Consider the following 55,558-nt stretch of genomic DNA (forward strand, 5'->3'; position numbering starts at 1 on the left):
ACCAAGGACCTGGGCAAGGGCTTCGCGCTGGCGGTTGCCTATGTCGACACCAACGCCAAGGAAGTGGCCTACACCAGTGCCAACCGGGGCCGCTACCTCGGCAAGGCTGCGGCCTGGGCGTCGCTGACGAAGACGTTCTGAGCGCGAGCGCCTTGCCAGCGTCGCTGATTTTGATGCGGATTTAACGCCAAGGCCCAACATCCTTGCATCAAATTTAGACGGCGCTGGCTAGCATAAAGCCATGTCCAACACGCGACCCGCTACCGCGCCGGTCCATCCAATCATGCGACAGTCAAGCCTGGCCGTTGATACCGTTCCCCGACGTACCGCCCTGCGCAGCAGCAAGACCACCATGCCCGTGCTGCGCGCGGTCTCCCAGCCCGCACCGGCCTGGATCCGCATGCATCTTGCGGTGGCATCCACCGAGGTGTTCGGCCTGCGGCAGACCATGCACCGGGTGCTCGGTGAACTGGCCCGCGTCTATGTGGTGAACGTGGACTACCGGCACGGCGAAACCACGCTGCACGTGGAGATCGCACGCGCGGACCGCGACGCGGCCATGCACGCCATCATGACGGCCTTTCCGGCGGCGGAGTTCGGCGTCACGACAGCCCTGGGAGACAACCATGTGGCGCACTGAGGAAGAGAGCTTTTCCGGCGCCGCCGTGCATGCCTGCACCGGTATCGCAGCGGCTTCCCGCCAGTCGCCATGGGGCATCTGGGTGCCCATGGTCACGCCGATGCGTGCCGGCTCGCTGGACCTGCCGGGCGCCGCCAGGCTGGCTGAGAGTTACCTCGAGGCAGGCGTGAACGGCCTGATCATCTTGGGCACGACCGGAGAGGGAAGCCTGCTTTCCACCCACGAGCGGCAAGTCTTCACGGCGGCAGTGCTCGAGGCCGTCCACGGCGAGCTGCCGGTGATGGCTGGCGTCGGCGCGATCGATACCCGCGCGGTGTGCGCGCAAGTTGCCGAACTGGACGGCTTTGATCTTGCCGGCTACCTGGTGCCGCCGCCCTGCTACCTGCGGCCCTCCGATGCGGGTATCGTGTGGCATTTCAATGAAGTGGCGCGCGCAACCGAACGCCCCCTGATGCTGTACAACGTGCCGAAGCGAACTGGCTGTGCGATGTCGCCTGCGCTGATCCGATCTCTGCTCGCGCAGCCGCAGATCTCGGCGGTCAAGGAGTGCGGCGCCGGCAATCTCGGGGTCCTTGTCAACGATCCGCATGTCACCGTGCTGTGCGGCGAGGATGCGGCCCTGCTGGATCACCTGCTTGCGGGAGGCGCCGGCGTGATCGCCGCGTCCTCGCATATTCGTCCGGACTTGTTCGTGCGCCTGCTGCATCTGGCACAGACAGGACGCTTCCGCGCGGCCCGCGCCTTGTTCGCGAAGCTCGCGCCGTTGATCTCGCTCATGTTCGCGGAGCCGAATCCGGCACCGGTGAAAGCTGCCCTGGCGCTCTCCGGCGTGATCTCCCCGGAAACCCGCCTGCCGTTGCAGCCGGCAAGTCCCGCGCTGGTCCAGAGGCTGGAAGAGGCCATGGCGCTGCTTCCTCCGCATACTGTTGCACGGGATGAGCATCTGGCGGCCTGAAGGCTGGCCATCCTTGCGATGGCGACGATGAAACCTCCTGTCCCACTCTTCGTCACCTGCACGGCGTGCGGGAACATCCACTCCGAAATCCTGCAGGATATGGTCTCGGGAAAGCTGCCTGAGCCGCTGGCTTGTCCCGCTTGCCACTGTGAGCTGAGCATCGACTGGGACTGGATTCACTGACCAGGCCGAGCAGCCGGAGCTCATCTTCACGGAGCGAAAAGGCGCCCGACGGGCGTAACGCCTGAAAACGGCAAGGACTGGCCATCAGCCCGTCCTTGCCCGACACGCCGGTCGCGGGCTGACTACGCCCTCACCTCACATCCGTCCCTTCCAGGGCACCAGGACCTTCGCCAGCTTGCGCATCAGCAGGTCGAACACGTAGGCGATCAGCCCGATCAGCACGATGCCCATGATCACCACGTCGGTACGCAGGAAGTTGGAGGCATTGAGCACCATCTGGCCAAGGCCGGCGGTGGCGGCCACCATTTCAGCGGCAACCAGGGTGGTCCAGCCGAAGCCGATGGCGATGCGCATCCCGGTCAGGATATCGGGCAGCGCGGCGGGGATCACCACATGGCGGACCACCTGCCACGGCGTGGCGCCCATCGAGTACGCCGCGTTGATCTGCTCGATGGTGACCGAGCGCACGCCGGCCTGGGCCGACATGGCCAGCGGCGCGAAGCAGGCCAGGAAGATCAGCAGCACCTTCGAGGTCTCGTCGATGCCGAACCAGATCACGATCAGCGGCAGGTAGGCCAGCGGCGGCAAGGGGCGGTAGAACTCGATCGGCGGATCGAACACGCCGCGTGCGATGCGCGACACCCCCATCATCACGCCGACCGGCACCGCCGTGACCACCGCCAGCCCGAAGGCGCCGAACACGCGCATCATGCTGGCCGCGAAATGCTCGGTCAGCGGCTGGCCGCCTTGCAGGTTGCCCTGCCAGGCATCGATAAAGGCGGTGACGATGGACTCAGGCGTGGGCAGGAACAGCGGCGGCAGCCAGCGTAGGTGGCTGGCGAGCCACCACAGTGCGAGCAGCAGCACCACGGTGATAGTGGAGATGCGTGAGCTTGACCCCTCGCCGGGCAGGCGGTAGCCCGAGACGGTCTTCATTTGCTGGCTGGCCCCGGCCGCGGCGGCTTTGGTGACGCGCGGCGTGGGTTCGATGCGTTGGACGGAAGCGGGCATCTCGTGTTCCTCAAGCGGTGGCATGGATCAGATCAATGATCTCTTCGCGATAGCGGATGAACTCCGGGTCGGCCTTGACTGCACGGGCGTCCCCGCATTCGATGAAGCGCCGCGCGAACGGCAGTTCATAGGTGTGCGCGATGCGGCCAGGCGACGGCGTCATGACAATCAGCCGCGTGGCCAGGAACAGCGCCTCTTCCACGCTGTGCGTGATAAAGAAGACGATCTTCTGTTCCTTGGCCCAGAGCTTGAGAATCAGCGCCTGGATCGATTCGCGCGTCAGCGCGTCGAGCGCGCCCAGCGGCTCGTCCATCAGCATCACCGCCGGATCACAGGCGAGCGCGCGGGCAATCCCGACGCGCTGCTGCATGCCGCCCGAGAGCTGATAGACCGGCTTGCCGGCGACATCTTCCAGCCCGACCGCGGCCAGCTTCTCATGCGCGACCCGCATCCGTTCGGCACGCGACACCCCACGCAGGCGCAACCCCAGCGCGACGTTGTCCGCCACGCTGAGCCACGGCATCAGGGCGTGCTTCTGGAACACCACGCCGCGTTCGGCACCCGGCCCGCGCACCACCTTGCCGGACAGCCGGATCTCGCCTTCCGAGGGTTCCATGAAGCCTGCGATGCACGACAGCAAGGTGGTCTTGCCGCAGCCCGAGGCACCGAGCGCCACGACGAAATCGCCGCGCTCCATGGTGAGGTTGACTTGCGACAGGGCCAGCGTTTTGGCGCCGCCCGCGACGCCGTAGTTGACACTGAGATTATCGATTTCAAGCTTGTACATGATGGGCTTCCGCAACAGGACTTTCGGGGCCGCGCGGGACTGGCTTGAGCGCGGCGGCCATCTTCAGCGCGATGGGCGCGGCGTCAGCGCAACGCCCGCTTTGCCCATTCCGCATTGACGCCCGGGCCATAGTCCGGCAGGACGGTCTGGATGGTGCCCTGCTCCTTGAGGAACTGCGCCGCGGACTGCAGCGCGCGCGCCGCGCCGCCGCCCAGCCAGCGCTCCGACACCTGCTCCTGCAGCGTGGGGAAGGCGTACAGCGCCATGCTCGCGGGTACCGTCTCGGGCTTGGCGCCAGACACCTTGGCCACCGCCTTCACCATGGGCGAATCGGGGGTCCAGGACGCCTTGTTCTTGCGGTAGTTTTCATCGGCGGCGGCCAGCACGCGCACCAGCTTGACCATGAACTCCGGGTTCTCACGGGCAAACTTCTTGTTGGCGATCATGCCGTCGAAGGTGGCCTTGCCGGTGTCGGCGGCGATCTGGCCGGAGGTCATCAGCACGGTGCCGGACTGCTTGAGCTTGGCCAGCACCGGGTCCCAGATAAAGGTGGCGTCGATGTCACCACGCTCCCAGGCGGCGGCTACTTCGGGCGGGCGCATGTTGACGATGCGGACGTCCTTCGGATTGATCCTGGCGCGCTCCAGCGCGACCAGCGTGTGGTAGTGCGTGGTCGACACGAAGGGCACGCCGACGCGCTTGCCCTTCAGGTCGGCGACGCTGGCGATCTTGCTGCCATTGCGCGCGACCATCGCCTCGGCCGCGTTGATATCGTCCAGGATCCAGAACAGTTCGACATCCAGCCCTTGCGACAGCGCCGACGCAATCGGCGAGGTGCCGGCCTCGCCAATGGCGATCTGGCCCGAAGCCATGGCGCGGATCACGTCCCCGCCGCCGCCGAACTGCCGGAACGAGACCGTGTAGCCGGTCTGCTTTTCCAGCTCCTTCATGTCCTGCGCGTAGCGCCAGGGCACCACCATGTCCTGGTAAGCAATTACTACATTCTTGCTCTGGGCGTGTGCGGCTGGCGCCAGCGCGGCCACCAGGGCGAAATACGTCGCTATCTGCTTGATCCACCGCATGGTTTTGCTCCTCGGAACGGGAAATATGTTTGGGGGTCACGGCTTTATAGGTGAGGGCCATTCCGGGCCTATAGGACCAGTTGCCCGGATTCGCTGGGACCAGAACGGTCCGCGCCGGCGCAGGCCGCGCCAGGCCGTGAAATGGGCTGGCGCGGGTCGGCGTCAATCATGGAAATCCTTAGCGGCCTCCGGCGAGGCCATGGTCGTGCCGGAGGCGCTTGCCGAGGCCGTCGATGGACTCAGTGCACGGCCTGGCGCCGCCCGCGGCAGTCAGGCGGTAAGGGAGAACCCGGAGTCGAAGGTCTGCCGCACATCGAGCCGCTGCTTGAGCAACCCAGCTTTCTGGTAGAAATCCGCCGTGCGCTGCTGCTCGGCGATCAGTTCGGCATCGATCTGCCGCCATTGCGTGTGCCGCCGCTCGAACTGCAGCCGTGCCGCCTGCGGCGGGATCCCGATGATGCGGGCGAGGGCCGCCGAGAACTCCGGCACGTGCTGGTAGGACCATTGCTGCGCACGCACCACCCGGCGCAGGAAGTCTTGCAGCACCGCGCGCTTGGCCGCCAGCGCGGCATCGGTGGCTGCCAGGTAGCTGAGGCCGGACCACAGCCCGCGTCCGCTGACCAGCACGCGCGCGTGGCCGCTGGTTTCCGCCATCGCGGTATAGGGTTCCCACGTCGCCCACGCGTCCACCGAGCCGCTGCTCAATGCGAGCTTGGCATCCGCCGGCGGCAGGAAGCGGAGGTTGGCGTCCTCCGGCTTCAGCCCCGCGGATTCCAGCGCCTTGAGCGTCACCAGGTGGCCGATCGAGCCACGGTTGGTGCCAATGCTCTTGCCTTTCAGGTCGGCCGCCTGCCGCAGCGGCGAGTCGGGCCGCACCAGGATTGCCGTGCCGTAGGGATCAGAGCGGTTGGCGCCGATCAGCTTGATCCGCGTGCCGGCAGCCAGCGCGAAGATCGCCGGGGCATCGCCGATCGGGCCGCTGTCGACCGCGCCCGCGTTCAGCGCCTCGGCAAGCGGTGCCGCGGCAGGGAACTCGGTCCATTGAATGTCGTAGTTCAGGCCGTCGAGCGCGTTGGCGGATTCGAGCAGCGCGCGCAGGCCGCCCTTCTGGTCGCCGGCTTTCAGGACCGGGCGCCCCTGCGCTTGTGCATTGCCGGTGGCGAACGTGGTGAAGGAAAGGATGGGGCCGGAGGCGAGCGCGGCCGTGGCGGCGGCGCCCTGGCGCAGGAACTGTCGTCGGGAAGCGGTCATGGCATTCGCGGGGAGATTGAAACCCACGAACCTACGCGCGCAGCACGCGAAAACCAACGAAGAAAACCGGCATTCCATATGCGTGGAGCATGCCGGACGGGACGTTCTTTGCGATGCTCAGGCGCGCGCCCGCACGCCAGGATGCTTCGTGTCCCTTTACTCTTTGCTCTCTTGTGCTTTCGCCCGGGTAGCCGCGGACGGTGCCTTCCTCTTCGACTTGCCCTGATTGAACGCAATCGCGGCACGGATGAGATTCTTCATGGCACGCGCATCAATCTTGTCGCCCTCGAAGAGATCGATCGCACGCCACTTGTTGCCGCCGAGGCCGGCGTTGAAGAGCTTGTCGGGATCCGGCAGGCTCGCCCCGTTGGTGAAGGTGATCTTCACCTTCTCCTTGTGCGCGTTGGCGACCGCGATCATGCCGTCGCGTGACCACACCGGGCTCCCCATCCATTTCCATTCCTCGATGATCTCGCCGTCGGCCTCGAGGATGGTCTTGCGGAGCTTCGCCAGCGTCTTGCCACGCCAGTCAGTGAGTCCTGCGATCAGCTCGTCGATACGTTCCGATGGATTCATGGATGCCTATTCCTCGAATTTTTCCCGCGCATGAGGCAGCTCGCGTCCGGCCATGACAGAGAGCGTTCCGGTCGATCCCTCGTTCGTTGCCCGATCCGCTTCAGCAGGTTAGCATAGCCCGATTGTCGTGCTTCAAGCACTGTCGTCAGCGGCTATGTCTGCCCTGGGCGACTTGGCCTGTCTGTCAGGTGGTCAGCGTGTATTCGATGGAGTGAAGGCAATGGCGAACCAACCATCCAGGAAGCCGGCGCACGCCGCAACGAAGACTCCGGCCAGGCGGGCCGCTGCCAGCCCGCCCCTGCTCGCAGGCGGCAACCCCCAGATCGCGAAGGCCGACGGAGATGCCCCCGTGCAGGCCTATATCGCCGCCATGCCGGGCTGGAAACAAGACGCCGGGCGCCGTCTCGACGCGCTCATCGAGCGCAACGTTCCCAACGTCCGCAAGGCAGTGAAGTGGAACTCGCCGTTCTATGGCATCGAGGGCCAGGGCTGGTTCCTCAGCTTCCATTGCATGACGAAGTACATCAAGGTGGCCTTCTTCCGTGGCATGTCGCTGCGCCCTGTTCCCCCTGTCGAATCCAAGGACAAGAACACACGCTACTTCCACATCCACGAAGACGCCGAGCTTGACGAGGCGCTGGTGGCAAGCTGGGTCCGGCAGGCATCGGAGCTGCCTGGCTGGGTTCCGTAAGCCCCCGCCCTCAGAACCACGCCGCAAGCGTCCCCAGCCCTTCGATCCCGGCGCTGACGCGGGTTCCGGCAGAGGCAAAGAGCAGCCCGGTGCAGGTGCCGGTGGTCACCACTTGCCCGGCTTTCAGCCCCGCCCCGCGCGCGGCGCAGTGGTTGGCCAGCCAGACCAGCAGCGCGCCGACATCAGGGCTCTGGTGCCCGCCGACGGTATGCGCCACGGTGCGCCGGCCGAAGCGCAGCGTGGCCTCCAGCGCGCCCAGGTGCAGCCACTCGCGCGCGAACGGCGTGGGGCGCCCCGTCACCAGTGCGCCATGGCTGAGCAGGTCGGCCAGCTGCGCATCGCTGCCGGCCCCGAGCCAGTCCTCCAGGCGGCTTTCCACGACTTCAATGGCAGGCACCACCAGCGCAAGCGCGGCCTCGATATCCCGGCGCTCATAAGGCCGGCCGCGCGGCGGCAGGCTGGCGCCGAGCACAAAGGCAACCTCCACCTCGATGCCGCGCAGGCGCCAGGCCGGCCCCCGCAGGCCCACGCCATCCGGCAGCAGGCCGGCCGCCGGCAGCGGCGCACAGGCGGGTTCCTGGCCCGGCCCCCTCGCACCAACCTTCCAGCCGCCAATCGGGCCGATCATGGCAAGCGTGGCATCCTGCACGGCGTAGCTGCCGCCATGCGCAAGCGGGTGCAACAGTGCCGGATCGACGCGCTCGCCGCGCGTACGCGCGACGCAGAGCATCTGCGCGAGCGCCGCCGTACCTGGCGCAACCAGGGTCTTCATCGGCCCTGCCCGTCGAGCGGGAATCCCGGCGCCCTCGGGAAGGCCTGCTCGAACTGGCGCGCGATTGCCAGCAGCAACGCATCCTCGGCCGGCGCCGCCACCAGCTGGAGGCCAACCGGCAAGCCCTCTGCCTCGCCGCATGGCAACGAGATCGCGGGCAGGCCGGCAGCATTGGCGAATGCGGTGAACACCGCATGGCCACGCGGCCCGGCCTCGCGGCCTTCGATCACAGGCGGGTGCGACTGTGCGGCCGGCCATGGCAATGCCGCTGCGGCGGGCGTCAGCAGCAGGTCGTAGCGTGCGAACAGCAAGGAAAGCTCGCTGCGCAGACGCTCCACGGCCATCAGCAGATCAAACAGCTGCACGGCACGCAGGCCTGCGCCAGCCGATGCATTGGCCTGCGTGGCAGCACCGAACGTGCCCGCATCGAGCGGCGGGCAGAACGGCAGTTGCGCGCCGCCCTGCTCCACCAGCCAGGCCAGGCCGGCCTGCGACAACAGCGACCATTTGGCATTGGTCGCTTCAGCCAGATCGAACGCCTGCGCGGTATCCACCGTGTGGCCAAGTTCACGCAGCGCTTGCGCTGCCTGCCCGGTCAAGGCAGCGATGCGCGCATCCACCGGATGATCGCCGAACCGGGGCACGTGCAAGACCCGGCATGGCCGCGGCGGCATCTGCAGCGGCACGCCGGCAAAGCGCCGGGAATCGGGATCGCGCGGGTCGGGCTGGCCCAGCGCCTCGGCCATGGCCATCGCATCGGCCACGCAGCGGGCCAGCGGGCCGACCACTTCATAGCGCATGAAGATCTCTGGCAGCCCATCGCCGCGCGGCAGCCGGCCGGGCGACGGCTTGAAGCCCACCAGCCCGGTATGCGAGGCCGGGCGCCGGATCGAGCCGCCGCCGTCGGTGCCCAGCGCCAGCGGGCAGCAGCCCGATGCCACCGCCGCCACCGCGCCGCCGGAAGACCCGCCCGGCGTCAGGGCCGGCTGCCAGGGATTGCCGGTTGTGCCGAAGACGAGGTTGTCGGTATAGCCCTGCATGGCGAACTCCGGCACATTGGTCTTGCCGAAGATCAGCGCCCCGGCCGCGCGCAGGCGCGCCACCGGTAGTTCGTCGCGGTTCGGGACAAAGCCCGCCAGCGCGCGGCTGCCCCAATGCGTGGGCAGGCCGCGCACGTGCAGGTTGTCCTTGACGGTGACCGGCACGCCATCGAGCGCACCCAGCGGCTCGCCACGGCGCCAGCGCGCGGTGCTCTCCTGTGCCGCCGCCATGGCGCCTTCAGTATCGAATGCGATCACGGCGTTCAGCGCCGGATTGCAGTGCGCCGTGCGCGCCAGGCAGGACGCCAGCGCCTGTTGCGGCGTGAAGCGGCCGGTGGCGTAGCCGTCGGTGAGCGCATGTGCCGGCAGTTTCCAAAGATCATCCATCGTCGTCTCCGCCGTCCTCAGTGTTCACTTGAGCCCGACCAGCGGCCCGATGGTCTGCTTCCAGATGGCCGAGCATTGCGGGTAAGACTTGTCGCAGACCTCGGTCCAGGTCGGCAGCGAGACCGTGGTCAGCGCGTCGCGCACCAGCTGCAGGTCGGCCGGACGCACGGGCACCTCCTTCATGGCGAACTTCTTGCCGGTCTTGCACGGCTCTTTGCCGACGTTGCAGCGCGAGGCATCCTCGAACAACACGCGCGAGTAGGACCAGGTATCGCGCTCGAAACGCTGGAAGGCCTCGGCCAGGCGCGTTTGCTGGTCGGGCGGCAGCGCGTTCCAGCGGCTGAGCTTGATGGCGTACGCATTCAGCGCGATCTGGAAGCCAACTGGCATGAAGTATGAGGTGACCTCGGGCCATCCCGCCGTGTTCGCCGAGCTCGGGCCGGTGATCGCGCAATCGGTGACGCCGCGCTCGAGCGCCTGCTGGGTCTCGCCGAAGGGGATCGTCACCGGAATGCCGCCGAGCTTCTCGATGAATTTGGCCAGGGACTGGTCATAGACGCGCACCTTCTTGCCCTTCAGGTCGGCCAGTCCGCCAATCGGCGACTTGCAGAACACCACCTGCGGCCCGAACGGCCAGATCCCGAGCAGCTTGGCGCCGTAGCGTTCCTGCAGGCGCTTGTCGAAGGCATTGCGGTAGGCATCCACGGCCTTGCTGGCCGAGCCGTAGTCGGTGCTCAGGCCAACGATGTCCGGCCCGAGGAAGAATGGCTCGTCGCGCGAGACCTGGGCCAGGCGCAGGCTGACGATGTCGAACAGCCCGGAGCGAAGCACGCGCAGGCCGTCTGAATCCTTGATGCCGAGCACATCCATCGGCTTGTAGTCGGCATCGATCGGCAGGCCGGTGTTCCTGGCGAAGTTCTCGAAAAAGGGCTGCTCCTTGTTCTGCTGGATCAGGCCGGTCGCGACGAGGTTGCCGGCTACACGCAGCTTCGTTTGCTGGGCTGGTTGAGCAGGCTGTGCCTGGGCAGTGCCCGGCAGCAGCACGGCGGCAACGCAGGCGACATGGGCGGCCGCGATCAGCGCGCCGGCGATTCGTTTGGCGTTCATGGGAGCTTCCTTGGAGGTCAATGCCCGAACATCAGGTTGGGCAGATAGGTGGCAATCGCCGGGAAATGGATCAGCACGGCGGTCATTACCACCATGGCGGCAAAGAACGGCAGCGTGCCCTGGAAGACTTCATTGATCGATCCTTCGCCGCGCACGCCCTGGATCACGTAGAGCGTCATGCCGATCGGCGGGCTGATCAGCGAGATCTCGCACATCAGCACCATGAACACGCCGAAGAACACGGGATCGATGCCGGCCGCCTGCACGATCGGGAAGACCACCGGGACCGTGCCGACCAGCATCGGCATGGTCTCCAGCGCGATGCCCAGCACCAGGTAGAGGGCTGCCAGCAGCCACAGCAACACTGCCGGCGACACGTCCACCTGCTTCATCAGGCCGGCCAGCGCCTGCGGCACCCCCAGCATGGAGAGCACGAAGTTCAGGTAGAGCGCGGCCACCAGGATCAGCGCGGTCATCGCGGTCAGGCGCAGCGTGGAGCGGAAGCAGTCGTGCAGCATGGCGACGCTGAGCTTGCCGTAGGCGGCCGCCACCGGCAGGCACACCAGCACGCCGAGCGCGGCGCTCTCGGTGACCGTGGCCCAGCCGGTGTAGATGCTGCCCATCACCACCGTGAACACCAGCAGCGGGCCCGCCAGGTGGCGCGAGTTGCTCAGCCTGGCGAGCAGCGGCACACGGGCCTCGCGCGGGCCGCCCGCCGCGGGCTTCCACAGGCAGATCAGCAGGATCGTGGCCAGGAACAGCACGGTCATGATGGCCCCGGGGAGCACGCCCGCCACATACAGCCGCGCCGCCGAAGTATTGGTCATCGAGCCGTAGATGATGAAGGCCACGCCGGGCGGGATCAGGTTGCCCAGGCTGGCGCCGGCCGCGATCGAGCCCAGCACCATGCGCTGGTCATAGCCGCGATTGCGGAAGGAAGGCAGCGCGACCGTGGAAATCGTCGCCGCGGTGGCCACCGATGACCCTGACACCGCCGAGAACAAGGCCGAGGCACCGATATTGGTATGGAGCAGGCCGCCCGGCAGGCGGTTCAGCCAGTCGCCGAGCGACTGGTACATCTTGTCCGTCGCGCCGCCGCGCATCAGGATCTCGCCCAGCAGGATATAGAGCGGGATCGACAGCAGCAGGTAGTCCTCGCCGGCTGCCCACAACTGTTCGCCCAATGCGTCGATCGCTGGCATGCCGAAATAGGCCAGCGCCCCGGCCACGCCCACCACCAGCATGCTGGTGGCCACATGGAAGCCAAGGAACATCAGCCCCAGCATCAGGCACAGCCCGAGCAGGATTTCAATGGGACCGATCATGCTGCCGCTCCTTCGCTCTTGCCTTCAGCGCTGCCCTGGCCTGCGCCATTGCCCTCAGCGGGCGCGGCGGCGACGCGGATGTCCGCCTCCGCCTCGATCTCCTCGGCCAGGGTCTGCGGCCCGAACTGGCTGTTCAGGCGGGCCCAGTCGCGCCGCACCAGCAGCTGCAGGGCGTGCCAGGCAGCGCAGGCCGCCACCAGTGCGAACAGGGCATAGCCGGCCAGCCACAGGGTCTGGGGCATCCACAGGGGCGTGGCAAGCGGCGTGGACGCGGTGCTGTGCAGGTCGATGGTGTCCACCAGCACATGGCCGGCGCGCCAGAGACAGAGTCCGGCCACCGCAGCCAGGCTCAGCATCGCCAGCAGGTTGAGCACGGCCCGCACCTTGACCGGAAAGCGCGTCAGCAGGAAGTCCACCCGGGTATGGCCGCGCCCGACCAGGGTGTAGGCAAAGCCGCACGCGCCAAGGATGGCGTAGGTATAGCCGCCGATTTCATCGATACCCTGCAAGCTGAAGCCACCCAGCTTGCGCCCGAGCATTTCGACGCAGGTCGCCACCGACAGCACGATCAGCCACCATCCGCACAGGATGGCTATACGGTCAATGCCGGCGGCAAGCCGTCGGCTCCAGGGGGTATCGGCAAGCAGGGTCTTCATGGTGCGGGGGCCGGTCGTGACATTGCTTCCATTGAAGCGCATGGCCAGACCCGCGCGGCGGCTTTCCCGCACGCCGGAACTTCTTGAATAAACCCTTAGGAATCAACAGCTTTCCGGCGCGCCCGCGTGGAAAGGCAAGGACGCTGCGGGCACTGGCATCGGGCAGGGCACGCGGGTGCAGCGCCCGCCGTAGGCTGCGCTGATCTCTGTGGCAGCCCAACGCACCCAGGCGCCAAGCTCATCGAAACGGGCACGCACGATGCGCTGGCTGGAACCGGCCAGCGAGACCGCGGCAAAGGGCCGGCCGTGCTCGTCACAAATCGCGGCGGCAATGCAGCACAGGCCGACCGCATTCTGCTCGTCGTCCACCGCATAGCCGCGCCGGCGCACTTCGGCCAGGGTCTCATGCAGGCGCGAGGGGCGCGCAATGGTGTTGTTGGTCAGGCGCGGCAGGCCAAAGGTGCGCAGGTATTGCAGCACGTCGGGCTCGCTCTTGGCGGCCAGCACCGCCTGGCCCATGGCCGTGCCATGCAGCGGCGCGCGCTGGCCCGGCCTGGCCAGCGCGCGGCTGCCGTGGGGACCCTCTGCCTGGCAGGCGAAAACAATCTGCCCGTCGCTGGCCACGCCCAGGTTGACGGTCTCCCCGGACAACGCGCTCAACCGTTGCATCACCGGCAGGGCAAGTTCGCTGATGCGGCGCCGGCGGGCGAAAGCGGCACCCACCGAGAAGCAACGCACGCCCACGTACCACAGGCTGCGCTCGCGATCGAACTGGACAAACTGGCGCTGCTCCAGAGTGGTCAGCAGGCGATGGACAGTCGACGTAGACAGGCCGCTGCGTGCCGCCAGATCCACCAGCCGGTAGCCCTCGTCGTCATCGGACAACAGCTCGATCAACTGGAGCGCGCGCGTCAGGGACTGCACCGTGCTGTCGCCGTCCCGGCATTCCCGCCCTTCCCGTGACGGCGGGTCGGCGCTGGCGGCAGGCGCCACCGCCCGTGTTGCGGCTTCCTTCCTGGCCTCCCTTGTCCTGGTCGTGGTGCCTGCCATGTGAGTCCCCTTGCTTGCGTTGCCGCACGCGGACGCAAGTTCCGGGCCACTGCCCGGTCACGGGCCTGGCCCACGCCGGACATGGGCATGCGGTCAGCCCGCACCGCCGCCGTGCCACATGCACTCGCTCCGCCCCGCCCTTCGCCCGACTTTAGTGCACAAAATTGTGTACAACCATGATGGAAGCCATTAAGAATATCTCGCCCAACGGCCGAAACACGAAGAGGGAAATCCCTTGTTTTCTTGTGCTGGCTCTTGTGGGCGGCCCGTTTTAACCTGTATACAATATTTCCAGCCGTTGCCTGGCATCCGGATTGCCTTCACCAGCATCCCGGATGCGGGCAAAAAGGCGCCACTTCTCCACCTATCGAGCAGATAACGTTGACGACCCAGCACAGCATGGCCGCAAAAGCAGAGGCGCCTTCCATTGCGGAACGCATCAGCCAGGCCATCATGGAGCACCGCGTTGCGCCTGGCATGAAGCTGGCCGAGGAACGGCTCGCACTGGCTTTTCGCGTCAGCCGCACGAAGATACGGCAGGCCTTGACGGTCCTGGCCAAGGAAGGACTGGTGCAGCTGCATCCGAACCGCGGTGCCTATGTCACCAGTCCGTCGGTACAGGAAGCACAAGACTTGTTCGCGGCGCGCCGCGTGGTCGAACGTGACATTGTCTGCAATGTGGTCGCGCGCGCTGGCAAGGCCGGGCTACGCCGCCTGCGCCAACACCTGGCCAAGGAGGCCCGCGCCCGCGCGGATAACGATCATCGCACCCTGATCAAGCTCACGGGCGAATTCCACATGCTGCTGGCAGAGCTGGGCGGCAACAGTTTTTTCATCAAGCTGATGGGGGAGCTTTGCCCGCTCACCTGCCTGATCATCGCGCTCTACAACGCACCGAACGCACCGGCTTGCCCGGATGACGAGCACTCCGGCATCGTCGATGCGATCGAGGCTGGCGATGCCGCTACCGCCTGCGCGCGGATGCTTGCGCACCTGGATCACGTGGAACGCGAACTGAACCTCGGGCCGCGCGACAAGGGGGATGTCGACTGGGAGGCGGTGTTCGGCTGATGGCGCAGGCAGCCGGCCGCGCATCACACGGTGTTGCAGAAGACCTCGGTCAGCGTGTTCCCGACGACCGACCATGCGCCTCCCCCTCAGTCAATGGCTCCCGCGGCCGCCCGCCTTCAGACTGCCAGGCGCTCCACCGCCCTCTGACGCCTGACCATCCCCAACGAGAACATCGACAACCCTGCGACCAGTGCCGGCACGCCGATCAGTGCAAACAACGCCGGCATCCCCAACCCCATCGACAGCATCGTCGCCCCGCCGACCGACCCCACCACCGACCCCATCCGGCCAACGCCGTTGGCCCAGCTCACGCCTGTGGCACGGCAGTCGGTCGGATAGAAGCTGGCTGACAGCGCATTCGCACCCACCTGCGACCCTGAGACGCAGAAGCCCGCAAGGAACACCGCCATGCCCGCAGCCACCGGCTCGGAAGCAACGCTGCCCACCGCCGCGATGCCAAGCGCCGCCAGTGAATAGCTGGACGCCAGCACATAGTGCGGATTGATCCGGTCCATCAGCCAACCCAGCGCAATCGCCCCCACCGTCCCGCCGACCTGGAACATGGTTGTCACCAGCGCGGCCGTGCGCAGCGAATGGCCCGCGGTGCGCAGCAGCGTCGGCAGCCAGCTGGACAGCAGGTAGATCACCAGCAGGCTCATGAAGAACGTCAGCCAGAACAGCAGCGTCCCCCGCAGCAGCTCGGGCCGGAACAGGTGCCGCACGGGCGAGCTGGTGCTGCGCTGTTCGCCGACCACGAAGGTGGCGTCGCGCAGGTCGGCTTGCGGCGCGATCTTCTGCAGCGTGGCGACGATGCGTTCGCGCTGCTTGCCGGCCAGCACGAGGTAGCGCACCGATTCCGGCAGCAGCCACAGCAGCAGCGCCGCCAGCACCAGCGGCATGACCCCGCCGGCCACCAGCACCGAGCGCCAGCCAAAGGCATCGATCAGCCCGGCGGAAGCCAGGCCGCCGAAAGCCGAGCCCAGCGTGAAGCCGCAAAACATGGTCGTGACCAGGAACGAGCGCCGCTTTTCCGGACAGAACTCCGAGGTCAGGGTGATGGCGTTGGGCATGGCCCCGCCAAGGCCCAGGCCGGTCAGGAAGCGCAGCAGCACCAGCGTCCACAGGTCCTGCGACCAGGCCGAGGCCAGGCTGGCGGCACCGAAGAACAGCACCGACAGCACCAGCACGCCCTTGCGGCCGAAGCGGTCGGCCAGCGGGCCGAAGACGAAGGCGCCGACCATCAGGCCGCCGAGCCCGGCGCCGAACAGCGGCGCCAGCTGGGCCGGCGTCAGCTGCCATTCCGCGCGGATGGCTGGTGCGATGAAGCCGATCGCCGCGGTATCGAAGCCATCGACCGCAACGATCAGGAAGCACAGCACGACGATACTCACCTGGAACGCCGACAGCGGCTGGCGGTCGATGAACGCGGTGACGTTCAGGGGTTGGCTGGCAGGCATGGTGGTCTCCTCCTTGATGCCAGGATTAGGGGCGAGTCACGTCCGGCTGCCTTATGCGCGGCCGCCAGATCGTTTCGGATTGACTGCGAAGAAAAGTTGCGCCAGCGGCTTACAGCCACGGCGTGGGGCTCAGGCACTGGTCGGCACGCCAGCCATGCAGCCACTGCAGCGCGTCGTAGAACTGCGCCTGCGTGCGGCCAGTCCACAGGCTGTTGCGCACCAGGCGGTCCACACCCTTGGCGTGGTAGACGCGGCCCATGTCGCGCGCGGCGTACAGCACGCGCGCGGTACGCGGGATGCGGGCCTGCTCGTACAGCTTGAATGCTGCCTCGTAGTCGCCGCCGGCGGCCTGCACCGCGGCGCCCAGCGTGACTGCGTCTTCCAGCGCCTGGCAGGCGCCCTGGGCCACGTATTGGGTCATCGGGTGTGCGGCATCGCCCAGGATGGTGGCGCGGCCGAAGCTCCAGCGCTCGACCGGGTCGCGGTCGGCGGTGGCCCAGCGCTTCCAGGAAGTGGGCCGGTCCAGCATCTGGTGTGGCAGCGGATGGATGCCTTCGAAGTACGACAGCACTTCCGCCTTGCTGCCGTCGCGCACGCCCCAGGTTTCCTGCTCGCGGCTGTGGAAGGTCACCACCAGGTTGTACTGCTGGCCGCCGCGCAGCGGGTAGTGGACCAGGTGGCAGTGCGGGCCGGCCCACACCACCGGTGCATTGACCTGCAGGTCCTGCGGCATGTTGGCGACGTCGACCACGGCGCGGTAGACCACGTGCCCGGTGACGCGCGGCTGGTCGCCGATCAGCGCCTGGCGGACCGCGGACTTGACGCCGTCGCAGCCGATCACGGCATCGCCGCGGTGGTGTTCGCCGTGCTGGTCGATCACGGTCACGCCCTGGTCGTCCTGCAGCAACTGTTCAACGCGCGTGCTGGTGCGGAAGGTGATCAGCGGGTGGTCCTGCACCGCCTCCAGGATCGACAGGTGGATATCGGCGCGATGGATCACCGCATACGGGTTGCCGAAGCGCTCGCGGTACGCCTGGCCCACGTCGACCCGGGCGATTTCGCTGGTATCGATCGCATCGCGCAGGCTGAGGTAGTCGGTAAAGACCGCGCGGCTGCGCGCGGCCTCGCCCACGCCCAGTGCGTCGAGCGCGGCAAAGGCGTTGGCGGCCATCTGGATGCCGGCGCCGATTTCGCCGATCTGCTCGGCCTGTTCCAGCAGTTCGATGCGGATGCCCTGGCGTGCGAGCGCCAGCGCCGCGGCCAGGCCGCCGATGCCGCCGCCGATGATGAGGACCTTGCCGGTCGCGTTGTTGGTACTGCTCATGCTTGTCTCCTGGCCTGCGTGGTGGCGTCAGGCGGTGTAGTCGGGCTGGTGCGCTGGCGCGGCCTGGGCAAAGGCGGGATGGCCGCTGGCGTGTGCGTAGACCGCCATCGCGCGCTGGTACCGGCTCAGGTCGCAGCCCATGCGCAGGGCGTTGGCAACTTGCGGCACCAGCGTGACGTCAGCGAGCGTCGGCGCATCGCCGAAGCACCACCTGCCATGCCCGTGCTGCGCCAGCAGGCGTTCCACGCCGGCCATGCCTTCATCGATCCAGTGGCGGTACCAGGCATCCTTCTGCTCGGGCGTGACCTTCAGCACGTCCTGCAGGTAGCGCAGCACGCGCAGGTTGTTGACCGGGTGGATGTCGCAGCCGATCAGCGTGGCCAGTTCCAGCACCCGCGCGCGCTGCACCGGGTCTTGCGGCAGCAGGCGCGGCACCGGCTGGAGCGCGTCCAGGTAGTCGATGATCGCGAACGACTGTCCGAGCGCAAAACTGCCATCCACCAGCGCGGGCACGGTCGCGGACGGGTTGATGCTTCCGACATATTCCGGCTCGCGGTGCTGGCCGGTGCGGATATTGACCGGCAGGTAGTCGTACGGCAGGCCCTTGAGGGCCAGCGCGATGCGCACCCGGTAGGACGTGGAGCTGTTGAAGAAACTATAGAGCTGCATGATCGGTAATGCCTGTGCTGCGATTCAGAGGTTCAGACCACGCGCACGGCCAGTTCGCCGAGGCCGTCCACGCCCGTGACCATGGTCTCGCCGGCCTTGACCGCGCCCACGCCTTCCGGTGTGCCGGTAAAGATCACATCGCCCGGTTCCAGGCGGAAGAACTGCGACAGGTAGGCCACCGTCTCTGCTACCGACCAGATCAGGTGCGACACGTCGCTGCGCTGCTTCGTGTCACCGTTGACGGTCAGCCAGATGCCGGCCTGCTGCGGATGCCCGATCTCGCTGGCGCGGTGGATCGGGGCGACCGGCGCCGAGGCATCGAAGGCCTTGCCGATTTCCCAGGGGCGGCCCATTTCGCGCATCTTCATCTGCAGGTCGCGGCGGGTCATGTCGAGGCCGACGGCATAGCCCCAGACGTGTTCGAGTGCCTGTTCGACCGGGATATCCGAACCAGCCTTGCCGATCACGGCCACCAGCTCGGCCTCGTAGTGGTAGTTCTGCGTCTGCGCCGGATACGGCAGGTCCAGCGTGGTACCTGCCTGCACCGGGACGATCGCGTCCGCCGGCTTGCAGAAGAAGAACGGCGGCTCGCGGTCGGGATCGAAGCCCATCTCGCGCGCATGGGCGGCGTAGTTGCGGCCCACGCAATAGACGCGGCGCACGGCGAACTGGTCGTCGCTGCCGGCAACGGGGATGGAAACGGTGGCGGGGGGCGTGAAGACGTAGGACATGGTTCGAGGTTTCCGGAAGTCGTCAGGTAAGCGGGAGCCTCAGGCGGTGCGCGCAGGCACCGCCCGGGGCAGGTCGGATCAGGGTCGCGAGACGCTCAGGTGCGCGCTTCGCGCAGCAGGTTCATCGCGGACAGCACGGGCCGGTCGGAATAGCTGAACAGCACCGCGTCTTCCAGCGCGCCCAGCTGCACCGGCGCCCACGACGGGGCCACGAAGGTGTCGCGCGGCTCGAACTGGAACTGGTCGTCGCCGATGCGCACCGTGCCGCGCCCTTCCACCACGCTGTAGACGGTGGCGTCGGTGCTGCGGTAGGTCTTGCCCTGGAAGCCCGCCGGCAGGTACTGCATGAAGGTGGCGATGGTCGGCATCGGCCAGCCGCCGGTGGCCGGGTTGATATAGCGCAGCTTGACGCCGTCCCAGGCATCGAGCTCGCCGTTGCGGTAGAGCTGGTCCAGCGCCTCGCGCGAGCGCTCGTACGGGTAGCTGAAGACCGGCGAAGTGGGATCGGTCACGCGGTGCCGCACCGGCACCATGTTATGGCCGAAGCGGGCAAAGCTGTCGCCCTCGACGCGGGTCACGGGCTGCTGGGCTTGCGGGTAGTTCTCGGCAAACCCGGCATCGAACTGCTGCACCAGCGGAATATCCAGCCCGTCCAGCCACACCACCGGCTCGCCTCCGTCCTCGACGGCGGGGTTGCCATGGTCATGCCAGGTCCACGACGGCGTGATGATGAAGTCGCCGGGATGCATGGTGGTGCGCTCGCCGTTGACCGCGGTCCAGGCGCCCTTGCCTTCCACGATAAAGCGCAGCGCGGACTGGGTATGGCGGTGGCTGGGCGCAATTTCGCCCGGCAGGATCAGCTGCAGGCCGGCGTACAGCGTGGAGGTGATGCTCGACTTGCCGGGAATGCCCGGGTTCTCCAGCACCAGCACGCGGCGCACCGCTTCCTCGGCGCTGATGACGCCGCCGGCCTGCATCACCAGCGGGCGGATCTGGGCGTACTTCCAGATGGCGGGAACGATCTGCGGCCGCGGTTGCGGCGGCACCAGCGCGTGCAGCGACTCCCACAGCGGGGTCATGTGGCTGCGGCCGATTTCTTCGTAATAGGCCACGCGGGCCGGGTCTGGGGTGTGTTCGGACATGCTGTCTCCGTGACTTTTGCAGGTGCTTTGGGGAGCGCTCTTTGCGGGTGCCTGTGTCGATGCGCACCGTCTTGTTGTCGTTATACGCCCGACCCTATAAGATTTGAAATGAACTTTTCATCTTATCGATACGTTTTTTTATATAGGTAGCTTCATGGACTGGACCCAGAGATTGCGGCTGCGCAACCTGCAGATGCTGCTGAGCCTGGCCGAGACCGGCAATATGAGCCAGTCGGCGACCATGCTGAACACGACCCAGCCGGGCCTTTCCAAATGGCTGAAGGACCTTGAGGACGATATCGGGCTGCCCCTGTTCGAGCGCCAGGCGCGCGGGCTGCGGCCCACGCCCTACGGCGAGTCGCTGATCGAGCACGCCCGCCGGATCGAGGCCCAGCTGGATACCGCGCGCGACGACCTGCAGGCCATGCGCGACGGCGGCAGCGGGATCGTGGTGGTGGGTACGTCGGGCGCGTCGTCGGCGGATACCGTGCCGCTGGCAGCGCTGCAATTGCTGCAGCAGATGCCCCGCGCCAGCGTGCGGCTGGTGGAAACGACCATGGACCGGCTCATGAGCCAGCTGGCGCACAGCGAGCTGGATATCGTGGTGGGCCGCTCGGCGCCCGAGCTGCAGGACGCGCACATGCGCACCGAATCGCTCTACATGGAGCCGATCCACTTCGTCGCCCGGCCGCGCCACCCGCTGCTTCAAGGCGGGCGCATCGGCTGGGACGACCTGTATCGCCACCGCTGGGTGGTGTGGCCGCGCGGCACGCCCATCCGCAATGCGCTGGAAGGCGCGCTGGCCAGCGCCGAGCGTGCCCTGCCGGCCGATTGCGTGGAGAGCAATTCCACTGTGCTGAATCTCACGCTACTCAACAACAGCGACATGATCGGCCTGGCCTCGCACCGCACCGCGCGCAGGCTGGAAGAGCTGGGCGCGCTGCGCATCGTGCCGCTGCGGCTGGCGGGGTTCGGCTCGGTGTCGATGTACTGGCGTGACGACGCGCAGTCGCGCGCGGCGGTCATGGCCATGCTGGATTGCCTGCGGCGGGCGGCGGGGGCACCGCAGGTGCTGGCGGAAACGCCGGCCTAGTCCAGATCGGGAGACTCTGCCGGCCGCTGCCGGCGTGGCTCAGCGGCTGACCGCGCGCTGGATCGCGAGCGCCGCGGCCACCATGGCCTCGGCGGATTCCAGCGCCCGGGCCGGATCGTCGCGCTTGCGCACCGCGGCTGCGCTGGTCGCACGCGCGGCGCCGTCCGGGCTGGCGGAGAACTTCACCACCGTCAGCCCCCTGGCCGGATTGATATAGATCTTCTGTCCGAAGCGCCCGCTGGCCTCGATGCTGCCGTCGCCGTCGTTGCGCTGGAACCAGTAGTTGCGGTAGCCATAGCCGTCGCGGCCCGGCATGGTGTTGCCGCGCGCAAATCGGACCTGGTTGCCGGCCGGCTGCAGCGCAATGCGCACCGCCGCCGGCGAGATCCCGCCCGAGGCGTCGCCCGCGGCCGCCCGGCGCACGGCCTCGGCAAAGCGGGCGGCGTCGCGCAGCGTGGAATTCATGCCACCGCTGGCCATTTCCGTGCCCTGGCGGTCCACCTGGGTGTAGGCATCATCGTCGGCAAAGCGGGCCCACAGCCGCTCGGTCACCAGTTGCGCCCAGCTCTTGCCGGTGATGCGCCGCAGCGCCCATGCTACCGCTTCCGGCGAGCCGTTCTGGTAGTACCAGACGCCGCCATCGTCGCGCCCGCCGGTGGCGTGGACGACCTTGAGGAAGTCATAGATGGTGTCCGGCGCCTCCGCCTTGCGCGGCACGATCCCCACCGCCCCGAACAGCGCCAGGTCCGGCGGCAGCCCCTCCGGGTAGCCCACCGGCACCTCCATATCCAGGTTCTGCTGTACCGTGGCCTCGCCGAACGGATTGCCGGCCAGTTCCGGCACATACTGCGCCAGCCGGGCCTGCGGATCGAGCTTGCCCTCCTCGACCAGCATGGCGGCCAGCAGCCCGGTGACGGACTTGGTCATCGAGGCCCAGATATGCGGCTGGTAAGGACCAAAGCCCGCGAGGTAGCGCTCATAGACGACCTTGCCCTGGTGCAGCACGATAAAGCCGTCGGTATGGGTGTCGCGCAGGTAGTCGGCCAGTCGGACCGTCTTGCCGGCCACGGCAAAGGTGGTGCCGTCCAGTTCCGTGCCGGGCTGGCCGGCCAGGGCCAGCGGCTGGCTGGCATGCCGGATGCCCGCCGTCGGCGACATCTCGCGCGCATGCCGGAACGCCCAGCGCATATACGGCGGACGCAGCCCGCTGCCGCGGCTGACCTGCTTGTCGGGCGGCGGCGGAAAGCCCTGCATGACCTCGTCCTCGGCAACAGCCAAAGGCTGGCCGGTGCCCTGCGCCAGCGCAACGCTCATCGGCGCCACCAGCAGCGCCACGGCCAGCCACACCCGACTGCGTCCGAATCCCGTCCTGCGCGACACTGTTTGCGCTTGCATGCTGTCTCCATTCCTGTCCAGGCGGTTGCACGCACGGTGCGCCGCCTTGTATGCATGAGGTGCAAGCCCGCATAGTGCAGGCCGCGGGCGCCATCTTGGAGGAAGCGGATTCCGACCACAATGATGCATTCGGAATAGAGCCATAACCCGGTGGAATGTCAGGCATCGAAGCCGCATAATGGCGAAACCCCTTCCTCTCCGATGTCTGCCATGCAGCTTCCCGACGCCCGCGTCCGTGACCTGCTCCGCCATCCGGGGCGCTTTGCCTGGCACACGCTCAGGCAGTTCCGCGCCAACCAGGGGCTGCTGCTGGCCGGCGCGGTGGCCTACTACGCGCTGCTGTCGATCGTGCCGCTGCTGATCCTGATGATCATTGCCCTGTCGCACGTGATCGAACCAGACCTGCTGTTGTCCACGCTCGCGCGCTACCTGGAGTGGGTGGTGCCGGGGCAGTCCAGGGCGCTGATCACCGAGCTTGCCGCCTTCCTGCGCAACCGTGGCACGATCGGCTGGGTGCTGCTGGTCACCATGCTGTTCTTCAGTTCGCTCGCCTTCACCGTGCTGGAGAATGCCATGTCGGTCATCTTCGAGCACCGCGTGGCGATCCGGCGCCGGCATTTCCTGGTCTCGGCGCTGCTGCCCTACTGCTATATCGCGGTACTTAGCGTGGGCCTGCTGCTGGTCACGGTGGTGTCAGGCGGCCTGCTCGCCATCGGCGAACGGCATGTGGAAGTGCTGGGCCGCGACTGGTCGCTGGACCGGCTCTCGACCGGCCTGCTCTACCTGCTCGGCTTCATTGGCGAGGTGCTGATGCTGACCTCGATCTACATGGTGATGCCGGTTGGCAGGCTGTCGCTGCGGCATGCGCTGAGCGGCGCGTTGGTTGCGGCCGTGCTGTGGGAAATCTCCCGCCATGTGCTGGCGTGGTACTTCACCACGCTGTCGCAAGTGAGCCGGGTCTATGGTTCGCTGACCACGGCGATCGTGGTGCTGCTGAGCCTGGAGATCGCGGCGACCTTGCTGCTGTTTGGGGCGCAGGTGATTGCGGAGTTCGAGCGTGGCGGCTGGGAAGGAAGGCCGGCGCATGCGGAACCGGAAGAATTCCACACCTGAGCGGCGCCGCAGCGACGCCGTTCGCGCGCCCGCTCAGGCGAGCGCCAGATCGAGGCAGGCGCGGATACGCCTCTCCTCCTCCGCACCGAAGGCACCGATCAGGACCATTGCAGACCCTGCCGCATCGCCTTGCGCCATCGGACTCAGCCGCATGCGGCCCGCGACCACATGCAGTTCGTGCAGGCGCGGATCGGCTGCCAGCCTGACCATGCCCTTCGCGCGCAGCAGCCGCACCGGCAGCGCCTTCAGCGCCTGCCGCAGCAGCGCCTTGTCGAAGCCGCGGCCGGTCTGGTATGAAATGCTGCGGATGCCGGCGGGCACGGTGCCGACGGCTCGCCGCCAGTGCCCGCCCGCCTGCAGCACGGCATCGGCATGTGGTTCCGGCGGGGCGGCGTCAACAAAGACCGACAAGGGCACCTCGCCCTCGCATGCGGTCAGCACCGCGGCATGCGGCGCGATGGCGTCGACCGTGGCGGCAGCCATTGCCAGCGCATCCGCATCGGCAAGGTCTGCCTTGGTCAGCACCACTACCGAGGCCCCCGCGATCTGTTGCCGCACCATGTCGCCCACCAGCGGATCGTGCAGGTTGTGGCCGACCTCGGTCACGTCCACGGCCACCGCCACGGCATTGAGCACAAAGGCCCGATCCAGCAAGCCGACCTGAGCAATGCGCTGCGGGTCCGAGACGCCGCTGGCCTCGATCACCAGCAAGTCCGGCCGCTGCTCCCGCGCTGCGATGGCCACCAGCGCCTCGGCCAGCCGGCCGCCAATCGAGCAGCAGATGCAGCCGTTCTCCAGCTGGATCACGTCGTCGCTGCGCGTGCGGATCAGCGCGGCATCGATATTGATCTCGCCGAAATCGTTGACCAGCACCGCGATGCGGCGCCCCTGCGCGTTGACCAGCAGGCGGTTGAGCAAGGTGGTCTTGCCGGCGCCAAGGTACCCGCCGACCACCGCCAGCGGGACCGGAGCCCGCGCGTTCATCGTGCCGGCGCCGCGAACACGCGCCCGCCCAGCACCGTGCCCCAGACGCGCACATCCTTCAGGCGCTCTGGAGCCACCTCGGTCGGGTCATCTTCCAGCACGGCAAAGTCTGCCAGCTTGCCGGGCGCGATGCTGCCGATGCGGTGATCGAGCTTCAGCGTATAGGCCGCACCCATGGTGATGGCATACAGCGCGTCGGCGGCCGGCAGGCGCTCAGCTTCGCCCAGCACGCGGCCGGAAGCGGTCTGGCGCTGCACCGCGCACCACGCCGTAAAGAGCGGGGTCAGCGGTGTGATCGGCGCATCGGAATGGATCGCGAACGGAATCCCCAGCCGCCGCGCCGTGCCCGCCGGGTTCATGCGCGCGGCCCGCGCCGGTCCCACGGTCTGGCCGGCATGTGCATCGCCCCAGTAGTACAGGTGGTTGGAGAAGAAGTTGATGCACAGGCCCAGCCGCGCCGCGTGCGCCAGCTGTGCCTCGTCCGCCAGCTGGCAGTGCTGCAGCGTATGGCGATGGTCCGCGCGCGGATGGCGCGACAGCATGGCTTCCAGCACGTCCAGCACCACTTGCGTCGCCTCGTCGCCATTGGTGTGGATATGCAGCGGCAGGCCGGCCAGGTGGAATGGCGTGAAGGCGTCGAGCAGTTGCTCCGGCGGGATCAGCCACAAGCCATTGGCCTGGCCCCCGGCATACCCCGGCGCGCGCAAGCGCGCGGTAAAGCCCTGGATCGAGCCGTCGACGATGAACTTGACCGGACCGAAGTGCAGCTTGTCGGTGCCGGCCGCCGCCGCGGCCTGCACGCGGGCGGGGCCGCCCTGCGCATTGCGCTGCGGCGAGAACGCCGGAACGATGCGCAGCGGGAAGCCGGGGTCGGCAGTGACCGCCTGCAGCGTCTCCAGCCCCTTGGGCGACAGGTCGTTGACCAGATCCGTCGCCGTGGTCACGCCCGCCAGTTGCGCCACGCGGCCGAAGCGGCGCACCGCGTCGGCATTCTCGGCCGCCGCCAGCGACAGGCCGCTGCCAAGCACGCGCTGCACCGGGAACATCGCCGCGAATTCCTGCAGCTCGCCGGTGGGCAAGCCCCGCGCGTCCTTGTGCACGCCGTCGATATCGGTGTCCTCGTCGATGCCGGCCCGCGCCAGCATCGCGGAATTGACATTCATCAGATGCACGCTGGCATGCATCACCACGATGGGCCGCGTGGCCGAGACGCGATCCAGCTCGCGCACCGACAGCCGGCTGGCGCCGAAATAGATCGGGTCGAAGCCCCAGGCCAGCAGCGGTGTGTCCGGGTCATGCATCTGGCTTGCCGCGCCCGCCAGGCGATCGATCACCTGCTCCAGCGTGCGCAGGCCGCGCCACAGCTTGCCGTCCGGATCGCGGCGGTCGAAGTAGCCGACGTAAACCGCATCCCACATCGCGCCTTCCATCAGGTGGCAATGGCCTTCCACCAGCCCGGGCATCAGCACCTTGCCACGGAAGGTGTCGACCTGCACCGCATCCGGCCAGCCGGCCATCTCGGCGGCGCCGCCCACGGCAAGGATCCTGCCGTCGCGCACCGCGACATGTGTCGCCTCGGGCTGGCCGGCTTCCATCGTGAGGATCTTGCGCGCCACGAATACCTGCGTGCGCGCCGTGTCGTCTTGTGTCATGGATTGCATGATTCCGGTCATTCACGCCGCCTGCACGCGGGCCAGTCGGGGCGTGTAGTTCACCAGCGCGGTCACCAGCAGGTTGACGCCCAGGCTGACCAGCCCGAGGTTGATGCCGCCGAAGTCGACCTGCTGCACATACAGCGCGATCGCCAGTGCCTGGCCGGTGACGATGCCGAGCGCAATCGCCAGCGGACGCACCTTCAGCGAGAACAGGATCACCAGCACGCCAGGGAAGAACTGCGTCACGCCGTAGTAGGTGGTATTGATCAGCGTCAGCATCAGGTTCGGCGTGGCCAGTGTCATGGCGATCGACAGCACCAGGTAGATCACGATCACCACCTTGGCGCCCTGCTTCTGGCGCGCCTCGGGCATGCCCGGCAGCAGGTTGCGCGTGACGATGGGGCCGATCGCCAGGCAGATGCCGGCCAGCACCAGCAGTCCCGACAGCGCCGCGCCGGCGGTCACCAGTCCGAGCAGCCAGTCCGGCAACAGCCGCACCGCGGCCGCGAAGAAGGCCTCGTTGGGGGAGGCGAGCTGCAGGTTCTGGCTGATCGCGTAGTACGACGCCAGCACCAGGAACGGATACATCAGCATGTACAGCGGCATCGCCACCTGCGTGCGCCGGATGGTGTTGGCGCTCTTGGCCGTGAAGAAGTTCTGCACCGCGAACGGCATCACGTAGAAGCCCAGCGCCTGGAACAGCATGGTGCTCATCGAGAAGCGCAGCTGGGTGTCATTCATCTGGTTGCTGACCTGCATGCTGGCGGCATGGAACACTTCGCCCACGCCCGCCTTCCAGCCCACCGCAACGCCGGTGACGACGATCGCCACCACCATCAGGATGTCCTTGAGGATGGCGATATAGGCCGATGCGCGCACGCCGGAGATGGCAATGTAGGTAAAGGCCAGTGCCGCCGAGATCATCACCAGGTACACCGGCTCGAACTCCCAGCCCAGCCCCTTGAGCGCCGCCACCAGCCCGGTGAACTGCAGCTGGCCCCAGGGCAGCAGGAACAGGATCGCCGAGCCCGCCACGATCAGCTCCAGCGCACGGCTGCCATAGTGGCCCTTGAACAGGTCTGGCAGCGTGATCGCGTTATAGCGCGCGCCCGCCTGCCAGATCTTGGGCCCGAGGAAATAGCCGAGCGGATACGCCAGCAGGATGTAGCCGAGGAACCAGACCCCGTAGGTCGGTCCCTTGGCGTAGATGCCACCGGGAAAGCCCACCATCGTGCCGATGCTGTAGATCTCGCCCGCCGCCAGGAAGAACACCAGGTAGGCGCCGAACTGCCGCGACGCCACGAAGAAGTCATGCACGCTCTGCGCGCCGTGGCCTTTCTTCGAGCGGATGGCGAGGTAGAGCGAGAAGACAATGAAGCCGACGAATACCGCTGTGGTCATGGTGGTCTCCCTTCAGGCTTCATGCGCCGCGTCGGCGGCGTGGCGGTCGAACAGCAGCCAGCACGCCAGCATGCAGCCGGAGGTCAGCACGAACCAGGCAAAGATCCAGGCGTAGATGAAGGGCACGCCGAGCACGAAGCGCTCGACAGCCGCCACCCAGGGCAGCATTCCGATGACGCCGATAAACGGCAGGCCTAGGCCGATAAACAGCTTGAGCATGATGTCTCTCCGATTTCCGATGGACGGTGGATGGCGGACGCCGTGTGTGCTGTCACCGGCCCGCTCTTGTGTTCCGGTCATCATAGGGAGCGCGGGGGTATGATTCAAATGCAAATGTTGAACCGCTCCCATAACCAACGCGCATGGTTTTCCGCATGGACACACAGAAACTTCTGCATCTGCTCGCCGTGGTCGAGCACGGCACGTTCTCCGAAGCGGCCCGTGCCGTGCACCTGACCCAGCCGGCGCTGAGCCGCAGCATCCGCGCGCTGGAAGACGAACTCAAGGCGCCGCTCTTTGACCGCGGCGCGCGGCGCGCGCGCCTGACGGTGTTCGGCGAGCTGGTGGCCGAACGCGCGCGCCGCATGCGGCTGGAAGAACGCCAGTTGCGGCGCGACCTGGACCTGGTGCGCGGCGCCGAGGAGGGCTCGCTGACGATCGGGGTGGCGCCCGCGCCGGCGGCGCTGCTGCTGACGCCGTTCCTGATCCACATGGCGCAGGCCCACGCGCGCGTCAAGGTGCGCACCGAGAGCGGCGCCACCAGCGCCCTGCTGGAGGCCCTGCGCAACGAGACCATCGACGCCATCGTCGGCGATGCCTATGTGCTGCGTGCGGCCGACGACATTGACGTGGAGCCACTGGGTGAATTGCCCGCAGGTCTTGTATGCCGCGCCGGGCATCCGATCCTGCGCAAGCGCCGCATCGATATCGAGACCATCCGCGCCTACCCGGTGGCAACCACCACGCTCAGCACCGTCATCAGCCGGCAACTGGCGGAGCTATGGGGGCCGGGCGCCGCGCCGGACAAGCTCTTCACCCTGCATTGCGACAACCTCGACATGCTGCGCAGCGTGACGCTGGCCAGCGATACGCTGTTGTTCGGCGTACTCTCGATCACGCGGCAGGAGCGCGCCGCGGGGCTGATGGCCGAAGTGCCGATGCCGCCCGATCCGCGCCGCTGCGGCCGCTATGGCATTGCACGCATGGCGGCGCGCTCGCTGTCGCCGGCGCTGGAGGTGCTCTATCGGTTCACGCGCGAACACTGGAAAGCGCTGTCGTCCGAAGCTGGCGGTGCCAACGCGCGCCGCTGAGCCTGCCCCTTGCCGCGCGCTGTTGTATGCTCCGCCCTGAACCATCGCCCGTGTCCCGCATGACCGAATCCACGCCAGACCGCCCTCGCCGCATCACCATCCATGACGTCGCCCGCGCCGCCGGCGTGTCGCTGACCACGGTGTCGCACGCGCTGAACGACCGTGGCGTGCTGGACCCGGCCACGCGTGCGCGCGTCAAGCGCGTTGCCGCCGAGCTGGGCTACCGTCCCAGCGTGCGCGCGCAGCGGCTGCAGTCGGGCCGCGCCAACTGCATCGCGCTGTTGTCGTCGATGCCATTCGCGGTGGCGGGCGGCACATCGCGGCTCGGCTTCATGATGGAAGTGGCGGCGATTGCCGCCGAGGCGGCAATGGGGCGCGGCCTGGGCGTGGTGCTGGTGCCACCGCTGGAAGGCGCGGGGGGCCTGCTCGATACATTGGATATCGACGGCGCGATCGTGATCGAGCCGATTGCGGGCGACCCGCATATCGCGCGGCTGCGCGAGCGCGGCGTCAGCATCGTGTCGATCGGACGCGAGCCGCTGACCGACACGCCGGTGCCTTGCGTCGACCTGCAATCGGCCGACACCGCCCGGCTGCTGCTGGCGCACTTGCACGGGCACGGGCGCCGGCATATCGGCCTGATGATCGGCGCGGCGCCGCGCCAGTCGTATGTGGAAACCGAACGCGCTTACCGCGAGTTCACGCAGGCAATGGGCCTGCCCTGCCATATCGTCAAGGCAGCCGAGGAACACGGCGAAGCCGCTGGCGCCGACGCCTGCGCGCAATTGCTGGCGCAGATGCCGGCGCTCGATGCGCTGTGCGCGCCGGTGGATGCGTTTGCGGTGGGCGCCATGGCCCACCTGCAAGCGCTGGGCAAGCACGTGCCCGACGATGTGCTGGTGGTGACGCGCTATGACGGCATCCGCGCCCGCAGCGCGCAGCCGCCGATCACCGCGGTCAACCTGCACCTGGAGCGCGTGGCATCGCTGGCCGTGGAGCTGCTGTTCGCACATCTGTCCGGCGACCGCAGCCGCGACGTGATCACCGGGCCCGCGCCCGAACTGGTGGTGCGGGCATCGTCCACGCCAGGCGTCTAGGACACTAACCGCGCAGCAGCACCACCGCACCGGAAACCAGCGCAAACACCAGCACGCCGATGCGCAGCATGCGCTGGTTGATGCGCTTGTGCACCAGGTGGCTGGCCACCATGCCGACCATCAGCACCGGCAGCAGCCCGATGGCATAGAGCACCTGCTCCATGCCGAGCCGGTCGCTCAGCGCCAGCACCACCAGCGAGATCGCTTCACCGACCAGGAAGCACAGCGCCACGGTGGCGCGCAGCGTCGCGACCGGCGCATGCTGGTAGGCCAGCGCCAGCGGCGGGCCGCCGACACCGGTTGCGGTCTCGGTCACGCCGGTGATCAGGCCGGTCGAGGCAAAGGTCAGCCGCCCCGGCGTAAAGGCCGGCGCCAGCAATGACACCACCGCTGCGGCAATGGTGCTGCCGCCGACCAGCGCGTTGAGCCATGCCATCGGCATCGCCACCAGCACCCACAGCCCGCCGAAGGTGCCGGCCAGCCGCCCGGCGCTGATCCAGCCGGCCCCGCGCATATCGATGGCATGGCGTTCGCGCCAGGCCACATAGGCGTTGAGCGGCAGCATCGCCAGCAGCAGCGCGCCGGGCAGCATTGCCGGCGCGGCCAGCGCCAGCACCGGCACCACGATCAGCGCGAAGCCCATGCCGGTCGCACCCTGGACCAGCGCGCCGGTAAAGACCGCCACGCCGACGCTGAACAACGTCATGTCCATGGTCAGGATGCCTCCGTGCCGGCATGGCGGACTCGGTGCACGTCCGCGGCTTCATGCAGCTTGCGGATCGGGGCGTTGGCGACGGTGTCCTCGGCCATGGCGTGGATCGCCCGCATCAGCGCGCGTGCGTCCCAGTCCGTGGGCCAGCCCTGCCACAGGCGCAGGCTGCCATCGACAAAGACCGCGCGGATCTGGTCGCGGTTGGCCAGGCGCACCAGTTCCCAGGTCAGGTCCCAGGACGGCGTCAGCTCAGGCACGTCCAGGTCGACCAGCAGGAAGTCGGCGCGCTTGCCTGCGGCGATCTCGCCGGTGAGCGCACCGAGACCCGCCACATCGGCCGCGTCGTGCGTGGCCATGTCGACCCAGCGCCAGCCCGCGCCGCAGGAGGAATCGCCCACGCCGATGCCGAAGGCGAAGCGCTGGGCGGCCTCGGCATAGTCCAGCAGGCGGAAGCCGTCGCTGCGGGTGCCATCGGTGCCCAGGCCCAGGCGCACGCCGAAGGTAGCCATGGTCTCGGCCGGTGCCACGGCGTTGCCCTTCCAGGCGCTGGCCACGGGGTTGTAAGCCACCGCGCTGCCGGTGTCGGCCAGCAAGCGGATCTCATGCGGCGTCACCAGCGTGGCATGCGCCAGCAGTGCCGCCGGACCCAGTGCGCCGACTGCGGCGAGATGTTCGATCGGACGGCGCCCGCAGGCGTTGAGCGAGCGCTCCACCGCCACCAGGTGCTCGTTGGCATGGGTCTGGAAGATGCGGCCGGACTCGGCGCACAACTGGTAGACGTGGTGCAGCATCGCGTCGGAGGCCACCTCGGGAATCGAGATCGCCAGCGACGGGGCCACCAGCGGATCGCTGGCGTACTTGTCCAGGTGGGCGGCGGCGCGGCGCAGGATCGGCGCGGCGTCGAGCGTTTCGGCACCGGGCTTGTCGTTGCAGATCAGGCCCAGCACGCAGCGCACGCCGGCATCGGCGACCGCGCGCGCGACCGCATCCAGCCCGGCGTCGCTGCGCGTGCCGGCATCGACCACGGTGGTGAAGCCGCCGCGCAGCGCTTCCAGCGCCGCCAGCTTGGACGACAGGTACAGGTGCTCCGCCTTCAGGCTGCCTTCCAGCGGCACCCACACGCGCCGGAAGATCTCCGATGGTTCGCCGAACACCAGCGACTTGCCGAACGACTGCGTCAGGTGGTGGTGCGTGTCGATCATGCCGGGCATCAGCAGCATGCGCGGCAGCGGCAGGGTTTCCAGCTCGGGGAAGCGTGCGGCGACTTCCGCGGCCGTGCCCACTGCCGTGAAGCGGCCGCCCTCCACCACCACCGCGTGGCCGCGTACCGCGCCCTGGCGCAGCAAGGTCCATTCCGGCAGCAGGATGCGCGGCTGCCTGAAGCTGTCCGGCACCAGGGCCGGGTTGGTATCGCCGGGCCAGGCCGGCGTCGAGTCAGAACGATCAGTCATTGCAATTCAGGAAGCCGGGTCAATGCGTGGCGGCGGCATCGTCGCGGGCAACCGCGCCCGCTGCCGCGGCTCGCAGGCCCGTATGGAAAAACAGGAAGTTGAGCAGCGCCGCGGTAATGGCCCCCATGGCCACGCCATTGCCCACCAGGATGCGCACATTGGCCGGCAGGCCGCCATAGATGCCGGGCACCAGGATCGGCAGCAGGCCCACGGCCAGCGCCACGGCCACCACGTACATATTGGCGTGGTCGCGCAGGTCCACCTTGCGCAGCATGTCGATGCCCATGGTGCCGACGATGCAGAACACCACCAGCCCGGTACCGCCGACCACGGCCTCGGGAATCGCGCTGATCAGCGACGACACCGGCACCAGCAGCCCGAACACCACCAGGATCGCGCCCGACATCGCCGTGACGAAGCGCGAGCGCACGCCGGTGGCACGCACGATGCCGATGTTCTCGCCGCTGGTGATGATCAGCGAGGTGCCGAACATCCCGCCCAGCAGCGAAGTCAGCGCATCGGCGCGGATGGTGCGCGGCACGTCGCGCTGCTGGTCAACCGGCCGGCCCACGGCATCGCTGATCGCCAGCGTCTGGCCGGTGGCCTCCACCATCGAGATCACGGCGAACACCATCAGCGGGATTGCCGCCACCACATCGAAATGCGGCCACCCGAACGGGAACGGCGTGGGCAACGCGAACACGGGCGACATCGACACATGGCCAGGCTGGAACGCGCCGGCCAGCCCGGCCACCAGCGCACCGCCCAGCAGCCCCAGCAGGATCGCCAGCTGCGCCAGCATGCCCGACAGCAGGCGCGATGCCGCCACGGTGCAGGCAATGGTGGCGAACGCCAGCAGCAGGTTGAGCGGGTCCACCGTGCTGCCCGCGGCCGGGTGGCCGGCAACCAGCTTGCCGGATACCTGCGCCAGGTTGATCGCCACCAGCAGCAGCATCGTCCCCACCACCACCGGCGGGAAATAGCGCAGACAGCGCCGGAACACCGGCAGCACGCAGAAGTAGAACACGCCGGTCAGGATCACCGCGCCGGCAGCGGTCTGCACGTCGGTCTGCTGCGCGATCAGGATAAACAGCACGATCGGGGCGCCGCCGGGCAGCATCACGAACGGCAGCCGGGCACCGATGCCGCGCTTGCCCAGCGACTGCAACAGCGTGCCGAGGCCGCAGATCACAAAGGTGGCGCTCAGCAGCTGCACCGCCAGCGCGGGCGGGAAGTTCAGCGCCTTGCTCATCAGGAAGACGGACGCGATCGGCGACGCGGCCATGACCAGTACGTGTTGAAGCCCGAAGACAAACAGGCGCCGCCATGGCAGCCGTTCATCCACCGGCGCGGGGGCGGGGTGGGACATGCTTTGCTCCTCGTTTGGTGTGTGAGCGTTTGTGCCGGTGGCTCGCAAGCCACTTGCTGCGTCTGTGCGCAATTCGCCTCGGATATTATCGATTTCCGCCAACAAAAACGTTTTTGTAAGTGTAGGGAAATGGAATTCGCGATGCAAGCGGTTTCTCGGCGGAACGCCCGTGGTCTTCCCCTATATCGATTCAATCGATAAGTGCTAGCAGCAAAACACGTTTCACAAGTTGATGCCGCGGCCTCAAAGTACCCGCCATAGCGCCTTGCGAGACACAACAAGCCCCTGAAGGAGACGCCCCATGCGAGACAAGAACAGTCCGGCGGAATCTGCCGACCCCGCCCAGCCGCTGCCGGCCCGGCGCCGCATCGTCCAGGGCGCGGGCCTGCTCGCCCTCGGCGCCACCCCGCTCGGCGCACTGGCCGCGCGCATCAGCGACGGCGTCACGCTGGCCGACGGCCCCCGCCCGCTGGTGCGCTATCCGGGCAAGCGCCCGCTGGTGCGCGTCAGCACCCGGCCGCCACACCTTGAGACGCCCTTCTCTGCATTCAACGAGGGGCCGATCACCGCCAACGACGCCTTCTTCGTGCGCTACCACCTGGCCAACATTCCGCTGTCTGTAGACCTTGCCACCTTCCGCCTGACGGTCGGCGGCCACGTCAACAAGCCGCTGAAGCTGTCGCTCGATGAACTGAAGCGGCTGGCCGATCCGGTGGACATCGTCGCCGTGAACCAGTGCTCAGGCAACAGCCGCGGCTTCTCCGAGCCGCGCGTGTTCGGTGCCCAACTTGCCAACGGCGCAATGGGCAATGCGCGCTGGACCGGCATGCCGCTGCGCAAGGTGCTGGAGCACGCAGGCGTCAAGGCCGGCGCCAAGGTGGTCACGTTCAACGGGATGGATACGCCGGTGTTGCCGAGCACGCCGGACTTCCGCAAGTCGCTCGATATCGCCCATGCCATGAACGGCGAGCCGATGCTGGCCTGGGGCATGAACGGCGAAGACCTGCCGCTGCTCAACGGCTACCCCGTCAAGCTGGTGGTGCCGGGCTACTTCGGCACCTACTGGATCAAACACCTGTCCGAGATCGAGGTGCTGGACCACCCGTTCGAAGGCCATGATGCGTTCTTCATGACCAAGGGCTATCGCGTACCGGATAACGACTGCCAATGCGTGGCGCCGGGCACCCCCGCCAGCAAGACGCGACCGATCTCGACGCTGGCGGTACGCAGCTTCATCACCAGCGTGGGCGCCGGCGGCGTGCTGCCCGCCGGGCGCACGGTGGAGCTGAAAGGCATTGCCTTCGATGGCGGCTCCGGCATCCGCGGCGTCGAGGTCTCGGTGGACGGCGGGCAGAGCTGGCAGGCCGCGACGCTGGGCCAGGACCTGGGGCGCTTCTCGTTCCGCGCCTGGCAACTGCCGGTGAAGTTCGCGCGCAAGGGCCCGGCGGTGCTGATGGTGCGCGCCACCAGCGTCCAGGGCGAGGTGCAGCCCGCCAAGGCCAACTGGAACCCGGCCGGCTATCGCCGCAACGTCATTGAATCCACGCCGGTCACCATCGCCTGAGGAGCGCACCATGCATCGATCCATCACCCCAGTGCTGCTCGCGCTCGCCCTGCTGGGCGCGGGCAGCGCGTCCGCGGCCCCCCAGGACATCAAGCTGCCGGCGGAGAACGTCAAGCTCAAACCGGCCAAGCTGCCCGGCTACGGCATCGCCATGCAGAAATGCGCGATCTGCCATTCGGCCGACTACGTCTCCTACCAGCCGCCCGGCCTGAGCCTGACGCAGTGGACCGCCGAGATGAAGAAAATGCAGCAGGCCTATGGTGCGCCGATCGACGATGGCGAGGTCGAGCAGCTCGGCGCCTACCTCGCGGTGGCCTACGGCTCCGCCAGGATCAAGGACCCGGAGATCGTGGCGATCGCGCAGAAGGCGGGCAAGCCCGCGCCGGCCACACCCGCGGCCGCCTCGGCGCCTGCCGCCGCCGCGGTGGACGTGCAGGGCCTGCTGGCCAGGAACGCCTGCCTGAGCTGCCACAGCGTGACGCAGAAGGTGGTCGGCCCGGCTTATCACGAAGTCGCCACCCGCTATAAGGGCGATGCGCAGGCACAGGCCAAGCTGGAAGCCAGCATCCGCGGCGGCAGCAGCGGCAAATGGGGATCGGTGCCGATGCCGCCGTTTGCCGGCTTGAAGGCGGATGAGGTCAAGGCGCTGGCGGCGTACGTGCGGCAGCAATAGCCTGCGCCCCGCTTCCCCGATCACAAGACGCCCCGGCTGATGCCGGGGCGTCTTGCATTTCGCGCTTGCAGTTTCCGCTTGCCTCCCTATACTTAGCCCCATGGCTAACCATTGTGCCGAGTTTGCTGACGTGTCCCAGGCTGTCGATATTTCCCCGCTTTCCGACGTGTTCTACGCGCTGGCGGATCCGACCCGCCGCGCCATCGTCAGCGTGCTCGGCCGCGGGCCGGAAACGGTCTCGGCGCTGGCGGCACCGTTCACGATGGCACTGCCCTCGTTCATGAAGCACCTGCAGGTGCTGGAGCGCAGCGGCCTGATCCGCTCGCGCAAGACGGGGCGCGTGCGCACTTGCGAACTGGTACCGCAACCGCTGTCAGACGCGCAGCAATGGCTGGCCGACCAGCGCGCCATGTGGGAGGCCCGTACCGACCGCCTGGCCGCTCTTGTCGAAGCCCTTCATCAGGAGGAACAGTCAGATGCCGAATGAAAACGCCGCCAGCCCTGAAAGCCAGGACCTGGTCATCTCGCGCCTGCTCAAGGCCCCGCGTGCCAAGGTCTGGCGTGCATGGAGCGATCCCAAGCTGCTCAAGGAATGGTGGTGCCCCAAACCCTGGACCACCGAGGTCCTGGCCTTCGACATGCGCCCCGGCGGCGCCTTCCATACCCTCATGAAAGGCCCGGACGGCGGCGTCAGCGACAACCCGGGATGCTTCCTCGAGATCGTGCCGATGGAGAAGATCGTCTCCACCTCGGCCCTGGTGGCCGGGTACCGGCCCAACAAGCCGTGGCTGTCGATGACCGCGGTCATCACCATGGCCGACGAGGGTGACGGCACCCGCTACATTGCGCGCGTGATGCATCCGGACGAGGCCACGCGCAAGCAGCATGAGGAGCTCGGGTTCTATGAAGGCTGGGGCACCTGCATTACGCAGCTGGATGAGTTTGCGCAGCAGTTGAAGTAAGGCTGCGACAAGTGAATGGCGCCGGCACGGGATACCGTGCCGGCGCGACTTCCTTGATATTTCGCCGGTCTGCATGGTGAGGTGAGGGTCTCAAATTACATGGCCTCAAGGAAAGGCTGAATTGAACAACGTGTCGTCTGGCCGAGACGCTCCGAATCAACGTCAGCCTACCGTGGCGCTGTCGCCGCCTCCATGTGGGTGATTGTTCTCCGGCACATCGTCCATCGTCTGGCAAGGGACAAAATGCCATTGTTCCGCCTCCGGATCGAATACGGCGATCTGGTTCACGACCTGGCCAGCCGAATGCACTACCGTACTTGCGGTTGCCAGCGCGCTGTCTATTGCGTGCTTCATGCGGTCGCCCTTCCAGATCCTGGCTAGCGACTGCAGTGTGTCCTGCCAGGCAAAGAGACCTGCGCCCTCAAAGAGACGGCTGATCTCGCGTCGGCCATCGGTGGTGTATTCAGGCATAAGAATTCTCATCCGCAATGGCGCGCGCACGTCATGCACCAAGACGTTGCGCCGCCACTTGCCGCTTGGGCTGAGCAGGAGCTGTCCGTCGCGGGCGAGAAAGCCGCAGGCAATGTCCAACTCCACGCCGGTCGGGAAGGTTTGCTTCACGCGGGCTGCGGGCAGCCGGTCAAGGGATGGAAACTTGAAGGCTTGATTGGGGGCGCTGCCCCGCATTGAGTCCAACAGCAGGTCGATCGGCGACAGGTAGGCAGTCAGGACCGTCTTGTTCCCGTAGCGCATGCCCCAGAATCCTTCCATTCCGCGCTTGCCCGGTACCTTGGAAGGTTGCTCTATCAAGATAACGTGAGGCGCTGGTAGCGGCGAAGTGGCGGTCATGTGGTCTGTTCCGTAGTGCTTCGAAGCAGGGCTTCCGCTTCCGCGCGGGTCAGCGCGCCACGCTTGCGTCGCTCCTGCTGCTGGTCGAGCATTCGCGCCAGATCCTCGCGGGAGGGCCTGGCATCCGGGCCGCTCGGCACGCCGATGTAGTCGTCGGCGTACGGGCGCGCGTACGGGTCATTGGGCATGGGCTTGCACGCCGCCTCGATCTCCGGCGGCCACACGGGATCACTGCACGTGACGAGCACGAGCCAGCGGGCGATCGCATCCAGCAGTGCGAACGGTGCAAAGATGACGTCGGTCAAGGTGAAGAACGCTCCGGAGAATTTACCCCCTCTGCAGATCTTGTAGCCTTCCCAGAACGTTTCCCGCGGCGCCCAGAAGCGATATGGCTCGGGCAGCCCAGCCGGCCCGTCCTGCATGTAGCGGCGGTAGTATTCCCACTGCGCGTAGGCTTCTTCCAGGGTGAAGACGAACTGGCCGAGCACGAATGCGCGGACGACGTTGCCACTCGCGTCGAGCTGGTAATGGCGGATGTCGTACATGTCATAGGCGCGTGAAAATCCGCCCATGCGCCGATGGCCCACACAGAAGAATTCGTCATGGTTCCATGGCACTTCCCAGATGCCGCCCGGGTCCTTGGTGCGAATGGCATAGATACGACGGGTCTTCCGGTTCAGGCGGATGGGGCGGCGCTTCAGCGTGAACATGTTGCGACGCATCGGATCGAAGGCAAGCAGACCGAAGAAGCCTGCAGAACTAAAGCCAAGTAATATGCCGACGATCGTACCGAACCAATACCCGTTCTTCGCCATCATTTCCTCAGAGTCTCTGAATGGGCTAGTTGCAAGCAATAATCCGTAAAAGAGAGAAAACGACGCAAATGCTGAACAGATAATCCAAAGCAGACCAACGTTCTGCATCCGAGCCTGCGACTCATCGGTGATCTCCAGGCAGGTCGAATCAATGCGGTAGACATTGCCGCTCTCCAGCACATGCTCGCTGGCAGGCTGGCCGACATGGAGCCGGTGTTCTTGCTCCCACTTGCCCAGCGGTTTGCCCTGTTGGCGGAAGTAGAAAGGCGTGCGTTCATCCTTGGTCGGGAATTTCATCGAAGAGTCCTATTTGACGTCCTTGAGGCCCAGTTGCACGAACTCGAACGACTCGGTCTCCAGGCTGGTGTAGCGTTCGCTGGCGGGTCCCTTGCTGAAACGGCAACGCTTGGCCCACTTGAGCGTCGCCGGGTCGTCTAGTATCAGGATGCCGATGTTCACCGCGAGCAACACGACTAGGAACGGCCAGCTAGGCACCCCAACGAGGAAGGCCAGGAATTCTTCAGTCGCCAGCGGGAGGACGGCTGCTGCGCCTCCGGACATCGCAGAGCCAAAATATAGTATTGAGACTGTCCGGTTTCCCCTCATGCCTTCATCGTAGGCATGGTACGCATCCCATCCCACCCCAACTGCAGCCCCGGCAAAACCAATCCAACGCCCTCTGACAGCCAGCTTCTTGCCCATTTCCAGCCATTCCGCCTTCGGCGGCGAGCGCATGATGCGCCGGACAATTACGTGCGTCGGCGCCTTCTCCAGCACGACGCCAGTCTGCTCGGCAAGGGTCCCGGCCATGGACACCAGGCCGCCGACCAGCTTGATTCCTCTTTCGGGTTCGTCGAACTCGCCCGCTGCGCGGAACGATTGCGTGGCGTGATAGAGTGCCAGTCCCTGCAGGATGCAGGCGACCGCCCCGACATTCACGAAGCGTGAACCCAGGACCGCCTTGACTTGCCGCACCCCAGGCACGTCATTGGCGGTACGCAGCTTGAGGGCGCTCAGTTCCGGAATGCGCTCCAGGTCCTCTGTCTTGAACCACACCAATCTGGCGGTTTGAGCCATGCGCTTGGCCGCGCGTCCGAGTGCCACGGCGTCCTCGCGCCGTCGGGTGCGGTCCAGTTGCTTGTACAACTCCGGATTCACTGTGGAGAGATCGTTCAGCACGACCGCGCGGATTTGCATGACGCTGGCCGTCGGGGCGATCAGGCGCACGCCGCCTAGCAGGCTCATCCCGTACAAGGCGAGCCTGGCCGATGCCGAACTGAAGCTGTTTGCAAGGGTCGGGATGATCTGGTCGGCCAGTATCCAGGTCAGGCGCGGTACCAGGCCCATCTTCGCTAGGGCTTCGGGAAGAGTGAGGCCCTTTGCCATGGAGTCCATCTTGTCGAGACCGCTCTTCAGGATGCCGAAGATGGCAGCATAGCCCTGGTCGGTCGGGTCCGGCACCGTGTCGATGATGGGCTTGTGGTCCAGCAACAGGGCGCGCGCAAGCAGATTGCTGTGGTTCTCCGGATTCGCCTCGTTGAACCAACGCTGGATGACCCGACGGCATTCCACGGTGTCGAGCGCGTTCTCCAGGCAGCGCGTCAGGGATTCGTTGTAGACATAGCCGTGCGGCAGGTCCATCTTGTCATGCCGGTATTGCATGTAGGAAGCAAGCTGAGGACTCATGAGCCACTGTGCGAGCGAGGTCGCAATGGGTGCCAGCACGTCCTCGTTGAGGGCCTTCAGTCTGGGACTCAGGTCCTGGTGGCGCTTGCCTGGCGTGAGTTCGTCTTCGTAGGGTTTCCAGGCGGCGTCACTGGCGGCTTTCTTGCGGGCAAGTCGCGTGGCTTCACGCTCCGCATCTTCGCGCTTCCATCGCTCGGCCGTCGCTTTTCCATTAAACAGAACCGACATGAGTTCGTAAGCCGGAAATCCATCCGGCGTGGTCTTCATGCGCTCAGCCTCGGCCGCCGCGGCCTCCGCCTCTTTCGTGTGCTGCGCCTCGGCGTTGGCCCGGATGTTCTTTTCGAGCGTATCCAGGAACAGATCTGTTGCCTTGTCCCAGATGACGCCGTTGTTTGCCTTAGCGTGCAGCTTGGGATTGGTCAGGATGCCCAGGTCTTCAGTGATTGCGAGCGGATCATTGAACGCCAGCATCATCGCCTTGCCGGGGGACACGATCTCCATCCGATCCGCAAGCATCGAACCGCTTATGGGGCCAATCGGAGCAATCTCGCCCAGGTTAATGGTTCCGGGTGGTGTGGCGCTCAGATGCCGGAATGCTTGTTGCTGCGCTTCGGGCGTCATGGCGAACGATGCCACGCGCTTGTTGATTTCCGTCGCGCGGCCGGCGTGTGGCTGGTTCTGGTTGCCCATCCAGGCGGCCACGTCGAGGCATTGCATATGAGCCCTGCGCACATCGACTTTGTGCTTGTTGTCGTTCAGTTGGGCCTTGGTCCAGGCCACATGCGAATAGGCGTACCAGACACGCGTCGCGTGCGCGGGATCGGGAATGGTGAAATACAGGGATTCAAGGCTGTGGTGCGAACTAACACAGCAACTGAACGCCTCCGGGACTTTGGCTGGGCCAGGATTCTCCGGTATGACCTTCCACAGGTGACCGCCCTTCATGACCACATAGGCATCCCACATTTGCATGGCTTCATGGAAGACGTACAGGAAGCCGGGGCGCATCGTGCGAAGGATGTACTGCACCCCGCTGCCGAGCTGGGCAGGGGCGTTCTCGATCCTGAAATTCCCTGAGAGCGGCGGCGCCCCGTTCTTGTCCTCGGGTCCGACGACGGCGTACCGGACCGGCAGCACGGCCAAGCCGGGCGCATGATGGCAAAAATTGCACGCCTTCACCGGTTTGGATGAACATTCCAGCGTGCTGTCAACCTTATACATGACCATGGTGGCGTTCCGATGAGATTTGCCTGGCGTGCTGCGCCATGATTTTCATGAGTTCCCAGTCGTCGCTGGACAGCGATCCCAGTGCCTGGCGCAGCGTCATTTCGCCTGCGGCCACGGCGGGCCATGCGGCCTGCAGTTTCGGTTGGTCTTCGAACGGCTGCCCAAACGCCGCGACGTGTGTGGCGTAGTGACGGCGATCCGCCGGCAGGGTCAGATGCAGCACTTCGTCGGCGTGCCGCAAGGCGCGGTCCACTGTGCGGGCCTGTGCCAGGGACGGCTTGTTGCGCCCGGCAATCCGTGTCAGGACCTGCGCAATATCGGCGGTTTGCTCGACGGTGGGCCACTGCCTGGCGTCTGGCCACCAGGGTCGCGGCAACGTCGGCGGTGCCTCCGCCAGCGTCGGTCTGGCGAACTGGTACCAATCGCCCGCCCAGGCGAAGCCCCACGACTCGCTCGGGCCAAGGAGCGCATGGAGTTGGACGGGACGCAGCAGCCACGTCATGTGCGCAAATACGCGAGGGTCGTAGAAGCGCCACAGCGCGTGTCCGCCGGCATGGTCGGTACCGGTGAGGCAGGACGCCAGATGGCTGCTGACTTCCTGGACAGGGGCGACGCTCTGCAGCCACGCGCAGATGAGGGGCGGATCTCCACGCGCGGCTTCATCCTGGGCCACGTTCAATAGCATCTGCCGGTCTGCCGGCGACACGGTGGCCAGCTCTACCACGGCGGGCATCAGGTGTGCGTTGTCGCCGATGCCGGCGGGCAAGCACTGATGTAGCGTCAGGGCAGACAGATCCGCGAGGGTGGGATCGTGATTTAGCGGATCGAGCACCAGGTAACCGTCGCCCCAGGCCTGCGGCCAGGGCAGTTGGGTCAATGGGTTGCCGATGGGTGCGGCCATGTTCGTCCTCAATGCAGAGGCACGGCACCGGCGCCGGATGCCGCCGCTCCCGCCGCCAGGTGCGAGCAGATCTTGGTGGTGGGCATCGTATAGGGAGCATTCTTTGGCCCGGTGAGCGACTTGCTGGCCGAGAACACAATCCACTTGCCCGTCGAAATGTTCTCGATGCCCTCCGGCGTGATGCGCAACTCGTTGCCTTCGACATTGACCCGAACGCCTTTCTTGCCGCTGATCTCCACCCAGTCAGTTGTGGACAGCAGGCGCAGCACCTTCTGTGCGATCACATCGACGTCATCCGACTGGGCCTGCACCTCCACCTTGCCCTTGGCCGAATACAGCTTGATCCCGTCGCGCTGGACGAAGAGCGAGAAACGGTCGCTGATCGTGGCGTACATGCCACCGCCGCAGGAGAATGAGAGGTGCTGGCCGCTGGTCAGCGCAATGTGTTCGCCGCTGTAAAGGTGCGTGGATCCCGGCGCGGTGGTGGCGATGCCCGCCCGGCTGGCAACGGTGATGTGCGGCTCGGTGAATTCCCCCAGCTTGCCGCCGCCCTTGACCGCATCGGCCTGGCTGCGCAAAGTCTTGGCAACCTCCTGCTGCTGCCCGGTCTGGGCCTGGGCATTGACCGCGCTCTGGGCGAGCGAATCCGCCAGGGTCAGGGCTTCCATGAACACATGGATGACATCCTCCACGTTCATGGCGTTGCCCTCGGCCCGTTCGCGCGGGTAGGTGGTTAGCAGCATGCCCAACGCCGCGCGTAGCGCGGCATGTCCATCGGTGCGCGCCTCCAGCCCCTCACCACGCTTGTCGCGGCGTCCCTGCACGTCAGGAATGCCGGTGATGTACCCCATGCTGATCTGCGACTGCAGGTGGTCCGATGCGAGCTGCGCCTGGATTTGTCCCTTGGTGTCGTCCAGCACCAGGTGGTTACTACGACCACCATCGTGCTCGCGGCTGCGAATGCCGGTGAGAGCGAGCTGGTCCGGCAGCTGCCATGGCGGCATGTTGAGGCTGTTCGGCACCGCCCCCATCACAATGGGCTTGTCCGGATCGCCGCCGTCCAGGAACATCACCAGAACTTCGCTGCCGATACGCGGGATGCTGATCTGGCCGTACTGTGAGCCCGCCCACGGCGTGGCCACGCGCACCCAGCAGGACATCTTGTTGAAGCGGTCCCACGGAAACTGGACGCGGACGCGCCCATACTGATCCGGCCACACGACATGGCTGTCTTCCGGCCCGACCACGGTCGCGCTTTGCGGCCCAGCGACCACCGGCCACGGGATGCTCAGCGCCGGACGGAAGACCTCATGGGTGGGGTGGCACTCGAACTCGACGCGGCAATGCCAGCGCTGGCCCTCGCCGGAGGCCTCGGCCACGTCTTCCAGCCTGAGGTTGGCGCCAAGCACCACGTACTCGCGGTTGGCCGCCTGCTGGGGGTGTCCCTTCACGTTCATGGTGCAGCCTGGCACCACCGCGCGCAGGTTGCCGGTGCCAAAGCAGCGCAGGCCACGCGAACGGATTTCCTCCATGCGGATGCGGGCGATCATGTCGCCTTCGTCCCACGGGCGGTTGTCCGTGGCCGGCTGGGCATGCTCGCTGGGGAAGTCGTACACCTCCTGGTGCAGCGCGCCAGTGTTCAGGCCCGTGTCCCGCGGGTCCGAACTGCTGGCGCTCAGGTTGCCGCGCGGCTGGGTGAAGCTGTAGGCATTGGTCGTGTACTTGCCTGCGACCACGGCATCGACAACCGAGAACGCATCGAGGTGTTCCTGGTCGACCCTGACGCCAGGCGGATGGATTTCCAGCACCTGGTACGCCTCGCTCGGCATGCTGAAATAGCCACCGACGTGATCGACCAGAACCAGGCGGTGCTTGCCGTCAGAATGTTCGAAGAACCACGATATGCCCCAGTGCTGCATGAGGCGGGCGATGAAGGTGTAGTCGCTCTCGTCGCACTGGGTGCGGTAGACCCGCCTGGGGTATTTCGCCACGTCGAGCCTGCGCTCAACCGGAAAGGAGTATGCAGACAGGACCTCTTCGATGATCTCGATGTCGGTGCGGTTCTCGAAGACGCGGCTGTTCCGGTTCTGGGAGGCGATCCACAGCCAGGGACGCAGGGTCAGTCCGTAGACAAAGTGCCGCCCTTCGGCGCGCAGGTAGCGGGCGCGGTCCACTATGCCGCTGATCTCACGCGTGCCGGCACCCACGCCGCCTGCCATCCCGGTGCCCATGCCATCCAGTTCGATGCGAACGGTCAGCTCGCGCCCGTTCATCTCGCGCAAGTCGAAGTTGCCTTCCGGGCCGTGGAAGTTGTAGGCCTTGTCCGGCGTCTTCAGTTCGATGTCGTATTCGAACAGGCCGCAGACGCCTTCCTTGCCATCCAGGCGTACGAAGGTAAAGGGGGACTGTCCGAAGAGTTCCGGCAACGCCGGACCAGACACGGTGACGGTGCGGGAGGAAAGGAACGGCGGTCGGTTATCCAAGTGCAGCACTCCGTAGCGTTGAACTTTCTCTTGCCGCAGAAGCACCAGTGTTCCGGTGCTTTGCTTCTCGCGTCATTTGCATGACCGTCAAGAAGATGCGTTCGTCGCGTACGGTAGCCGTTATGCGTTGAGGAAGGAAGGTGGATTATTCAGATATCGCCATTGTTTTCGATTGAATGAGAATTCCAATAGAAATTAAGGGATGTCCTATATCAATCTCGTATCGCCATGATCTATAGGGTCGTTCCGTGCGATTTCGTTCGCCTTGTGAAGCGCGAAGAGTAAGCACAAAGGAAAATGACCCGACACGAGCGACAGCCCGGGATGCGTTCTGGAGATTGGCGCCCTCCCCCACTTTGCGGGGAGCGCCACGGGACAGGTGGCAGCCCGCCCCGGGTCTCCGTAGCCTCAGCCGCTTGGCCTCAGCGCCGCATGAACGGGCAGCAGTCCGTTTCAGAACCGATGCCGCAACCCCACGCTCACCGACTTCGCATCATCCCCGCTACCCGGATCGATCACGATGCTGTTGTTGCTCACGCTGCCGCCAGGGCTGTTATGCACCAGCACCGCCCGCACATAGGCGGTGGTGCGCTTGCTCAGGTCATGGTCCCACCCCAGCGTCACCGCCAGCGGCCGCTGGCCGCCGCCCAGGATCTGGCGCTTGAGTGCGGCGGCCTTGAAGGTGTCGCGCTGCGTCACGTTCCAGCTGAAGGTCACGCCGTAGTGGCGTGCCGAGCGGGTCTCGGGCCGGTCGCTGCTGGCGGCGCTGTACAGCAGGCCGATTTCCACCGGCTTGAAGCGATAGGAGCCGCCGACGAAATGGTTGGAAGTCAGCGTCGGTTCCACCGGCACGTTGGCGCCCGAATACATCCCCTGGTAGGAGTAGAACGCGTAGACGTTGCCGGCCTCGTAGGTCGCATTCATGCCGAAGTTCAGCCCTGAGCGCGCCGACCCCGGCACCTCGCCCGGCGCCACCGCTGCGCCGAAGGAAAAGCCGCCCCACTTGGGCGAGAAATACTGCACCGCGTTGTCGAAGCGGGCGCCGTAGGCCACGTGCCCGGTGCCCTGTGATGCGGTCGCGCTCAGCAGGTTGAACGGCGACACCGCGCCATTGAGCAGGAACGGATCCAGCCGCAGCAGCGCATAGAACGACGGCGTGTACTGCCGCCCCAGCCGGAACTCGCCCCAGTTGCCCGACAGGCCCAGATAGGCCTGCCGCCCGAACAGCCGGTTGTTGCCGAAGAACTCGGTGCCGTTGTCGATATTGAAGCCCGACTCGACCAGGAAGTTGGCCTTGAGCCCGCCGCCCAGGTCCTCGATGCCGCGGATGCCCCAGCGCGACGCGGCCTGCTGGCCTTCGCGCATGCGCACCACGCTTTCCGAGCCCCTGGCGTATTCGATCGATGCATCGACCACCCCGAACAACTGCATCGTGCCCGCCACGGCATTGCCCGCGGCCAGCGCCGCACCCATCACCATCCACTGTCTTACCTTCACGCTGCCTGTCTCCCGTTGTTGTTGTGGTCCAGCCTTACTTCGCCTGCAGCCCCGCCACCTTCACCACCTCGCCCCACGCGGCCAGGTCGGCGCTGACCAGCTTGCCCAGGTCGGCCGGGCTCGACGGCGCGGCCGGCTGCAGGTTCATGGCGGTGAATTTCTCGCGGTCGCCCGGTGTCTGCAGGATGCGATTCACCTCGGCGTTGAGCCGGTTGACGATCGGCGCGGGCAGGCCCCTGGGGCCGAAGATCGCGACCCAGCTGGCTTGCTGGAAGGGCACGCCCTGCTGCGACATGGTCGGCACGTCCGGAGCCGTCAGCAGGCGCTCCGGTCCGGAGACCGCAATGCCCCGTATGCGGCCGGACTTCAGGTGCGGGACCGACGAGATGGCGTCGGTGATGCCGATGGTGACGTGGCCCGCGGCCAGGTCGTTGCTGCACTGGGTGGCGGTCTTGTAGGGGATATGGCGCAGGTGGATGCCGGTCTTGGCCTTCAGGTATTCCATGGCCAGGTGGCCGCCCGAGCCCACACCCCAAGAGCAGTACGCCAGTTCCGTCTTGCTGGCCCTGGCGTAGGCAATCAGCTCCTGCAGGCTGTGCACCGGCACATTGGCGCTGACCGCGAGCAGGTTGCCGCCGGGCTGGCTGGGGCGTGCGATGGGGGTGAAGTCCTTGATCGGGTCATAGGGCAGCGACGGCGTGGTCCACGGGTTCACCGTCATGGTCGCGGCATAGGTGAACAGCAACGTGTAGCCGTCGGGCGCGGCGCGCGCCACGGTCTCGTTGGCGATGATGCCGTTGGCGCCGGGGCGGTTGTCGACCACCACCGGCTGCCTGAGCGCGGCGGTCAGGCGCTCGGCCACCAGCCGTGCCGTCTGGTCGGTGACGGTGCCCGCGCCCGAGGGCAGCACCATGCGGATGGGCTTGCTGGGGTACGGGGCCTCGGCGTGCGCGCTGGCGGCGCCCGCCAGGGCCAGCGCCGCGGCCAGGGCTGCTGTGCGCGTGGCACAAGCCCTGCGGGCGCCAGTGTGCTGGCTGCTCATATTGCTGTCTCCGTTGCGGCGCATTGGCCGCGCATGCCGGTGCGTTGCCGGCGTGTCATGGGTGGGCGCACCGGGCAGCGGCCCGGGCGCCCTGGCTGAACCGGCTCAGGCTTGCGCCTGCGCCGCGTGATCGAGTGCCGCCAGCCGTTCGTAGTGCCAGTCGGCATCGCCGAACAGGTTGGCGTGGGCTGCCAGGCGCTTGTAGCAGTGGCCGATTTCCATCTCGTCGGTCATGCCCACCGCACCGTGCAGCTGCACCACGTCTTCGCCGAGCGCGCGCCCGGCATCCGAGACAAAGGCCTTGGCATGGGATACCGCGCGCATGCGCGCCACCGCATCGCCATGCAGGGCGTTGGCCGCCAGCTCGGTGATGGCGCGTGCCTGCTCGACGCTGACATAGAGGTCCACCAGCCGGTGCCGGATCACCTGGTTGGCCGTCAGCGCGCGGCCGAACTGCTCGCGCGTCACCAGGTAGTCGCGGGTCAGGTCGAACGCGCGCGACATGGTGCCCACGGCTTCGGCGCAGGCCATCACCGTGGCCTGGTCGATGGCGGCTTCCACCAGCGGCCAGGCGCCGTCCACCGGGCCGATGCGCGCGCTGTCCGGCACGGTCGCGCGGCGCAGCGTCACGCTGGCGGTCTGGCGGCCGTCGTAGGTCGGCAGCGCATCGACGCTGATGCCGCGCATGTCGGCCGGCACCGCGAACAGTGTCAGGCCGTCGCGGTCGCGGCGCTGGCCGCCGCTACGCGCCAGCACCAGCAGCACCGCGGCGCTGCCGCCGCCCAGCACCAGGGTCTTGCGGCCGTCCAGCGTCCATTGCCCCGGCTCATGCTGTTGCGCGGTGGTGCTGATATCGAAGGCGTCATAGCGTCCCTGCGTTTCCCATGCGGCCAGCGCCAGCATCGCGCCACCCTCGGCCATCGCCGCCGCGATCGCGGCGTGGGCGGGATCGCCGCAGGCGGCCAGCAGCGGCGCGCACAGCGCGGCATTGGCCAGCCAGGGCTCGGCAGGCTGGGCGCGGCCCAGTTCCTCGGCCAGCAGGGCCTGGTCCGCGGCATCGCCCAGGCCGCCGCAGGCTTCGGGCAGCCCCACGGCCAGCCAGCCCATTTCGGCAAACGCCTGCCAGTGCTTGCGCGAGAAGCCATCGGGCTCGGCCAGCGCCGCGCGGCGCTGCTCGAAGCCGTAGCCGCGTTCGACATAGCGCCGCACGCTTTCCTGCAGCATGCGGCGATCGTCCGTTGGATCGCTCATGTGTTCAGTTCCTTGTCCTGGGTTGCGGGCACGATTGGAGCCACTACAGGCCCAGCACCTGCTTGGCCAGCAGTTCGTGCTGGATCTCGCTGGAGCCGCCGGCAATGGAGTAGCCGCGGGTGACGAAGCGGCGCGCCGATGCCGCCGCGGCGTACGCCGACTGTCCCGCTTGCGGCACGGCGGGCTCGAAGTGCGCGGCGCGGTCATAGGCCAGCGTGTCCGGCCCCAGCGCATCGACCGCCAGGTTCTCGATGTCCTGGATCAGCCGGCTGCCCAGCAGCTTGAGCATGCCGGTCTCCGGCCCCAGCGTTTCGCCGGCGCGCGCCCGCTTGCGAAAGCGCAGCACGGTTGCAGCCAGCGCTTCGAGCCGCACCTCCAGCGCGCGCATCCGGCGTGCAAACCACGGGCGCTGCGACAGCGGCTGGCCGCCCTCCTCCAGCTCGTTGCCGATGGCGCGCACCTTGGCCAGGCGGCGGCGGTTCTCCGCCACGCGCGCCAGGTTCAGCCGCTCATGCTCGAGCAGGGACTTGGCGATGGTCCAGCCGGCGTTCTCCTCGCCGACGAGGTTCTGCACCGGCACTTCCACCTCGTCGAAGAACACCTGGTTGAACAGGTGCCAGCCATGGATGCCCACCAGCGGCCGCACGCTGACGCCGGGGCTGCGCATGTCGATCAGCAGGAAGCTGATGCCCCGCTGCGCGCGCGCCTCGGTATCGGTGCGCACCAGGCAGAAGATCCAGTCCGCGTACTGCGCGTAGGAGGTCCAGATCTTGCTGCCGCTGACCACGTAGACCTCGGTGCCGTCGGGCCGCGTCTTGCGCACCGCACGCGTCTTCAGCGAAGCCAGGTCGGAGCCGGAGTTCGGTTCGGAATAGCCCTGGCACCACCAGTGCTCCTGGTTCAGGATGCGCGGCAGGAAGTACTGCTGCTGCGCCGGCGCGCCGTAGCGGATCAGGATCGGGCCGATCATCTCGAAGGTGATGCCGCCGCTCTCGGGCGCGTGCGCCAGCACCAGTTCTTCCTGGAATGCGGCGCGGCGCTCGGCGCTCCAGTTGCAGCCCTGCCATTCAGCCGGCCAGTGCGGCGCCAGCCAGCCGCGTTCGGCCAGCCGGCGCTGCCAGTCGACCAGCTCTGGCTTGCTGAGTTCCAGTCCGAGGCGGACTTTCTCGCGCACGGCATGGGGCAGCGACCGGGCGACGAACTCGCGCACCTCGCGGCGGAAGTCCTGCAGCGACGCGTCGTCGTCGGTGGTGATGGAATCTGTCATGGAAATATCGGTCCTCAGGAATTCTTGTCGCGCGCAGCAGATGCCATGCGCCTCGTCGCGGCGCGCATGCCGCCCTTGATCGCAGCCACGCCATCAGCCGGAAAACCCCCGATGGTGGCGGCCAGGCCGCGCGCGCGGTCCAGCACCTCGGCGTCTTCGACCAGTTCGGTGGCAATGCCCAGGCGCAGCAGCTCCGGCGCGGGCACGCGGTCGCCAAGCAGGCACAGGCGCGCGGCCACGGCCTCGGAATGGCGCAGCGCCAGCCAGTCGGCATTGCGCGGCGCGGCCATGCCCAGGCGGATCTCGCCGATCTGCAGGAAGGCCCCGGCGCCGCACACCAGCAGGTCGCCGGCCAGCGCCAGCGCCGCGCCGCCGTTGATGGCATGGCGCTCCAGCGCCACGATCCATGCCTTGCGGCTTTGCAGCAGGCCCAGGTGGACGCGCTCCCAGAGCGGCGCAAACGCGGCCAGCCCGCCGCGCTCCGGCTGCAGTGCCTGCAGGTCCAGGCCGGAACAGAAGGCGCCGTCGGCGCCGCGCAGCAGCACGGCGCGCACGCTGTCGTCGGCGGCCAGGGTCTCGATGGCGTCGCCCAGCGCGCGTGCCAGCGACATGTCGACGGCATTGCGGCGGGCCGGGCGGTTCAGCACCACCTCGGCCCAGCCGGCATGGCGCTGCAGCAGTACAGGGGATTGGGGGGTGTTCATGCGGGCTCCTGTCGGGCTTGTTCCACGCCGATCGCGCCGGCGCGGGCCATGGTGTGAATCTCCGCGGCGCTGAAGCCGAGCTCGGCCAGCACCTCGGTCGTATGCTGGCCGAGGCGCGGCACCGCGGGCATCGCGCCTGCCGGCATGCTGGCCATGGTGAAGGGCAGTCCCGGCAGCTCCAGCTGGCCGCCCTCGCCGTCGTCAACGGCTTGCAGCACGCCACTGGCGCGCACGTCGGGGCTTGCGTTGACCTGGTGGTAGTCGCGCACCACGCCCACCACCACCTGGTGGCGCTCCAGCAGCGTGCGCGCGGCGTCGCCGCTGAGGTGGCGCATGGCGTCGTGCAGGATGGCCAGCAGCGCCGGGCGGTTCTGCACGCGCAGCGCGTTGCAGGCAAAGCGCGGATCGTGCGCCAGCGCCGGCTGGCCGATGGCCTCGCACAGGCGCGTCCAGTGCTCGTCGAGATAGGCCGACAGCACGATATGCCCGTCCGCCACCGCGATCACATCCGCGGCCGGCGCGGCCTTGGGCTGGCTGTTGCCGCTGCGCACCGGCAGCGCGCCGGAGCACTGGTACTCGGCCCACAGCTGGGCCTGCATCTGCACGCCGACCGACAGCAGCGAGGTCTCGATGGTCTCGCCGGCGCCGGTGCGCTCGCGCCGGAACAGCGCCGCCAGGATGGCGTTGCCGGTCGCCAGCGCGGTGGCCGCGTCGATCAGCGCAAAACCGGCCTTCAGCGGCTGCCCGCCGGCCTCGCCGGTGACGGACATCATGCCGCTCTCGGCCTGCGCGGCAATATCCAGCCCGGGGCGCGTGCGCGACGGCCCACGCGTGCCGAAGCCGCTGATGGAGGCATGGATCAGGTCGGGACGCGCCGCGCGCAGCGTGGCGGCGTCCAGCCCCAGCGCTTCCATCACGCCGGCGCGGGTGTTGTGCAGCACCACGTCGCTGGCCAGCGCCAGCCGCCGTGCGGCGTCCAGCCCGCCGGGCGTGCGCAGGTCCAGCGCTATGCCGCGCTTGCCGCGGTTGTAGGCCAGGTACATCGGGCTCTGCGGGCTGGTGCCGTCAAAGCGCCGCGCGCTGTCGCCGCGCAAGGCCTCCACCTTGACCACGTCGGCGCCCAGGTCGGCCAGCATCATGGCCGCGCCCGGCGCCGCGATGAACTGCCCGAACTCCGCCACGCGTATGCCTGCCAGCGGCAGGTCTTGCCGGTTCGTCATGCGATGCCACTCCTCGAAGATGCCGGCGCAGCCGGCGGTTTGCGACGATGTGGAGCGATCATGCGTTGGCACGGCGCATCACGGCAGATGCTAAAACTGCCTCGGTGCAAACCAATGGTTAGCACCCTGGGGTTATCCCGAACCCGCCGGAATGCCGCTATGCTGTGCGCCCAGTGCGTCGTTTGAGTGGAGCCAAATCCATGCGTCTGAGCCAAGTCCAGGACTTCATCGCCGTGGCCGAGCACGGCAGCATCCGCGCCGGGGCCCGTGCGCGCGACGTGTCGGCACCGGCACTGACCAAGAGCATCCGCCAGCTGGAAGAGGAGCTGCATGTGCCGCTGCTGACCCGCACCACCCGCGGCGTGGTGCTGTCGCGCTACGGCGATGCCTTCCTGCGGCGCGCGCGGCTGATCGCCACCGAGGCCCGCAAGGCCAGCGAGGAAATGGCGCAGATGCTGGGCGCGCGCAACGGCGTGGTGCGCGTCGGCACCACCCGCGGCCCGGCGCATGTGCTGCTGCCCGCGGTGGTCAAGCGCTTTCGCGTCCAGCACCCCGACGTGCTGGTGTGCATCGACAGCTGGGGCTACCCGACCCACCTGGACGAACTGCGCTCGGGCGTGATGGACATGGCAGTCAGCCCGGTCCCGGATGAGGGCATCGAGCGCGAATTCACCTGCGAGCCGCTCTACAACAACGACTCGGTCGTGATGGCGCACCGCGAGCATCCGCTGCGCAACGCCCGCAGCCTGCGCGAACTGATCGGCTCGGACTGGATCCTGACCGGCCAGCGCATGCACGGCCCGGGCGCCGCCATCCTCGATGCCTTCCGTGAACGCGATCTGCCATTGCCGCGCGTGGCAGTGCGCTGCGACACCATCGGCATGATCGAGCACCTGATGCAGGACCGCCACCTGCTGTGCATGCTGCCGCGCCAGATGGTGGCAGGCCGGCTGGCCGCCAATGGCCTGGTGCCGTTGCCGATCGAGGACAAGCTGCCCAGCCACACCGTCAGCCTGATCTACCGCGCCGATTCGCCGATGACGCCGGTGGCGGCGCAGTTCGCCACCTTGCTGCGGCGTGAAGTCCACTATCTGTCCAACCTGCCTGACAGTCCGCTGCGCCGACTTGACTGAAGGCAGCCGCTACCGCAGCGCGCGCCGGCGGGGAACTCCCTGCACCCGCGCGGTGCTAACCAGCGGTTTACACATGAAATTCCAAAACCTCCGCCGGGCCGCACCGGCGCTTGGTTTGCGGCCGGTTCGCCGCATGCCGGCGGGATTTTCCCCAATCCCCGGGATGCCCCTTCTTGCGTGACAGTTGCGCTGGACGCGACCTGGTTCGCAGAGGAGGCAAGCATGCAGGACATTGAGGACCGGCCGGCCGCACTGGTCACTGGCACCGGCATCGAAAGCGTCGGCGACGGCGTGTGGCTGCTGCACGGACAAGGGCAGAGCTTTGTCGCCGACGTGGGCGGCGGCCTGCTGGTGGTCGACAGCGGCCCCGGCGGGCGCGTCACGCGCGGCATGATCGAGGCGCTGCGCACGCAGACCGGGCTGCCGGTGCTGGCAGTCTGCTACAGCCACGGCCATATGGGCTACAACGCCGGCCTGCAGCAATGGCTGGACCACGCCGCCGCGCGCGGCGAGCCCGCGCCACGGGTGCTGGCCCACGTCAACGTGCTGGCGCGGCAGGCGCGCTACCGCGAGACCCAGCGCATGCAGGAGCGCATGGCAGAGATCCAGTTCCGCCAGCCGGCCGGCGCGCTGGCGGGAAAGCTGGTCCACATCGAACCCACCGAGACCTTCGCCGATGGCCTGACCCTGGGCCGGGGCGAGCGCCGCGCGGAAATCCTGTGGGCACCGTCCGAGACCGACGACGCCGTGGCGGTCTGGCTGCCGGGCCGGCGCCTGCTGTACGGCGGCCCCGCGGTGATCGATTCGATCCCGAACATCGGCACCCCCTTCCGCACGATGCGCGACACCGTGCGCTGGGCCGATACGCTGGAACGCTTGGCCGGCCTGCAGCCGCGCACCGTGGTGCAAGAGTTCGGCGCCACGCTGCAGGGCGAGGAAGAATGCCAGCGCGTGCTGTGCCAGACCGCCAGGGCCCTGCGCTGGCTGCGCGCGGAGGTGGTGCGGCTGATGAACGCCGGCTGCAACGAACGCCAGGTGCTGGCCGCGCTCAAGCCGCCGGCGGACCTGTTCGACCAGCCCTGGATGCGCCCCACCTATGGCGACCCCAGCTACATCGCGCGCGACATCTACCGCTCTGAGAACGGCTGGTGGGACCGCAATGCCACCACGCTGCATCCAGCCGCGCCTCAACAGGCGGCCGCCGAGATCGCCGCGGCCGTGGCCGACCATGGCGCACTGATCCGCCACGCGCAGGCCCTGGCCGCGCGCGGCGACACGCAGCTGGCGCTGCACGTGATCGACGTGCTGGCGCTGGCGCCCGATGAAACGCCCACCGTGCGCGAGGCCCGCCAACTCAAGGCCGCCTGGCTGCGCCAGCGCGCCACGCAGATCCGCAGCTATGTGTCGCGCAGCCTGTACGGCGCGGCCGCCGACGCGCTGGAAAGCGACGCGGCGGACAACTTCGGCATGCACTAGGGAGACGCCATGCCCCGAGCAATGAACCCGGCTCCGACGGAACTGCCTGGCAACGCCGCGCGCCGGCGCGACGTGCTGCGCGCGCTTGCCGCACTTGGTCTTGGTGCTGCGGCCGGCCCGCTATGCGCCAGCAATGCCTGGCCCGCCAAGCCCATCCGGCTGGTGGTGCCGGCCCCGCCCGGCGGCGGCACCGACCTGTTCGCGCGCGCGCTGGCCGCATCGCTCGGCAAGGCGCTGGGCCAGACCATCGTGGTCGACAACAAGCCCGGCGCGACCGGCATCATCGGCAACGATACCGTGGCCAAGGCCAGCCCCGACGGCTACACGCTTCTGTTCACCTATGCCGCCACGGTGGTGATCAACCAGACCCTGCAGCCCAGGCTGCCCTATGACGGCCTGCGCGACCTGTTGCCGGTGGCGCAGGTCGGCGCGGGCGGCAATTTCCTGGTGGTGACGCCGGACTTCCCGGCGCGCACGCTCAAGGAGCTCGTCGCCCACGTGCTCAAGCGCCCGGATGCATACGACTACGGCTCATGGGGCATCGGCTCGGGCGGCCACCTGACCATGGAAGCCCTCAAGATGCAGACCGGCATGAAGCTGCGCCACGTGCCGTACAAGGGCGTGGCGCAGATCCTGACCGACATGCAGGGCGGCGTGGTCAAGGTGGCCTTTGTCGATACCTCGTCGTCGCTGCCGCTGATCCGCGCCGGCAAGCTGCGCGCGCTGGCCATCAGCGGCACGCGCCGCGCGCCGGCCACGCCGGACGTGCCGACCATGACTGAACAGGGCTACCGGTTCGATACCGACAGCTGGTATGGCCTGTTCGCGCCGGCCGGCACCAGTGCCGCCATCGTGCAGCGGCTCAATGCGGAAGTGACCCGCCTGCTGGCTGACGCGCCCATGCGCGAGCGCTTCCTGCAGCTGAACATGGGCATGGCGCCCGCCAGGAGTGCCGAGCAGTTCGCGCAGACCGTGCGCGACGACGTGGGCGTGTGGGGCAAGGTGATCCAGGCCAACCACATCACGGTCGACTGAAGACCACCGGGGGGCGCCGCGCTGGAGGGGCTTGCCGCATGAACCCTGGCGCTGCGCTTCAGTGCGAGAACAGCACCGGCACCGTCATCGACTCCAGCACCACCCTGGTCACGCCGCCCAGCACCAGCTCGCGCAGCCGGCCGTGGCCGTAGGCGCCCATCACGATCAGGTCGGCACCAAAGTCCGACGCTCGCGACAGGATCAGCTCACCGATGGCCAGGTCGCCACCGCCCGGGCCGTGCTCCACCTCAACTGCCACACCCTGTCGCTCCAGCACGTGCACGGC

General features: G+C 67.3%; 52 protein-coding genes (1 of these 52 cut by a window edge). 16 read left to right on the forward strand and 36 right to left on the reverse strand.

The window, feature by feature from the left end; translation table 11 throughout:
* The 3 genes from AC3WRI_RS19765 to dapA all read left to right on the forward strand — a co-directional run.
* The coding region (locus tag AC3WRI_RS19765; protein ID WP_492293909.1) for a TorF family putative porin at nt 1-141 on the forward strand (141 nt) is incomplete at its 5' end.
* Between the two features lie 142 nt (nt 142-283).
* A complete protein-coding gene (locus AC3WRI_RS19770) occupies nt 284-640 on the forward strand; it encodes a hypothetical protein (protein ID WP_492293910.1) in 357 nt (118 codons plus the stop codon).
* Entirely contained in the window at nt 627-1,595 is a 969-nt protein-coding gene (dapA, locus tag AC3WRI_RS19775; RefSeq protein WP_492293874.1) for a 4-hydroxy-tetrahydrodipicolinate synthase, read from the forward strand. Before AC3WRI_RS19770 ends, dapA begins: the two co-directional genes overlap by 14 nt.
* A 318-nt stretch (nt 1,596-1,913) precedes the next feature.
* Here dapA and AC3WRI_RS19780 read toward each other — a convergent pair whose 3' ends face one another.
* The 5 genes from AC3WRI_RS19780 to AC3WRI_RS19800 all read right to left on the reverse strand — a co-directional run bounded on the left by AC3WRI_RS19780 (nt 1,914) and on the right by AC3WRI_RS19800 (nt 6,485).
* Nucleotides 1,914-2,789, reverse strand: a complete 876-nt coding sequence (locus AC3WRI_RS19780) for an ABC transporter permease subunit (protein WP_010813419.1) — start codon at nt 2,787-2,789, stop codon at nt 1,914-1,916.
* 10 nt (nt 2,790-2,799) lie between these two features.
* Nucleotides 2,800-3,576, reverse strand: a complete 777-nt coding sequence (locus AC3WRI_RS19785; protein ID WP_010813418.1) for a taurine ABC transporter ATP-binding protein — start codon at nt 3,574-3,576, stop codon at nt 2,800-2,802.
* An 83-nt stretch (nt 3,577-3,659) separates the two neighbouring features.
* Nucleotides 3,660-4,658, reverse strand: a complete 999-nt coding sequence (tauA, locus tag AC3WRI_RS19790; protein ID WP_010813417.1) for a taurine ABC transporter substrate-binding protein — start codon at nt 4,656-4,658, stop codon at nt 3,660-3,662.
* A gap of 270 nt (nt 4,659-4,928) precedes the next feature.
* Nucleotides 4,929-5,909 carry an ABC transporter substrate-binding protein gene (locus AC3WRI_RS19795; RefSeq protein WP_010813416.1) on the reverse strand — a complete coding sequence of 327 codons (981 nt, stop codon included), beginning with the start codon at nt 5,907-5,909 and terminating at the stop codon, nt 4,929-4,931.
* Nucleotides 5,910-6,065: 156 nt separating this feature from the next.
* Nucleotides 6,066-6,485 (reverse strand): DUF1801 domain-containing protein, encoded by a 420-nt coding sequence (locus AC3WRI_RS19800; RefSeq protein WP_010813415.1) that lies wholly within the window; start codon nt 6,483-6,485, stop codon nt 6,066-6,068.
* A gap of 220 nt (nt 6,486-6,705) precedes the next feature.
* Here AC3WRI_RS19800 and AC3WRI_RS19805 point away from each other — a divergent pair, with 220 nt between their 5' ends.
* On the forward strand, nt 6,706-7,176 hold the full coding sequence (locus AC3WRI_RS19805; RefSeq protein WP_010813414.1) for a DUF1801 domain-containing protein: 471 nt from the start codon (nt 6,706-6,708) through the stop codon (nt 7,174-7,176).
* A gap of 10 nt (nt 7,177-7,186) precedes the next feature.
* On the opposite strand, the gene AC3WRI_RS19810 is transcribed toward AC3WRI_RS19805, so the two are convergent.
* The 6 genes from AC3WRI_RS19810 to AC3WRI_RS19835 form a co-directional block, all read right to left on the reverse strand.
* On the reverse strand, nt 7,187-7,948 hold the full coding sequence (locus AC3WRI_RS19810) for a fumarylacetoacetate hydrolase family protein (RefSeq protein WP_492293876.1): 762 nt from the start codon (nt 7,946-7,948) through the stop codon (nt 7,187-7,189).
* Nucleotides 7,945-9,375: an amidase gene (locus AC3WRI_RS19815; protein ID WP_492293878.1), complete on the reverse strand. Its 1,431-nt coding sequence runs from the start codon at nt 9,373-9,375 to the stop codon at nt 7,945-7,947. The genes AC3WRI_RS19810 and AC3WRI_RS19815 overlap by 4 nt, the downstream gene beginning before the upstream one ends.
* A gap of 24 nt (nt 9,376-9,399) precedes the next feature.
* Nucleotides 9,400-10,482: a TRAP transporter substrate-binding protein gene (locus AC3WRI_RS19820; protein ID WP_492293880.1), complete on the reverse strand. Its 1,083-nt coding sequence runs from the start codon at nt 10,480-10,482 to the stop codon at nt 9,400-9,402.
* 17 nt (nt 10,483-10,499) lie between these two features.
* Nucleotides 10,500-11,807, reverse strand: a complete 1,308-nt coding sequence (locus tag AC3WRI_RS19825) for a TRAP transporter large permease (RefSeq protein ID WP_011616863.1) — start codon at nt 11,805-11,807, stop codon at nt 10,500-10,502.
* The gene (locus AC3WRI_RS19830; protein ID WP_231881493.1) at nt 11,804-12,463 is read right to left on the reverse strand and encodes a TRAP transporter small permease subunit; all 660 of its coding nucleotides are present in this window, start codon (nt 12,461-12,463) and stop codon (nt 11,804-11,806) included. Before AC3WRI_RS19830 ends, AC3WRI_RS19825 begins: the two co-directional genes overlap by 4 nt.
* A 102-nt stretch (nt 12,464-12,565) precedes the next feature.
* Nucleotides 12,566-13,513, reverse strand: a complete 948-nt coding sequence (locus AC3WRI_RS19835; RefSeq protein WP_081225766.1) for an IclR family transcriptional regulator — start codon at nt 13,511-13,513, stop codon at nt 12,566-12,568.
* Between the two features lie 381 nt (nt 13,514-13,894).
* On the opposite strand from AC3WRI_RS19835, the gene AC3WRI_RS19840 reads away from it, so the two are divergent.
* Nucleotides 13,895-14,584, forward strand: a complete 690-nt coding sequence (locus tag AC3WRI_RS19840; RefSeq protein ID WP_010813407.1) for a GntR family transcriptional regulator — start codon at nt 13,895-13,897, stop codon at nt 14,582-14,584.
* A gap of 116 nt (nt 14,585-14,700) precedes the next feature.
* Here the strand turns inward: AC3WRI_RS19840 and AC3WRI_RS19845 are convergent, their stop codons facing one another.
* The 5 genes from AC3WRI_RS19845 to gtdA form a co-directional block, all read right to left on the reverse strand.
* Nucleotides 14,701-16,041 carry an MFS transporter gene (locus AC3WRI_RS19845; RefSeq protein WP_492293882.1) on the reverse strand — a complete coding sequence of 447 codons (1,341 nt, stop codon included), beginning with the start codon at nt 16,039-16,041 and terminating at the stop codon, nt 14,701-14,703.
* Nucleotides 16,042-16,150: 109 nt separating this feature from the next.
* Nucleotides 16,151-17,365 carry a 3-hydroxybenzoate 6-monooxygenase gene (locus tag AC3WRI_RS19850; protein WP_492293884.1) on the reverse strand — a complete coding sequence of 405 codons (1,215 nt, stop codon included), beginning with the start codon at nt 17,363-17,365 and terminating at the stop codon, nt 16,151-16,153.
* 27 nt (nt 17,366-17,392) lie between these two features.
* Entirely contained in the window at nt 17,393-18,034 is a 642-nt protein-coding gene (gene maiA / locus AC3WRI_RS19855; protein ID WP_058698729.1) for a maleylacetoacetate isomerase, read from the reverse strand.
* A 32-nt stretch (nt 18,035-18,066) separates the two neighbouring features.
* Nucleotides 18,067-18,765, reverse strand: a complete 699-nt coding sequence (locus AC3WRI_RS19860; RefSeq protein ID WP_010813403.1) for a fumarylacetoacetate hydrolase family protein — start codon at nt 18,763-18,765, stop codon at nt 18,067-18,069.
* Between the two features lie 95 nt (nt 18,766-18,860).
* Nucleotides 18,861-19,907, reverse strand: coding sequence for a gentisate 1,2-dioxygenase (gene gtdA / locus AC3WRI_RS19865; protein WP_010813402.1), 1,047 nt, complete (start codon nt 19,905-19,907; stop codon nt 18,861-18,863).
* A 154-nt stretch (nt 19,908-20,061) separates the two neighbouring features.
* Between gtdA and AC3WRI_RS19870 the strand changes: the two genes are divergently transcribed.
* On the forward strand, nt 20,062-21,000 hold the full coding sequence (locus tag AC3WRI_RS19870) for a LysR family transcriptional regulator (protein ID WP_492293886.1): 939 nt from the start codon (nt 20,062-20,064) through the stop codon (nt 20,998-21,000).
* A 39-nt stretch (nt 21,001-21,039) separates the two neighbouring features.
* On the opposite strand, the gene AC3WRI_RS19875 is transcribed toward AC3WRI_RS19870, so the two are convergent.
* Entirely contained in the window at nt 21,040-22,395 is a 1,356-nt protein-coding gene (locus AC3WRI_RS19875; RefSeq protein WP_492293888.1) for a serine hydrolase domain-containing protein, read from the reverse strand.
* Between the two features lie 201 nt (nt 22,396-22,596).
* Between AC3WRI_RS19875 and AC3WRI_RS19880 the strand changes: the two genes are divergently transcribed.
* Entirely contained in the window at nt 22,597-23,508 is a 912-nt protein-coding gene (locus AC3WRI_RS19880; protein ID WP_011616855.1) for a YihY/virulence factor BrkB family protein, read from the forward strand.
* A gap of 33 nt (nt 23,509-23,541) precedes the next feature.
* Here the strand turns inward: AC3WRI_RS19880 and AC3WRI_RS19885 are convergent, their stop codons facing one another.
* From AC3WRI_RS19885 to AC3WRI_RS19900, 4 genes are read right to left on the reverse strand one after another with little or no spacing between them, the layout of a single operon-like run.
* Complete coding sequence (locus AC3WRI_RS19885; RefSeq protein ID WP_492293890.1) at nt 23,542-24,492, reverse strand: CobW family GTP-binding protein; 951 nt, start codon at nt 24,490-24,492, stop codon at nt 23,542-23,544.
* Nucleotides 24,489-26,153 (reverse strand): amidohydrolase, encoded by a 1,665-nt coding sequence (locus tag AC3WRI_RS19890; protein WP_492293892.1) that lies wholly within the window; start codon nt 26,151-26,153, stop codon nt 24,489-24,491. The genes AC3WRI_RS19885 and AC3WRI_RS19890 overlap by 4 nt, the downstream gene beginning before the upstream one ends.
* 12 nt (nt 26,154-26,165) lie before the next feature.
* Nucleotides 26,166-27,548, reverse strand: a complete 1,383-nt coding sequence (locus AC3WRI_RS19895; RefSeq protein ID WP_011616852.1) for a sodium:solute symporter family protein — start codon at nt 27,546-27,548, stop codon at nt 26,166-26,168.
* Between the two features lie 12 nt (nt 27,549-27,560).
* The gene (locus AC3WRI_RS19900) at nt 27,561-27,767 is read right to left on the reverse strand and encodes a DUF3311 domain-containing protein (protein WP_010813395.1); all 207 of its coding nucleotides are present in this window, start codon (nt 27,765-27,767) and stop codon (nt 27,561-27,563) included.
* A 155-nt stretch (nt 27,768-27,922) separates the two neighbouring features.
* Here AC3WRI_RS19900 and AC3WRI_RS19905 point away from each other — a divergent pair, with 155 nt between their 5' ends.
* Together AC3WRI_RS19905 and AC3WRI_RS19910 are read left to right on the forward strand one after the other, a co-directional pair.
* Complete coding sequence (locus AC3WRI_RS19905; RefSeq protein ID WP_037023897.1) at nt 27,923-28,858, forward strand: LysR family transcriptional regulator; 936 nt, start codon at nt 27,923-27,925, stop codon at nt 28,856-28,858.
* 59 nt (nt 28,859-28,917) lie between these two features.
* Nucleotides 28,918-29,955: a LacI family DNA-binding transcriptional regulator gene (locus tag AC3WRI_RS19910; RefSeq protein WP_041688032.1), complete on the forward strand. Its 1,038-nt coding sequence runs from the start codon at nt 28,918-28,920 to the stop codon at nt 29,953-29,955.
* 4 nt (nt 29,956-29,959) lie between these two features.
* Here AC3WRI_RS19910 and AC3WRI_RS19915 read toward each other — a convergent pair whose 3' ends face one another.
* The 3 genes from AC3WRI_RS19915 to AC3WRI_RS19925 are packed head-to-tail and all read right to left on the reverse strand — an operon-like array spanning nt 29,960 to nt 33,487.
* Complete coding sequence (locus AC3WRI_RS19915; protein ID WP_010813392.1) at nt 29,960-30,667, reverse strand: sulfite exporter TauE/SafE family protein; 708 nt, start codon at nt 30,665-30,667, stop codon at nt 29,960-29,962.
* A 2-nt stretch (nt 30,668-30,669) separates the two neighbouring features.
* Nucleotides 30,670-32,118: an amidohydrolase family protein gene (locus AC3WRI_RS19920; RefSeq protein WP_439672557.1), complete on the reverse strand. Its 1,449-nt coding sequence runs from the start codon at nt 32,116-32,118 to the stop codon at nt 30,670-30,672.
* 19 nt (nt 32,119-32,137) lie between these two features.
* Nucleotides 32,138-33,487: a uracil-xanthine permease family protein gene (locus AC3WRI_RS19925; RefSeq protein ID WP_010813390.1), complete on the reverse strand. Its 1,350-nt coding sequence runs from the start codon at nt 33,485-33,487 to the stop codon at nt 32,138-32,140.
* Nucleotides 33,488-33,788: 301 nt separating this feature from the next.
* Between AC3WRI_RS19925 and sorA the strand changes: the two genes are divergently transcribed.
* From sorA to AC3WRI_RS19945, 4 genes are all read left to right on the forward strand, one after another.
* On the forward strand, nt 33,789-35,051 hold the full coding sequence (sorA, locus tag AC3WRI_RS19930) for a SorA family sulfite dehydrogenase catalytic subunit (RefSeq protein ID WP_492293893.1): 1,263 nt from the start codon (nt 33,789-33,791) through the stop codon (nt 35,049-35,051).
* Nucleotides 35,052-35,061: 10 nt separating this feature from the next.
* Complete coding sequence (gene sorB / locus AC3WRI_RS19935; protein ID WP_010813388.1) at nt 35,062-35,724, forward strand: SorB family sulfite dehydrogenase c-type cytochrome subunit; 663 nt, start codon at nt 35,062-35,064, stop codon at nt 35,722-35,724.
* A gap of 100 nt (nt 35,725-35,824) precedes the next feature.
* On the forward strand, nt 35,825-36,211 hold the full coding sequence (locus AC3WRI_RS19940; RefSeq protein WP_051398556.1) for an ArsR/SmtB family transcription factor: 387 nt from the start codon (nt 35,825-35,827) through the stop codon (nt 36,209-36,211).
* Complete coding sequence (locus tag AC3WRI_RS19945) at nt 36,201-36,686, forward strand: SRPBCC family protein (protein WP_492293895.1); 486 nt, start codon at nt 36,201-36,203, stop codon at nt 36,684-36,686. Before AC3WRI_RS19940 ends, AC3WRI_RS19945 begins: the two co-directional genes overlap by 11 nt.
* Before the next feature lie 162 nt (nt 36,687-36,848).
* Here the strand turns inward: AC3WRI_RS19945 and AC3WRI_RS19950 are convergent, their stop codons facing one another.
* From AC3WRI_RS19950 to AC3WRI_RS20000, 11 genes are all read right to left on the reverse strand, one after another.
* Nucleotides 36,849-37,535 (reverse strand): hypothetical protein, encoded by a 687-nt coding sequence (locus tag AC3WRI_RS19950; protein ID WP_492293897.1) that lies wholly within the window; start codon nt 37,533-37,535, stop codon nt 36,849-36,851.
* Nucleotides 37,532-38,647, reverse strand: coding sequence for a DUF6708 domain-containing protein (locus tag AC3WRI_RS19955; RefSeq protein ID WP_011616846.1), 1,116 nt, complete (start codon nt 38,645-38,647; stop codon nt 37,532-37,534). Before AC3WRI_RS19955 ends, AC3WRI_RS19950 begins: the two co-directional genes overlap by 4 nt.
* Before the next feature lie 9 nt (nt 38,648-38,656).
* Nucleotides 38,657-41,263 carry a T6SS effector BTH_I2691 family protein gene (locus AC3WRI_RS19960; protein ID WP_492293899.1) on the reverse strand — a complete coding sequence of 869 codons (2,607 nt, stop codon included), beginning with the start codon at nt 41,261-41,263 and terminating at the stop codon, nt 38,657-38,659.
* Complete coding sequence (locus tag AC3WRI_RS19965; protein WP_058698734.1) at nt 41,250-42,164, reverse strand: DUF4123 domain-containing protein; 915 nt, start codon at nt 42,162-42,164, stop codon at nt 41,250-41,252. The genes AC3WRI_RS19960 and AC3WRI_RS19965 overlap by 14 nt, the downstream gene beginning before the upstream one ends.
* A gap of 8 nt (nt 42,165-42,172) precedes the next feature.
* The gene (locus AC3WRI_RS19970; protein WP_492293900.1) at nt 42,173-44,647 is read right to left on the reverse strand and encodes a type VI secretion system Vgr family protein; all 2,475 of its coding nucleotides are present in this window, start codon (nt 44,645-44,647) and stop codon (nt 42,173-42,175) included.
* 453 nt (nt 44,648-45,100) lie between these two features.
* Complete coding sequence (locus AC3WRI_RS19975; protein WP_010813380.1) at nt 45,101-46,126, reverse strand: porin; 1,026 nt, start codon at nt 46,124-46,126, stop codon at nt 45,101-45,103.
* 52 nt (nt 46,127-46,178) lie between these two features.
* A complete protein-coding gene (locus AC3WRI_RS19980) occupies nt 46,179-47,186 on the reverse strand; it encodes a Bug family tripartite tricarboxylate transporter substrate binding protein (protein WP_058698737.1) in 1,008 nt (335 codons plus the stop codon).
* 105 nt (nt 47,187-47,291) lie between these two features.
* Nucleotides 47,292-48,437 carry an acyl-CoA dehydrogenase family protein gene (locus AC3WRI_RS19985; RefSeq protein ID WP_062804662.1) on the reverse strand — a complete coding sequence of 382 codons (1,146 nt, stop codon included), beginning with the start codon at nt 48,435-48,437 and terminating at the stop codon, nt 47,292-47,294.
* A 43-nt stretch (nt 48,438-48,480) separates the two neighbouring features.
* The gene (locus tag AC3WRI_RS19990) at nt 48,481-49,704 is read right to left on the reverse strand and encodes an acyl-CoA dehydrogenase family protein (RefSeq protein WP_492293902.1); all 1,224 of its coding nucleotides are present in this window, start codon (nt 49,702-49,704) and stop codon (nt 48,481-48,483) included.
* Between the two features lie 14 nt (nt 49,705-49,718).
* Nucleotides 49,719-50,408 carry an enoyl-CoA hydratase/isomerase family protein gene (locus tag AC3WRI_RS19995; protein ID WP_492293904.1) on the reverse strand — a complete coding sequence of 230 codons (690 nt, stop codon included), beginning with the start codon at nt 50,406-50,408 and terminating at the stop codon, nt 49,719-49,721.
* On the reverse strand, nt 50,405-51,628 hold the full coding sequence (locus AC3WRI_RS20000; RefSeq protein ID WP_011616839.1) for a CaiB/BaiF CoA transferase family protein: 1,224 nt from the start codon (nt 51,626-51,628) through the stop codon (nt 50,405-50,407). Before AC3WRI_RS20000 ends, AC3WRI_RS19995 begins: the two co-directional genes overlap by 4 nt.
* Nucleotides 51,629-51,828: 200 nt before the next feature.
* Here AC3WRI_RS20000 and AC3WRI_RS20005 point away from each other — a divergent pair, with 200 nt between their 5' ends.
* The 3 genes from AC3WRI_RS20005 to AC3WRI_RS20015 all read left to right on the forward strand — a co-directional run bounded on the left by AC3WRI_RS20005 (nt 51,829) and on the right by AC3WRI_RS20015 (nt 55,272).
* Nucleotides 51,829-52,761, forward strand: coding sequence for a LysR family transcriptional regulator (locus tag AC3WRI_RS20005; protein ID WP_010813374.1), 933 nt, complete (start codon nt 51,829-51,831; stop codon nt 52,759-52,761).
* 222 nt (nt 52,762-52,983) lie between these two features.
* Nucleotides 52,984-54,237 carry an alkyl sulfatase dimerization domain-containing protein gene (locus tag AC3WRI_RS20010; protein ID WP_454749371.1) on the forward strand — a complete coding sequence of 418 codons (1,254 nt, stop codon included), beginning with the start codon at nt 52,984-52,986 and terminating at the stop codon, nt 54,235-54,237.
* A gap of 9 nt (nt 54,238-54,246) precedes the next feature.
* Complete coding sequence (locus tag AC3WRI_RS20015; RefSeq protein WP_011616837.1) at nt 54,247-55,272, forward strand: Bug family tripartite tricarboxylate transporter substrate binding protein; 1,026 nt, start codon at nt 54,247-54,249, stop codon at nt 55,270-55,272.
* 58 nt (nt 55,273-55,330) lie between these two features.
* On the opposite strand, the gene AC3WRI_RS20020 is transcribed toward AC3WRI_RS20015, so the two are convergent.
* Nucleotides 55,331-55,558: the end of a universal stress protein gene (locus tag AC3WRI_RS20020; RefSeq protein WP_010813371.1), read on the reverse strand. Its footprint extends 606 nt past the window's final position; only the last 228 of its 834 coding nucleotides appear in the window; the start codon falls outside the window, past its right edge; the stop codon is at nt 55,331-55,333.

The sequence above is a fragment of the Cupriavidus sp. FW305-27 genome, from assembly GCF_058787995.1.

What these genes read in the sequence shown, in the direction of transcription:
- AC3WRI_RS19895 (WP_011616852.1), bottom strand. Translation starts at nt 27,548, where the DNA reads ATGACCACAGCGGTATTCGTCGGCTTCATTGTCTTCTCGCTCTACCTC.
- AC3WRI_RS19960 (WP_492293899.1), bottom strand. Translation starts at nt 41,263, where the DNA reads ATGGTCATGTATAAGGTTGACAGCACGCTGGAATGTTCATCCAAACCG.
- gtdA (WP_010813402.1), bottom strand. Translation starts at nt 19,907, where the DNA reads ATGTCCGAACACACCCCAGACCCGGCCCGCGTGGCCTATTACGAAGAA.
- AC3WRI_RS19975 (WP_010813380.1), bottom strand. Translation starts at nt 46,126, where the DNA reads ATGGTGATGGGTGCGGCGCTGGCCGCGGGCAATGCCGTGGCGGGCACG.
- AC3WRI_RS19845 (WP_492293882.1), bottom strand. Translation starts at nt 16,041, where the DNA reads ATGCCTGCCAGCCAACCCCTGAACGTCACCGCGTTCATCGACCGCCAG.
- AC3WRI_RS19880 (WP_011616855.1), top strand. Translation starts at nt 22,597, where the DNA reads ATGTCTGCCATGCAGCTTCCCGACGCCCGCGTCCGTGACCTGCTCCGC.
- AC3WRI_RS19815 (WP_492293878.1), bottom strand. Translation starts at nt 9,375, where the DNA reads ATGGATGATCTTTGGAAACTGCCGGCACATGCGCTCACCGACGGCTAC.
- AC3WRI_RS19945 (WP_492293895.1), top strand. Translation starts at nt 36,201, where the DNA reads ATGCCGAATGAAAACGCCGCCAGCCCTGAAAGCCAGGACCTGGTCATC.
- AC3WRI_RS19885 (WP_492293890.1), bottom strand. Translation starts at nt 24,492, where the DNA reads ATGAACGCGCGGGCTCCGGTCCCGCTGGCGGTGGTCGGCGGGTACCTT.
- AC3WRI_RS19900 (WP_010813395.1), bottom strand. Translation starts at nt 27,767, where the DNA reads ATGCTCAAGCTGTTTATCGGCCTAGGCCTGCCGTTTATCGGCGTCATC.
- AC3WRI_RS19870 (WP_492293886.1), top strand. Translation starts at nt 20,062, where the DNA reads ATGGACTGGACCCAGAGATTGCGGCTGCGCAACCTGCAGATGCTGCTG.
- AC3WRI_RS19780 (WP_010813419.1), bottom strand. Translation starts at nt 2,789, where the DNA reads ATGCCCGCTTCCGTCCAACGCATCGAACCCACGCCGCGCGTCACCAAA.
- AC3WRI_RS19995 (WP_492293904.1), bottom strand. Translation starts at nt 50,408, where the DNA reads ATGAACACCCCCCAATCCCCTGTACTGCTGCAGCGCCATGCCGGCTGG.
- tauA (WP_010813417.1), bottom strand. Translation starts at nt 4,658, where the DNA reads ATGCGGTGGATCAAGCAGATAGCGACGTATTTCGCCCTGGTGGCCGCG.
- AC3WRI_RS19925 (WP_010813390.1), bottom strand. Translation starts at nt 33,487, where the DNA reads ATGTCCCACCCCGCCCCCGCGCCGGTGGATGAACGGCTGCCATGGCGG.
- AC3WRI_RS19805 (WP_010813414.1), top strand. Translation starts at nt 6,706, where the DNA reads ATGGCGAACCAACCATCCAGGAAGCCGGCGCACGCCGCAACGAAGACT.
- sorA (WP_492293893.1), top strand. Translation starts at nt 33,789, where the DNA reads ATGCGAGACAAGAACAGTCCGGCGGAATCTGCCGACCCCGCCCAGCCG.
- AC3WRI_RS19890 (WP_492293892.1), bottom strand. Translation starts at nt 26,153, where the DNA reads ATGCAATCCATGACACAAGACGACACGGCGCGCACGCAGGTATTCGTG.
- maiA (WP_058698729.1), bottom strand. Translation starts at nt 18,034, where the DNA reads ATGCAGCTCTATAGTTTCTTCAACAGCTCCACGTCCTACCGGGTGCGC.
- AC3WRI_RS19860 (WP_010813403.1), bottom strand. Translation starts at nt 18,765, where the DNA reads ATGTCCTACGTCTTCACGCCCCCCGCCACCGTTTCCATCCCCGTTGCC.
- AC3WRI_RS19800 (WP_010813415.1), bottom strand. Translation starts at nt 6,485, where the DNA reads ATGAATCCATCGGAACGTATCGACGAGCTGATCGCAGGACTCACTGAC.
- AC3WRI_RS19955 (WP_011616846.1), bottom strand. Translation starts at nt 38,647, where the DNA reads ATGAAATTCCCGACCAAGGATGAACGCACGCCTTTCTACTTCCGCCAA.
- AC3WRI_RS19920 (WP_439672557.1), bottom strand. Translation starts at nt 32,118, where the DNA reads ATGACTGATCGTTCTGACTCGACGCCGGCCTGGCCCGGCGATACCAAC.
- AC3WRI_RS19830 (WP_231881493.1), bottom strand. Translation starts at nt 12,463, where the DNA reads ATGAAGACCCTGCTTGCCGATACCCCCTGGAGCCGACGGCTTGCCGCC.
- AC3WRI_RS19915 (WP_010813392.1), bottom strand. Translation starts at nt 30,667, where the DNA reads ATGGACATGACGTTGTTCAGCGTCGGCGTGGCGGTCTTTACCGGCGCG.
- AC3WRI_RS19905 (WP_037023897.1), top strand. Translation starts at nt 27,923, where the DNA reads ATGGACACACAGAAACTTCTGCATCTGCTCGCCGTGGTCGAGCACGGC.
- AC3WRI_RS19850 (WP_492293884.1), bottom strand. Translation starts at nt 17,365, where the DNA reads ATGAGCAGTACCAACAACGCGACCGGCAAGGTCCTCATCATCGGCGGC.
- AC3WRI_RS19950 (WP_492293897.1), bottom strand. Translation starts at nt 37,535, where the DNA reads ATGACCGCCACTTCGCCGCTACCAGCGCCTCACGTTATCTTGATAGAG.
- AC3WRI_RS19835 (WP_081225766.1), bottom strand. Translation starts at nt 13,513, where the DNA reads ATGGCAGGCACCACGACCAGGACAAGGGAGGCCAGGAAGGAAGCCGCA.
- AC3WRI_RS19980 (WP_058698737.1), bottom strand. Translation starts at nt 47,186, where the DNA reads ATGAGCAGCCAGCACACTGGCGCCCGCAGGGCTTGTGCCACGCGCACA.
- AC3WRI_RS20000 (WP_011616839.1), bottom strand. Translation starts at nt 51,628, where the DNA reads ATGACGAACCGGCAAGACCTGCCGCTGGCAGGCATACGCGTGGCGGAG.
- AC3WRI_RS19825 (WP_011616863.1), bottom strand. Translation starts at nt 11,807, where the DNA reads ATGATCGGTCCCATTGAAATCCTGCTCGGGCTGTGCCTGATGCTGGGG.
- AC3WRI_RS20005 (WP_010813374.1), top strand. Translation starts at nt 51,829, where the DNA reads ATGCGTCTGAGCCAAGTCCAGGACTTCATCGCCGTGGCCGAGCACGGC.
- AC3WRI_RS19820 (WP_492293880.1), bottom strand. Translation starts at nt 10,482, where the DNA reads ATGAACGCCAAACGAATCGCCGGCGCGCTGATCGCGGCCGCCCATGTC.
- AC3WRI_RS20010 (WP_454749371.1), top strand. Translation starts at nt 52,984, where the DNA reads ATGCAGGACATTGAGGACCGGCCGGCCGCACTGGTCACTGGCACCGGC.
- AC3WRI_RS19810 (WP_492293876.1), bottom strand. Translation starts at nt 7,948, where the DNA reads ATGAAGACCCTGGTTGCGCCAGGTACGGCGGCGCTCGCGCAGATGCTC.
- AC3WRI_RS19875 (WP_492293888.1), bottom strand. Translation starts at nt 22,395, where the DNA reads ATGCAAGCGCAAACAGTGTCGCGCAGGACGGGATTCGGACGCAGTCGG.
- AC3WRI_RS20015 (WP_011616837.1), top strand. Translation starts at nt 54,247, where the DNA reads ATGCCCCGAGCAATGAACCCGGCTCCGACGGAACTGCCTGGCAACGCC.
- AC3WRI_RS19770 (WP_492293910.1), top strand. Translation starts at nt 284, where the DNA reads ATGCGACAGTCAAGCCTGGCCGTTGATACCGTTCCCCGACGTACCGCC.
- sorB (WP_010813388.1), top strand. Translation starts at nt 35,062, where the DNA reads ATGCATCGATCCATCACCCCAGTGCTGCTCGCGCTCGCCCTGCTGGGC.
- AC3WRI_RS19965 (WP_058698734.1), bottom strand. Translation starts at nt 42,164, where the DNA reads ATGGCCGCACCCATCGGCAACCCATTGACCCAACTGCCCTGGCCGCAG.
- dapA (WP_492293874.1), top strand. Translation starts at nt 627, where the DNA reads ATGTGGCGCACTGAGGAAGAGAGCTTTTCCGGCGCCGCCGTGCATGCC.
- AC3WRI_RS19910 (WP_041688032.1), top strand. Translation starts at nt 28,918, where the DNA reads ATGACCGAATCCACGCCAGACCGCCCTCGCCGCATCACCATCCATGAC.
- AC3WRI_RS19940 (WP_051398556.1), top strand. Translation starts at nt 35,825, where the DNA reads ATGGCTAACCATTGTGCCGAGTTTGCTGACGTGTCCCAGGCTGTCGAT.
- AC3WRI_RS19985 (WP_062804662.1), bottom strand. Translation starts at nt 48,437, where the DNA reads ATGAGCGATCCAACGGACGATCGCCGCATGCTGCAGGAAAGCGTGCGG.
- AC3WRI_RS19990 (WP_492293902.1), bottom strand. Translation starts at nt 49,704, where the DNA reads ATGACAGATTCCATCACCACCGACGACGACGCGTCGCTGCAGGACTTC.
- AC3WRI_RS19795 (WP_010813416.1), bottom strand. Translation starts at nt 5,909, where the DNA reads ATGACCGCTTCCCGACGACAGTTCCTGCGCCAGGGCGCCGCCGCCACG.
- AC3WRI_RS19785 (WP_010813418.1), bottom strand. Translation starts at nt 3,576, where the DNA reads ATGTACAAGCTTGAAATCGATAATCTCAGTGTCAACTACGGCGTCGCG.